49 protein-coding genes and 1 pseudogene (1 of these 50 cut by a window edge) are annotated in these 51,471 nt (G+C 72.0%); 28 read left to right on the top strand and 22 right to left on the bottom strand.

Annotation, left to right across the window (positions count from 1 at the left end; all coding sequences use genetic code 11):
• On the top strand, positions 1-569 hold the 3' portion of the coding sequence (locus tag ACLFMI_RS16670) for a LysR family transcriptional regulator (RefSeq protein WP_410948777.1). Its footprint begins 325 nt before the window's first position; 569 of the gene's 894 nt are visible here — the last part of the coding sequence; its start codon lies off the left edge, out of view; it ends in the stop codon at positions 567-569.
• A gap of 9 nt (positions 570-578) precedes the next feature.
• Here ACLFMI_RS16670 and ACLFMI_RS16675 read toward each other — a convergent pair whose 3' ends face one another.
• Genes ACLFMI_RS16675 through ACLFMI_RS16695 form a run of 5 tightly spaced genes read right to left on the bottom strand, consistent with a single transcriptional unit; the run spans position 579 to position 5,955 of the window.
• Entirely contained in the window at positions 579-1,373 is a 795-nt protein-coding gene (locus ACLFMI_RS16675) for an IclR family transcriptional regulator (RefSeq protein WP_410948778.1), read from the bottom strand.
• 52 nt (positions 1,374-1,425) lie between these two features.
• Positions 1,426-2,358, bottom strand: coding sequence for a CaiB/BaiF CoA transferase family protein (locus ACLFMI_RS16680; RefSeq protein WP_410948779.1), 933 nt, complete (start codon positions 2,356-2,358; stop codon positions 1,426-1,428).
• The gene (locus ACLFMI_RS16685; RefSeq protein WP_410948780.1) at positions 2,355-3,566 is read right to left on the bottom strand and encodes an acyl-CoA dehydrogenase family protein; all 1,212 of its coding nucleotides are present in this window, start codon (positions 3,564-3,566) and stop codon (positions 2,355-2,357) included. The genes ACLFMI_RS16680 and ACLFMI_RS16685 overlap by 4 nt, the downstream gene beginning before the upstream one ends.
• Complete coding sequence (locus ACLFMI_RS16690) at positions 3,563-4,762, bottom strand: hypothetical protein (RefSeq protein WP_410948781.1); 1,200 nt, start codon at positions 4,760-4,762, stop codon at positions 3,563-3,565. Before ACLFMI_RS16690 ends, ACLFMI_RS16685 begins: the two co-directional genes overlap by 4 nt.
• Complete coding sequence (locus ACLFMI_RS16695) at positions 4,759-5,955, bottom strand: CaiB/BaiF CoA transferase family protein (protein WP_410948782.1); 1,197 nt, start codon at positions 5,953-5,955, stop codon at positions 4,759-4,761. Before ACLFMI_RS16695 ends, ACLFMI_RS16690 begins: the two co-directional genes overlap by 4 nt.
• A gap of 195 nt (positions 5,956-6,150) precedes the next feature.
• On the opposite strand from ACLFMI_RS16695, the gene ACLFMI_RS16700 reads away from it, so the two are divergent.
• From ACLFMI_RS16700 to ACLFMI_RS16715, 4 genes are all read left to right on the top strand, one after another.
• Positions 6,151-7,269: a zinc-binding dehydrogenase gene (locus ACLFMI_RS16700; RefSeq protein WP_410948783.1), complete on the top strand. Its 1,119-nt coding sequence runs from the start codon at positions 6,151-6,153 to the stop codon at positions 7,267-7,269.
• Positions 7,269-7,949 carry an RraA family protein gene (locus ACLFMI_RS16705; RefSeq protein ID WP_410948784.1) on the top strand — a complete coding sequence of 227 codons (681 nt, stop codon included), beginning with the start codon at positions 7,269-7,271 and terminating at the stop codon, positions 7,947-7,949. The genes ACLFMI_RS16700 and ACLFMI_RS16705 overlap by 1 nt, the downstream gene beginning before the upstream one ends.
• Positions 7,946-9,406: an aldehyde dehydrogenase family protein gene (locus tag ACLFMI_RS16710; RefSeq protein ID WP_410948785.1), complete on the top strand. Its 1,461-nt coding sequence runs from the start codon at positions 7,946-7,948 to the stop codon at positions 9,404-9,406. The genes ACLFMI_RS16705 and ACLFMI_RS16710 overlap by 4 nt, the downstream gene beginning before the upstream one ends.
• Positions 9,407-9,526: 120 nt before the next feature.
• Positions 9,527-10,798, top strand: a complete 1,272-nt coding sequence (locus ACLFMI_RS16715) for an MFS transporter (protein ID WP_410948786.1) — start codon at positions 9,527-9,529, stop codon at positions 10,796-10,798.
• A gap of 191 nt (positions 10,799-10,989) precedes the next feature.
• Here the strand turns inward: ACLFMI_RS16715 and ACLFMI_RS16720 are convergent, their stop codons facing one another.
• Positions 10,990-12,282: an ROK family transcriptional regulator gene (locus ACLFMI_RS16720; RefSeq protein WP_410948787.1), complete on the bottom strand. Its 1,293-nt coding sequence runs from the start codon at positions 12,280-12,282 to the stop codon at positions 10,990-10,992.
• Between the two features lie 131 nt (positions 12,283-12,413).
• Between ACLFMI_RS16720 and ACLFMI_RS16725 the strand changes: the two genes are divergently transcribed.
• The 16 genes from ACLFMI_RS16725 (at position 12,414) to ACLFMI_RS16800 (ending at position 28,749) form a co-directional block, all read left to right on the top strand.
• Positions 12,414-13,271, top strand: a complete 858-nt coding sequence (locus ACLFMI_RS16725; RefSeq protein ID WP_410948788.1) for a sugar phosphate isomerase/epimerase family protein — start codon at positions 12,414-12,416, stop codon at positions 13,269-13,271.
• Between the two features lie 14 nt (positions 13,272-13,285).
• Positions 13,286-14,329, top strand: a complete 1,044-nt coding sequence (locus tag ACLFMI_RS16730; protein WP_410948789.1) for a Gfo/Idh/MocA family protein — start codon at positions 13,286-13,288, stop codon at positions 14,327-14,329.
• Positions 14,326-15,246 carry a sugar phosphate isomerase/epimerase family protein gene (locus ACLFMI_RS16735; protein ID WP_410948790.1) on the top strand — a complete coding sequence of 307 codons (921 nt, stop codon included), beginning with the start codon at positions 14,326-14,328 and terminating at the stop codon, positions 15,244-15,246. Before ACLFMI_RS16730 ends, ACLFMI_RS16735 begins: the two co-directional genes overlap by 4 nt.
• A gap of 43 nt (positions 15,247-15,289) precedes the next feature.
• On the top strand, positions 15,290-16,867 hold the full coding sequence (locus ACLFMI_RS16740) for a GMC family oxidoreductase (protein WP_410948791.1): 1,578 nt from the start codon (positions 15,290-15,292) through the stop codon (positions 16,865-16,867).
• Positions 16,864-18,372: a sugar ABC transporter ATP-binding protein gene (locus tag ACLFMI_RS16745; RefSeq protein WP_410948792.1), complete on the top strand. Its 1,509-nt coding sequence runs from the start codon at positions 16,864-16,866 to the stop codon at positions 18,370-18,372. The genes ACLFMI_RS16740 and ACLFMI_RS16745 overlap by 4 nt, the downstream gene beginning before the upstream one ends.
• Positions 18,359-19,369 carry an ABC transporter permease gene (locus tag ACLFMI_RS16750; protein WP_410948793.1) on the top strand — a complete coding sequence of 337 codons (1,011 nt, stop codon included), beginning with the start codon at positions 18,359-18,361 and terminating at the stop codon, positions 19,367-19,369. Before ACLFMI_RS16745 ends, ACLFMI_RS16750 begins: the two co-directional genes overlap by 14 nt.
• Complete coding sequence (locus tag ACLFMI_RS16755; RefSeq protein ID WP_410948794.1) at positions 19,366-20,412, top strand: ABC transporter permease; 1,047 nt, start codon at positions 19,366-19,368, stop codon at positions 20,410-20,412. Before ACLFMI_RS16750 ends, ACLFMI_RS16755 begins: the two co-directional genes overlap by 4 nt.
• A gap of 11 nt (positions 20,413-20,423) precedes the next feature.
• Entirely contained in the window at positions 20,424-21,449 is a 1,026-nt protein-coding gene (locus tag ACLFMI_RS16760; protein WP_410948795.1) for a rhamnose ABC transporter substrate-binding protein, read from the top strand.
• A 10-nt stretch (positions 21,450-21,459) separates the two neighbouring features.
• Positions 21,460-22,302 carry a TIM barrel protein gene (locus ACLFMI_RS16765; protein ID WP_410948796.1) on the top strand — a complete coding sequence of 281 codons (843 nt, stop codon included), beginning with the start codon at positions 21,460-21,462 and terminating at the stop codon, positions 22,300-22,302.
• Positions 22,299-23,168, top strand: coding sequence for a sugar phosphate isomerase/epimerase family protein (locus tag ACLFMI_RS16770; RefSeq protein ID WP_410948797.1), 870 nt, complete (start codon positions 22,299-22,301; stop codon positions 23,166-23,168). Before ACLFMI_RS16765 ends, ACLFMI_RS16770 begins: the two co-directional genes overlap by 4 nt.
• Positions 23,169-23,301: 133 nt before the next feature.
• Positions 23,302-24,186 carry an alpha/beta fold hydrolase gene (locus ACLFMI_RS16775; protein WP_410948798.1) on the top strand — a complete coding sequence of 295 codons (885 nt, stop codon included), beginning with the start codon at positions 23,302-23,304 and terminating at the stop codon, positions 24,184-24,186.
• Positions 24,187-24,218: 32 nt separating this feature from the next.
• Positions 24,219-25,076, top strand: coding sequence for a sugar phosphate isomerase/epimerase family protein (locus tag ACLFMI_RS16780; protein WP_410948799.1), 858 nt, complete (start codon positions 24,219-24,221; stop codon positions 25,074-25,076).
• Positions 25,077-25,129: 53 nt separating this feature from the next.
• Positions 25,130-25,942 (top strand): mycofactocin-coupled SDR family oxidoreductase, encoded by an 813-nt coding sequence (locus ACLFMI_RS16785; RefSeq protein ID WP_410948800.1) that lies wholly within the window; start codon positions 25,130-25,132, stop codon positions 25,940-25,942.
• A 17-nt stretch (positions 25,943-25,959) separates the two neighbouring features.
• Positions 25,960-26,847 (top strand): alpha/beta fold hydrolase, encoded by an 888-nt coding sequence (locus ACLFMI_RS16790; protein WP_410948801.1) that lies wholly within the window; start codon positions 25,960-25,962, stop codon positions 26,845-26,847.
• On the top strand, positions 26,844-27,935 hold the full coding sequence (locus ACLFMI_RS16795) for an agarase (RefSeq protein ID WP_410948802.1): 1,092 nt from the start codon (positions 26,844-26,846) through the stop codon (positions 27,933-27,935). Before ACLFMI_RS16790 ends, ACLFMI_RS16795 begins: the two co-directional genes overlap by 4 nt.
• 1 nt (position 27,936) lies before the next feature.
• A complete protein-coding gene (locus tag ACLFMI_RS16800) occupies positions 27,937-28,749 on the top strand; it encodes a mycofactocin-coupled SDR family oxidoreductase (RefSeq protein ID WP_410948803.1) in 813 nt (270 codons plus the stop codon).
• A 466-nt stretch (positions 28,750-29,215) separates the two neighbouring features.
• On the opposite strand, the gene ACLFMI_RS16805 is transcribed toward ACLFMI_RS16800, so the two are convergent.
• The 6 genes from ACLFMI_RS16805 to ACLFMI_RS16830 all read right to left on the bottom strand — a co-directional run bounded on the left by ACLFMI_RS16805 (position 29,216) and on the right by ACLFMI_RS16830 (position 34,802).
• Positions 29,216-29,350 (bottom strand): hypothetical protein, encoded by a 135-nt coding sequence (locus ACLFMI_RS16805; protein WP_410948804.1) that lies wholly within the window; start codon positions 29,348-29,350, stop codon positions 29,216-29,218.
• A 199-nt stretch (positions 29,351-29,549) separates the two neighbouring features.
• Positions 29,550-30,869 carry an MFS transporter gene (locus ACLFMI_RS16810; protein ID WP_410948805.1) on the bottom strand — a complete coding sequence of 440 codons (1,320 nt, stop codon included), beginning with the start codon at positions 30,867-30,869 and terminating at the stop codon, positions 29,550-29,552.
• 111 nt (positions 30,870-30,980) lie between these two features.
• Positions 30,981-32,015, bottom strand: coding sequence for a 2Fe-2S iron-sulfur cluster-binding protein (locus tag ACLFMI_RS16815; protein ID WP_410948806.1), 1,035 nt, complete (start codon positions 32,013-32,015; stop codon positions 30,981-30,983).
• Positions 32,012-32,998, bottom strand: coding sequence for a PdxA family dehydrogenase (locus ACLFMI_RS16820; RefSeq protein ID WP_410948807.1), 987 nt, complete (start codon positions 32,996-32,998; stop codon positions 32,012-32,014). The genes ACLFMI_RS16815 and ACLFMI_RS16820 overlap by 4 nt, the downstream gene beginning before the upstream one ends.
• Positions 32,995-33,519 carry an aromatic-ring-hydroxylating dioxygenase subunit beta gene (locus ACLFMI_RS16825; RefSeq protein ID WP_410948808.1) on the bottom strand — a complete coding sequence of 175 codons (525 nt, stop codon included), beginning with the start codon at positions 33,517-33,519 and terminating at the stop codon, positions 32,995-32,997. The genes ACLFMI_RS16820 and ACLFMI_RS16825 overlap by 4 nt, the downstream gene beginning before the upstream one ends.
• Positions 33,516-34,802 (bottom strand): aromatic ring-hydroxylating dioxygenase subunit alpha, encoded by a 1,287-nt coding sequence (locus ACLFMI_RS16830; protein ID WP_410948809.1) that lies wholly within the window; start codon positions 34,800-34,802, stop codon positions 33,516-33,518. Before ACLFMI_RS16830 ends, ACLFMI_RS16825 begins: the two co-directional genes overlap by 4 nt.
• A gap of 155 nt (positions 34,803-34,957) precedes the next feature.
• On the opposite strand from ACLFMI_RS16830, the gene ACLFMI_RS16835 reads away from it, so the two are divergent.
• Positions 34,958-35,743 carry an IclR family transcriptional regulator domain-containing protein gene (locus tag ACLFMI_RS16835; protein WP_410948810.1) on the top strand — a complete coding sequence of 262 codons (786 nt, stop codon included), beginning with the start codon at positions 34,958-34,960 and terminating at the stop codon, positions 35,741-35,743.
• A gap of 167 nt (positions 35,744-35,910) precedes the next feature.
• The gene (locus ACLFMI_RS16840; RefSeq protein WP_410948811.1) at positions 35,911-36,666 is read left to right on the top strand and encodes a FadR/GntR family transcriptional regulator; all 756 of its coding nucleotides are present in this window, start codon (positions 35,911-35,913) and stop codon (positions 36,664-36,666) included.
• Positions 36,667-36,786: 120 nt separating this feature from the next.
• Here ACLFMI_RS16840 and ACLFMI_RS16845 read toward each other — a convergent pair.
• From ACLFMI_RS16845 to ACLFMI_RS16855, 3 genes and pseudogenes are all read right to left on the bottom strand, one after another.
• Positions 36,787-37,638, bottom strand: a pseudogene (locus tag ACLFMI_RS16845) (amidohydrolase family protein); the annotation flags it as partial.
• Complete coding sequence (locus ACLFMI_RS16850) at positions 37,635-38,333, bottom strand: 4-carboxy-4-hydroxy-2-oxoadipate aldolase/oxaloacetate decarboxylase (RefSeq protein WP_410948812.1); 699 nt, start codon at positions 38,331-38,333, stop codon at positions 37,635-37,637. The pseudogene ACLFMI_RS16845 and the gene ACLFMI_RS16850, both read right to left, overlap by 4 nt.
• The gene (locus ACLFMI_RS16855) at positions 38,330-39,448 is read right to left on the bottom strand and encodes a zinc-dependent alcohol dehydrogenase (protein ID WP_410948813.1); all 1,119 of its coding nucleotides are present in this window, start codon (positions 39,446-39,448) and stop codon (positions 38,330-38,332) included. The genes ACLFMI_RS16850 and ACLFMI_RS16855 overlap by 4 nt, the downstream gene beginning before the upstream one ends.
• Positions 39,449-39,543: 95 nt before the next feature.
• On the opposite strand from ACLFMI_RS16855, the gene ACLFMI_RS16860 reads away from it, so the two are divergent.
• Both ACLFMI_RS16860 and ACLFMI_RS16865 read left to right on the top strand, forming a co-directional pair.
• Positions 39,544-40,488, top strand: a complete 945-nt coding sequence (locus ACLFMI_RS16860; protein ID WP_410948814.1) for a substrate-binding domain-containing protein — start codon at positions 39,544-39,546, stop codon at positions 40,486-40,488.
• 5 nt (positions 40,489-40,493) lie between these two features.
• Positions 40,494-40,952, top strand: coding sequence for an RpiB/LacA/LacB family sugar-phosphate isomerase (locus ACLFMI_RS16865; RefSeq protein WP_410948815.1), 459 nt, complete (start codon positions 40,494-40,496; stop codon positions 40,950-40,952).
• Between the two features lie 12 nt (positions 40,953-40,964).
• Here ACLFMI_RS16865 and ACLFMI_RS16870 read toward each other — a convergent pair whose 3' ends face one another.
• From ACLFMI_RS16870 to ACLFMI_RS16895, 6 genes are all read right to left on the bottom strand, one after another.
• Positions 40,965-41,819 carry an alpha/beta fold hydrolase gene (locus ACLFMI_RS16870; RefSeq protein ID WP_410948816.1) on the bottom strand — a complete coding sequence of 285 codons (855 nt, stop codon included), beginning with the start codon at positions 41,817-41,819 and terminating at the stop codon, positions 40,965-40,967.
• A gap of 4 nt (positions 41,820-41,823) precedes the next feature.
• Positions 41,824-42,639 (bottom strand): 3-methyl-2-oxobutanoate hydroxymethyltransferase, encoded by an 816-nt coding sequence (locus tag ACLFMI_RS16875; protein WP_410948817.1) that lies wholly within the window; start codon positions 42,637-42,639, stop codon positions 41,824-41,826.
• 12 nt (positions 42,640-42,651) lie between these two features.
• Positions 42,652-43,170, bottom strand: a complete 519-nt coding sequence (locus ACLFMI_RS16880; RefSeq protein ID WP_410948818.1) for a hypothetical protein — start codon at positions 43,168-43,170, stop codon at positions 42,652-42,654.
• A gap of 8 nt (positions 43,171-43,178) precedes the next feature.
• A complete protein-coding gene (locus ACLFMI_RS16885) occupies positions 43,179-44,465 on the bottom strand; it encodes a Rieske 2Fe-2S domain-containing protein (RefSeq protein ID WP_410948819.1) in 1,287 nt (428 codons plus the stop codon).
• 67 nt (positions 44,466-44,532) lie between these two features.
• On the bottom strand, positions 44,533-45,753 hold the full coding sequence (locus tag ACLFMI_RS16890; RefSeq protein ID WP_410948820.1) for an NAD(P)/FAD-dependent oxidoreductase: 1,221 nt from the start codon (positions 45,751-45,753) through the stop codon (positions 44,533-44,535).
• Entirely contained in the window at positions 45,750-46,073 is a 324-nt protein-coding gene (locus ACLFMI_RS16895) for a 2Fe-2S iron-sulfur cluster-binding protein (RefSeq protein WP_410948821.1), read from the bottom strand. The genes ACLFMI_RS16890 and ACLFMI_RS16895 overlap by 4 nt, the downstream gene beginning before the upstream one ends.
• 1,008 nt (positions 46,074-47,081) lie before the next feature.
• Between ACLFMI_RS16895 and ACLFMI_RS16900 the strand changes: the two genes are divergently transcribed.
• Genes ACLFMI_RS16900 through ACLFMI_RS16910 form a run of 3 tightly spaced genes read left to right on the top strand, consistent with a single transcriptional unit; the run spans position 47,082 to position 50,190 of the window.
• The gene (locus ACLFMI_RS16900; RefSeq protein WP_410948822.1) at positions 47,082-48,617 is read left to right on the top strand and encodes a tripartite tricarboxylate transporter permease; all 1,536 of its coding nucleotides are present in this window, start codon (positions 47,082-47,084) and stop codon (positions 48,615-48,617) included.
• Positions 48,614-49,171, top strand: coding sequence for a tripartite tricarboxylate transporter TctB family protein (locus ACLFMI_RS16905; protein WP_410948823.1), 558 nt, complete (start codon positions 48,614-48,616; stop codon positions 49,169-49,171). The genes ACLFMI_RS16900 and ACLFMI_RS16905 overlap by 4 nt, the downstream gene beginning before the upstream one ends.
• Positions 49,171-50,190, top strand: a complete 1,020-nt coding sequence (locus tag ACLFMI_RS16910) for a Bug family tripartite tricarboxylate transporter substrate binding protein (RefSeq protein ID WP_410948824.1) — start codon at positions 49,171-49,173, stop codon at positions 50,188-50,190. Before ACLFMI_RS16905 ends, ACLFMI_RS16910 begins: the two co-directional genes overlap by 1 nt.
• Positions 50,191-50,421: 231 nt before the next feature.
• On the opposite strand, the gene ACLFMI_RS16915 is transcribed toward ACLFMI_RS16910, so the two are convergent.
• Positions 50,422-51,468, bottom strand: coding sequence for an SLC13 family permease (locus ACLFMI_RS16915; protein ID WP_410948832.1), 1,047 nt, complete (start codon positions 51,466-51,468; stop codon positions 50,422-50,424).
• Positions 51,469-51,471 lie beyond the last annotated feature (3 nt).

Genomic DNA, 51,471 nt, shown 5'->3' on the forward strand with positions numbered 1-51,471 from the left:
AGTACACCGCGCCGATCGTCCGGGACTTCGAACGGTCCCACCCGCAGGTGACGGTGGAGATCCGGCGTTACGACGACACCGTGGCCGGGCTCGACGACGGCCGCACCCATGTGGGCTTCCTGCCGGGCGACCCCGGAGATCCCCGGTTCGCGACGCTGGTGCTGGCCGACGAACCCCGCGTCGTGGCTCTGCCGGCGGATCACCCGCTGGTATCCGGCGAGGACGTGCTACTGGCCGACCTCGCGAGCGAGACGATCGTGATCAACGTGGTCTCGGGTACGACCACGCTCGAGCTGTGGGAGTCGACCCGGCGGCCGGACACCGTCGTGCGGGTCCGCAACGTCGACGAGTGGATGGAGGCGATCGCGGCCGGGCGGGGCGTCGGACTGACACCGGCTTCCACCGGACGGCTCTACACCCACCCGCAGATCCGTTACCGGCCCGTCGCGGACTCGCCGCGGGTGCCGATCACGCTCGCCTGGCCGCGGCTGGCCGCGCATCCGCTGGTCGCGGACTTCGTCGCCAGTGCTGAGCGCATGCGGCATCGGCGAGATCACGCCGACACCTAGGGGCCAGGATCATGTCTCGTCACCGATGCCGAGCACGCCGCCCGTCGTCAGATTGCGAGAGATCTCGGCCGCCGCTGCACACACCTCGGTACCGATCTCTGTCCGCGCGTCGCGGGAGAGCCTGGTCCCCAGGGTGGTGAGCGACAGCGCCGCCACCGCGGTGCCGGCGCGGTCGGTGACCGGGGCGGCGAACCCGTGGATGGCATCGTGGAACTCCCGCGCGTCGACGGCGAAGCCGTCACGCCGATAGGCCGCCAGGTCGCGGGTGAACGTCGCCGGCGTGGTGCGGGTCTGGGACGTGAACTTGGTGAAGTCGTGCTCGGAGATCCACAGTTTCCGCGACGACTCGGGCATCTCGGCGACGAGCACCTTGCCCAGCGAGGTGACGTGGGCCGGCAACCGGGTGCCGACGTGCGTCACCAACCGCACCGGGTTCGAGCGGTCCTCCACCTTCTCCACATAGAGCACGTCGTGGCCGTCGAGCACCGCGAGGTTGCAGGTGGCGTGCTGCCGCGCGGCCAGCGCCTCCATGGTCGGTCGGGCGATCTCACGCACGTCCAGGAAGCCGAGGGCGTTCGCGGCCAGGGAGAACAGCTTGAGCCCGATCCGGTAGCGGCCCATGTCGTCGCGGACGACCAGGTCATGGGCGGCGAGCGTCTGCAGCAGTCCGTGGGCGCTGCTCTTGGGGATGTCCAGCTCGGTGGCGACCTCGACCAACCGCATCGGGGCCTGGTTCCCGGCCAGGAGCTCCAGCAGGGTCGCCACCCGTTCGGCCGACTTGACGGCCCCGTCGCCCACCACCATGCCTCGTACTCCTTCCTGTGCCTGTCCGCCCAGAACCTACCCACCGTGGGGCTCAATCGGACCCGGCAACGCCGCGCGCCACCAGGCGATCGAGCACCTCACCGGTGTACCCGAGCTCGGCGAGGACCTCGGCGGTGTGCTGGCCGAGCCGCGGGGGAGGGCGGTACTCGACCGGCCAGGGCGGTGTGGCGTCGACCGGTGTGCGCGCCGAGCGCAGCGACGCCACGTCCGGGTGGCCGACGGTGACCGCGGTGTGCGGTCGGGCGGCGAACGCTTCGCTCAGCGCCCGGACCGGGAGGTCGGCCGGGGTGTCGGTGGGTGTCCCGACGTCCGTCGCGACGCGCACGACATGGTCGATCTGGGCGAACATCTCGGTGTCGAGCAGATTGAGCTCGAGCACAGCACCCCGGCCGGTGCGGGTCCGGCGCAGCAACGCCGCGGTGATCGACGCGGCGGCCAGGACCCCGGCGGCGAAGTCGGGAAGGCTCACCCCCATCCGGGCCGGCCGCTCCCCCGGGGCACGCCCGAGGAACATCGCTCCGGACAGCGCCTGGATGATCGGATCGTTGCCGGGCCGCTCGGCGTAGGGGCCGTCCACGCCGAACGCCGAGATCGCGCAGTGCACCAGTCGCGGGTGCCGATCGGTCAGCGTCGGGCCGTCCATCCCCAGTCGCCGGGCCGCGGCCGGCCGGAAGTTCTGCACCACGACGTCGGCGCCGACCACCATCTCGCGGGCGGCAGCCCGGCCGTCGGGTTCCTTGAGGTCCATCGCGACGCTGCGCTTGTTGCGGTTGAACGCCAGGTAGATCGCACTCTCCCCACCGGCGCGCACCGCGCCCATCCGCCGGGCGATCTCGCCCGTGCCCGGCGGTTCGATCTTCACCACGTCGGCGCCGAGATCGGCGAGCAGCATCGTGCACCACGGCCCGGCCACGAAGTGGGTCAGGTCGACGACTCGCGTACCGGCCAGCGGCAGCGCCGTCATGCCAGCAGCGCCCGGGCGACGATGTTGCGCTGGATCTGGTTGGTGCCCTCCACGATCTGCAGGCCCTTGGCCTCCCGCATAAAGCGCTCCATCGGGTAGTCCGTGGTCACGCCGTAGCCGCCGAAAACCTGCAACGCATCCACCGTGACCGCCATTGCGGTGTCGGTGGTGAACGTCTTCATGACCCCGATCAGCGGCGCCGCGTCCCGGGTCGAGACGCCGGCGTCGAGCTCCGCGGCCGCCTTGTAGAGCAGCTGGCGGGAGGCCTCGGTCTTGATGTGCATGTCGGCGAGCATCCACTGCAGGCCCTGGAACTCCGAGATCGTCCGGCCGAACGCCGAGCGTCCCTTCGCGTACTCGACGGCGTTGTCCAGGGCGCCCTGCGCCAGGCCGACGGCGCGGGCCCCGACCAGCGGGCGGACCTTGGTGAAGCAGGTGGCCGCGATGACGAATCCCTGCCCCTCCTCACCGAGCCGATCGGCGTCCGGGACGAACACGTCGTCGAACGTGACCGCACAGGACGGGATCGCCCTTCCGCCGATCTTGTCCTCGGGCGGCGCGACGTGCACGCCGTCGGCCCGCGCGTCGACGACGAACGCGGTGATGCCGCGACCACCGGCCTCCGGGGCGGTCTTGGCGAACGTGACGAAGTGGTCGGCCACCGCGGCGTTGGACGCGAAGACCTTGCTCCCGGAAATCCGGTAACCACCCTCGACCCTGGTCGCGCGGCTGCGCAGGGCGGCCATGTCCGACCCCGCCTCGGGCTCGGTGTTGGCCGTGGAGAAACGCAGCTCACCGCGCATCAGCGGCGGCAGGTAGCGGGCCTTCTGCTCCTCGGTGCCGGCGTAGGAGATCGCGTAGAACGGCTGCCAGGTCATGACGAGCAGGTAGGAGGTGTTGTAGCAGACCCGGGTGAGCTCCTCGACGACGAGCGCGCAGGTCAGCATCCCCTCGCCGGAGCCGCCCATCTCGGTCGGGAACGGCAGGCTCAGCGCGTCCTGGGCGACCAGCAGCCGGAGCATGTCCTCCGGGTAGGCCTTGGACTTGTCCCGCGCTGCCGCGCCCGGTGCGACCTGGGCGATCGCGAGCGCGCGGGTGGCGTCGCGGAACGCCACCTGGTCGTCGCTGAGGGCGTACTGCCGCCGATCGGTCGTCGTGGTGTCGCCGGCCGGGCCGGCTGATGCGGTCGGGGCGTGGGTGGTGGTCATGATGTCCGTCCGTTCTCGTCCAGGGCGAGCAGCGACCGGTCGGCGCGCAGCGACCGGTAGAGCGCCTCGGTGATCCAGTAGTGGCCGTAGGGCATGACGTCCTCGAGCGGGAACCGGCCGATCCCGGCCCCCGCCTTCTCCGGGGGCAGGCGGCCCCAGCTGCCGTGCAGCAGCACGCCGCCGGGTGACAGGTGGTCGCGCACCAGGGCGTCGATGATCGCCTCGCTGCCCGGCCGGGCCCAGGACGCCGACGGCGGGTCGACGTCGGCGAGCCGGAGCAGGGCGCAGGCCGAGATCGCGGCGCTGCAGCTGTCCCGGGGCACCGCCGGGGCTGCGGGGTCGCCGAAGTCGTAGAACGGCACCCGGTCGTGCGGGAGGTGGTCGAGGTACCAGCGTGACGTGGCTCGGGCGGCGTCGAGGAAGTCGACCCGCCCGGTCGCCTCGTAGGCGCCCGTGTAGTTGTGCATGGCCCAGGACTGGCCGCGGGCCCACGTCGTATCGTTCGAGAAGCCCTGCATGGACCAGCGGCGACGGACCCGGTCGGTGCCCTCGTGGAACTCCAGGGCCTGGAACACCGACCCGTCGTCGCGGATGATCCCGCACCGCAGCAGCGTCTGGTTGTGCCACTCGGCGTAGTCGCGCAGCGCGGGGTCGTGCCCGGCGGCCCAGTAGAACGGCAGCAGGTTCAGCCCGGTGTCGACGACAGCCCGGTTGACGCCCGGCACCTGCAGGAACGCCTGCAGCTCGGGAACGAAGTTCTCCGCGTAGCGCCGGGTGCCGGCCAGGGCGAGCGTGGCCAGTTCCGCGTCGCCGGTGGCCCGGGCGCCCAGGCAGACGGCGTAGAACAGGTCGCTGCCCGCGGCGGAGAAGCCCGGCGGGCGGGCGGCGAGGACCTCGCCGACGGTGCGCGCCAGCCGGCCGGCGGCGGCGTGCAGCTCGGCCCGCTCACCGGGCTCGGCGTCCTCGGCGGCCAGCCACATCCGACCGGCGAGGAAGCCGACCCACTGGAAGCGGGACCAGGCGTCCGGGTCGTAGGCGTCCTCCATGCTGTGCCCGCCGGTGCGGTAGCTGAACGCGGGGACCGCACCCGCGGGCGCTCGCTCCAGCCGACGGGCCACCGCGACCGCGCCGGCCCGGACCGAGTCGAGGGCGTCGTCCAGCGTCTGGGTGCGGGCCGCGGTCGGGGCGGCGGTCACGGTGCGACCCGCTGCGTGCCGTGCAGCCCGAACTCGGCGAGCACCTCGTCGGTGTGCTCGCCCACCCTGGGTGGCGTGCGCCGGACCGCGACCCGCTCGCCGTCCAGGTGCAGCGGCAGGGCCACGGTCGGCAGCGTCGCGGCCCCGGGCCGGGGCAGCTCCACGAGCAGCTCGTTGTGCCGGACCTGCGGGTCGGCCATCGCCTCGGTGAGCGTGTTGACCGGGCCGCACGGGACCCCGTGGCGCTCCAGCATGGCGAGCCACTCGTCGCGGTCCCGGGCGGCCAGCCGGGTCTCCAGCAGCGAGACGAGGGCCTCCCGGTGGCGGCACCGGTCCACGTTGGTGGCGTAGTCCGGGTCGGCGGCCAGTCCGGGGTCCTCCAGCGCGTCGCACAGCAGGCGCCAGAACTTCTCGTTGATCGCGGCGATGTAGAGGTAGCGTCCGTCCCGGGCGCGGAAGGCCTGGTAGGGCGCGAACTGGGGGTGGGCGCTGCCCAGGCGCGGCTGGTCCTCGCCGGTGATCAGGTGTTCTTGGGCGCGCGGGCCCAGCGCGAAGATCTCCACGTCGAGCAGGTTCAGCTCGAGCTTGCGACCACGCCCGGTCGCCTGCCGTCCGAGGAGCGCGGACACGATCGAGAAGGCGGCCATCATCCCGGCGCCGAAGTCGGGCACGCTCACGCCCTGGCGCGCCGGCGGCCCGTCCTGCTCGCCGGTGATGCTCATCGCCCCGGAGAGTGCCTGGATGATCGGGTCGTTGCCGGGGAGCCCCGCGTAGGGGCCGGACGGGTCGGCGCCGAACGCGGAGATGGAGGCGTAGACCAGACCCGGGTTACGCGCGGACAGCGTGTCGTAGTCGATCGCCAGCTCCGCGGTCTTGCCGGCACGCAGGTTCTCGACGAACACGTCCGCACCCTCGACCAGGCGGCGCACGATCTCGCGGCCCTCGGGGTCCTTGAGGTCGACGGCGACGCTGCGCTTGTTCCGGTTGAGGGCGAGGAACACCGCGCTGTCCTGCCCGGCGTAGACACCGCCCGCGGTGCGCGACATGTCGCCGATCCCCGGGCGCTCGATCTTGATGACGTCGGCGCCGAGGTCCGCCAACACCATCGTGCACCACGGGCCGGCCGCCAGGTGGCTCACGTCGACGACGGTCGTCCCGCTCAGGGGGAGTTCAGTGACAGGCACAGGGATCACCTCGAAGCTCGGTCCTAGTTCATATCTGTGAACGTAGTTCGAAAGTAGCCACGCCGCTGCCCGGAATCAAGGGACGGCAGGTCTTGAGTCGACGAGGAATCATCGGCTACTTTCGAACTACGTTCATGGACGTGAACATCAGAGCGGACTCGCGATCCGCCCCCTCCGCTTCTGTCCCCCGCTCGAAGGAGAGCCATGACCACCAGCAGCCGAGCCGTCGTGCTCGAGGCGTTCGGTGAGCCCCTGCAGATGCACACCTACGACGTGCCGGCGCCGAAGGACATGGCCGCGCTCGTGCGCGTCGGCTTCGCCGGGGTCTGCGGAACCGACGTGCACCTGCAGGCAGGACGGCTGTCGATCCCGACCCCGGTGGTCCTCGGACACGAGGCCGTCGGCCGGATCGACGCGCTCGGCGCGGGCCTGACCCACGACGTGCTGGGTGCCCCGCTCGCCGAGGGGGACTGGGTCTCCTGGCTCAACAACATCGCCTGCGGGCGCTGCTACTACTGCCTGGTCGAGGGCCGGCCGACGCTGTGCACCGGGAGCCGGCGGATCTACGGCATCAACCAGCGGGCCGACGAGTGGCCGCACGTCTCCGGCGGCTGGAGCGACTACATCTACCTCCAGCCCGGCACGGTGCTGGTCAAGCTGCCCGAGGTGGCGAGCCCGCAGGAGGCCATCTCACTGGGCTGCGCCGGGCCGACAGCGGTGCACGGCGCGCTGGACGAGGTCCGCATCCGGCCCGGGGACACGGTGGTCGTGCAGGGCTCGGGTCCGGTCGGCATGGCCGCGGCGATGTACGCGGAGCTGGCCGGGGCCCGGCACGTCGTGGTGGTGGGTGGGCCCGCCGCGCGCCTGGAGACCGCGGCGCGGCTGGGTGTCGGGCAGGCCCACGTCGACATCTTCGAGACGACCGACCCGGCCGAGCGGGCCCGCATCGTGCGTGCCGAGACTCGTCGCGGGGAGGGGGCCGACGTCGTCGTCGAGGCCACCGGCGTGCCGGCGGCCGTCGCCGAGGCGATCGACTTGGTACGGCCGGATGGTCAGGTCAGCGTCGTGGGCCAGTACACCGACCACGGCCCGACGCCGATCAACCCGCATCTGATCACCCGCAAGAATCTGACCATCTCCGGCTCCTGGGGTTTCGGGGCGCGGCACTACATCGGCTACGTCTCCTCCCTGCCGCAACTGCTCGACCGGTTCGACCTCGCCGCGCTGGTCACCGAGTACCCGCTGGAGCAGGCCGAGTCCGCGGTCGCCGACGTCAAGGCGGGCTCGGTGCTCAAGGCCGTGCTGCGGATCGGCGGCCGTTGATGAGCCGCTGCCGGATCGTCACTCCACCGCCCGCGCCGAAGCCCGAGCTGCTGGCCCGGCTCGCCGCCCAGCCGACGCCCGCGTTGTCGGACGCGATGGACCGGCTGCACGGGGCGGTCGGGCTGCGGCCGATACCCGGGACGTTGGGCAACACCCGACTGGTCGGACCGGCGCTGACCGTGCGCACCCGCCCGGGTGACAACCTGGTGGTGCACAAGGCGGTCGACCTCGCCCGGCCCGGCGACGTGGTCGTCGTCGACGGAGCGGGCGACGAGACCCGTGCTCTGGTCGGGGACCTGCTGTGCCGGCACGCCGCGGCGCGCGGGGTTGCTGGGCTGGTCGTCGACGGTGCGGTCCGCGACGTACGCGATCTCGCCTCGCTCGCCCTGCCGGTCTTCGCACGGTCGGTGTCGCACCTGGGCCCCTACAAGGACGGTCCGGGCGAGATCGGCGCGCCGATCTCGATCGGTGGGACGGCCCTCCGGGCCGGTGACGTGGTGGTCGGCGACGACGACGGCGTGGTCGCGGTGCCGTGCGACCGCGCCGGCGAGATCGCCGGAGCCGCCGAGGAACTGTCCGACCACGAGCGGGAGATCACCGCTGCGATCGCGGGCGGGATGTGGGACCGCTCCTGGGTGGACGCGGGACTGGAGATCATCCGAGTGGAGGAGGACCGATGAGCGTGCACGAGGTGCTCGACCGCACCGAGCCGGCGAATTTCGTCCGCGGTGGCTGGAAGGTCGGCACCGGCGGGGTCACCGCGGTGACCAACCCGGCCGATCCCGCCGACCGGATCGCCACGGTGCCCGACTCCACTGCCGGTGACGTTGACGCGGCGGTCGCCGTGGCCGGCGGGGCGGCGCCGGCATGGGCGGCCACGCCTGGGCCGGCCCGTGGCGACGTGCTGCGCCGCTGGAACGATCTGATCGGCGAGCACGCCGAGGAGCTCGCGGCGCTGATGACCAGGGAGATGGGCAAACCGTTGGCCGAGTCTCGCGGCGAGATCGGCCGCGCGCGGCTGGAGCTGGATTATGCCGCAGGTGAGGCGACACGCCTGCACGGCACAACCGTGCCGAGCCGGGCAGCGGGTCAGTTGGTGTTCACCGAGCGGGAGCCCCTCGGGGTCGTCGCGGCGATCACGCCGTGGAACTTTCCCGCGGTCGCGCCGATCCGCAAGCTCGAGCCGGCCCTGGTAACCGGCAACACGGTGGTGCTCAAGCCCGCCGACGCGACTCCGCTCACCGCGCTCGCGCTCGCCGGGTTGCTCCGCGACGCCGGGCTTCCCGACGGCGTCCTCGGCGTGGTGTGCGGGACCGGCGCCACGGCCGGGGCCCGGCTCGCCGAGCACCCCGATGTGGCAGCGGTGTCGTTCACCGGATCGACAGCGGTCGGTCGCGGGATCGCCGAGAAGGTGGCACGCCGCCTCGGGTCGGTACAGCTCGAACTCGGCGGCAAGAACGCCGCCTACGTGCACTCCGCCCACGACCTCGACCGGGTCGTCGACCAGATCACCGGTGCCGCCGTCCAGGCTTCCGGCCAGCGGTGCACCGCCATCAGCCGAGTGATCGTGGACGATTCGCTGGCCGACGACCTGGTGGCTCGCCTCTCGGCCCGGTTCTCCGCCCTGCGGGTCGGGCCGGGCACCGCCACCGACACCGAGGTCGGTCCGCTGATCAGCGACGAGGCGGTGCAGAAGGTCGCCGGCTACATCGGACGCGGACTCGCCGAGGGCGCCGTGCGCACCACCCCCGAGCGTGACGTCCCCGCCGGGCGTTACGTCGCTCCGGTGGTGCTCGACCACGTCCGGCCGGAGATGGCCGTGGCCCGCGACGAGATCTTCGGTCCGGTCCTGACCGTCACCCGAGTGTCCGACGTCGACGAGGCGATCGCGGTCGTCAACGACGGCGACTACGGGCTGGCCGCGGTGGTGTTCGCCACCGACCTGGACGTGTCCCTGCGCGTCGCCCGGGCCACCCGCACCGGCATGGTGCACGTCAACCACGGCACGACCAGCCAGCCGCACGTGCCCTTCGGCGGCGTCAACGCCTCCGGAGTCGGGGAGTTCTCCATCGGCTACACCAGCACCGAGTTCTTCACCAGTCTCAAGGTCGTCTACCTCAGCCCCGAGGTGCCTTGAGCAGAACCCCGGCGTGTGTGCCGGACGACATCACAAAGGCGGACCATGACAGAGGCAACGAAGCCCATGGAGCCCACGACGACAACGCGGAAGGTGATGTGGAGGCTGCTGCCCATTCTCATGGGAGCTTTCTTCGTCGCCTATCTCGATCGGCTCAGCGTGAGCGTTGCGGCACTGCAGATGCGAGGGGATCTCGGCATCAGCGAGGCGGCGTTCGGGCTAGGAGCCGGGATCTTCTTCATCACCTACGTCATCTTCGAGATTCCCAGCAACATCATCCTGCAAAGGGTGGGGGCGCGGCGCTGGATCGCCCGGATCATGTGGACGTGGGGGCTGGTCACGGTGGCCACCATGTTCGTGACCGGGCCGGTCACGTTCTACATCGCACGCGCCCTGCTGGGCGTCGCCGAGGCCGGCTTCTACGCCGGAGTGATCTTCTACTTGACCCAGTGGTTCCCGGCGCGTGAGCGAGGACAATCGTTCTCCTGGTTCCAGCTCGCCGTACCCATCACGTTCGCGTTCGGTTCTGCCATCGGCGGGTCATTGCTCCTCCTCGACCGGGTCGCCGGGATCGCCGGGTGGCAGTGGGTCTTCCTGGTCACCGGACTCGTCGCCGTCGGTTACGGGTTCGTCGTGTGGAACTTCCTGACCGACACGCCCACCGAAGCCCGCTGGCTCAGCCAGGCGGAGAAGGAGGGACTCGCCGCCCGCCTGCGCTCGGAACACGACCGCAAGCAGGCCGAGGGCGCACACACCGTCCGCGCGGCCTTCTCGAACGGCTGGGTCTGGTTCTTCTCGCTGCTCTACTTCGCGATCATCCTCGGCCAGTGGGGGATCGGCTTCTGGCTCCCACAGATCATCGCCGGCGAGTTCCCGGGTGCGAGCGACTTCCAGGTCAGCTTGCTGTCCGCAGCACCGTGGCTGGTCGCGCTGATCGCCATTGTGCCCGTGGCCCGGCACTCCGACCGGACCGGCGAGAGGCGCTGGCACCTGGCGGTGCCGTGCGCGGTGTCCGCGTTCGGATTCGCCCTGAGTGCCTACTTCGAGCAGCCCTTCCTCGCTCTCGCGGCCACCGCGCTGGCCCTGGTCGGCCTGATGGCGGCGGTACCGGTGTTCTGGAACCTGCCGTCCGCCGTGCTCACCGGCGCGGCCGCGGCGAGCGGCATCGCCCTGGTCAACTCGCTGGGCAACCTCAGCGGCTTCGTCGGGCCCTCGGTCCTCGGTCTCATCACACAGGCAACCGGCAGTTCCCGGGGCGGGATCGCCATCCTGGCCCTGTTTCTACTGGTGGCGGCCGGGCTCGCGTTGATGACCCGCCGCGAGCGACGAGTACTCGAGTCCGCCGAACAGCCGGCGCGACCGACCTCCCACCACGTTCCCGAGACCTCATGATCCGCCGCCTTGCACCGCAACGACCACGACGGGCCATCGGAGGAGCAGGGGCACGGCTCGGGAGCGCCGCAGACTGATCACGAGATGCCGCGGTGGGCTCATGAACTGAGGGCCTGCGTCGGTGGCCGGAGGGCGGCCTCCTCCGGCCACCCCGCCCCTGCCTCCAGGCCGGCTTCGGGTATCGGGTCGGGTCAGGTCCCGGCCGCCGCCTGCGGACGAAGCCCCGGCATCCCGGCGGGGCTGCCGTGCGGGACCCACTGCGCCAGAAGGTCCCGGCCGAACAGCTCGTCGACGACCATGAAGCCCGCGCCGGTCGGGCCCGACCGTTCACCCAGCGACGTCCGCGCGATCTGCAGGTCGCGCGTGGCCAGCGGCAGTGACCGTCGGTAGACCGATTGGCGAACGCTGGCCAGCAGCAGGTCGCCCGAGGCTCCGACCCGGCCGCCGAGCAGGATCGTCGACGGGTTGAAGAAGTTGACCACAGCGGCCACCGTGTCGCCGACCAGCCGACCCGTCCGGGACAGCAGTTCCACCGCGACCGGGTCGCCGAACTCGGCGGCGAGCACGATGTCGCTCGAGGTGATCTCGCCTGTCTGAGCCAGCCGCACGACCAGGTGCTCGCCCCGGCCGTCCTGGGCGGCCGCCGTTGCGTCCCGGGCCAGAGCCGTCCCGCCGACCAGTGCCTCCAGGCAGCCGACGTTGCCACAGCGGCACACCACCTGCTCGGCGCCCGGCACCGATCCGGTCAGCCCGACGTGTCCGATGTCGCCCGCCGAACCCTGCGCGCCGCGGTGCAGCCGTCCACCGGAGATCAGTCCGGCCCCGATCCCGGTGCCGATCTTGACCAGTACCAGGTCCGGGGAGCCGGCCCCCCGGCCCGCCCGATACTCGCCCAACGCCATCACGTTGACCTCGTTGTCCACGAACGCTGGCGCGTCGTAACGTGCGGCCAGCCGGTCGCGGACCGGGTAGCCGTCCCAGCCCGGCATGATCGGTGGCGCCACCGGACGGCCGGAGGCGAACTCGACCGGTCCGGGCACTCCGAGACCGACACCCCAGACGGCGGGGGCGTCTCGGTCGGCGAGTAGCTCGTCGAACAGGTCCTCCACCCGGCTCAGGCTGGCCTCCGGCCCGGCGGCGATGTCCCATTCGCAGCCTCGGTGGGCGAGCAGGCGTCCGCTCAGGTCGGCCAGGCCGGCGTCGATCCCGGTCGCCCCGAGCGAGGCAACCAGCAACACCCCCGCATCGGCCTGGAAACGCAGCTCGCGCGGCGCCCGGCCGCCGGTGGACATGCCGAGCTCGCCCTCGGTCACCAGGCCGGCTGCCTCCAGCTGACCGAGCCGCTGCGATACGACCGTGCGCCCGAGCCCGGTGCGACGGGCCAGTTCCGGACGCGTGCGCGCGCCGCCGGAACGAACCAGGTCGAGCACGGTGACCAGCGTGTCCAGCTGGTCCGGCGCGACACCTTGCACGGACAGTCCCACTCGTGGCCCTCCTCGTTCCGCCTCGGCCCGGACTTCCGAGATTAGTCCATTGACTTCTGTGTAGATCGAACTTTAGTGTCATCGCATCGATCGGAAGTGCGGCGCTGCAGCCGCACCGGAGGAGGTGGGCCGTGCGTCTGGGCTATCACTCGATCACCTGGGGCGGGGTCACCGGCGCTGCCGCCGGGGTGACCAGCGTCAAGGATCTCGTCTACCGGGTGCCCGGCGACATGCGCCAGGCGCTGCGCGAGATCTCCGCCGCCGGTTACCGGGGTGTCGAGATGTTCGACGGGAACCTGCGCGAGTTCGCCGAGCTCACCGATGGCGACCCCGCCTCGCTGCCCCGACTGCTCGACGAGACCGGCCTGTCACTGGTCGGGGTCTACACGGGCGCGAACTTCGTCTACCCGGACATCCTGGCCGACGAGCTGCACCGGGTGGGCCGGGCCGCCGAGGTCGCGGCCCGGTTCGGGGCCGGGCAGCTGGTGGTCGGCGGCGGCGCACCCCGCGCAGACGGGATCGCCGAGGGCGACCACGACCGGCTCGGCCAGGCCCTCGACACGGTGGCCGAGATCGCGGCCGAGCACGGCCTGTCCGCCTGCTACCACCCGCACTTGGGGACGATCGGCCAGTCCCCGGAGCAGGTCGAGGCCGTGTTCGAGCGATCCTCGATCGGCTTCTGCCCGGACACCGCGCACCTGGCCGCCGGCGGTGGTGACCCGGCGGCGCTGATCCGCCGGTACCGCGACCGGATCCGGCACGTGCATCTCAAGGACCTCGCGGCCGACGGTGCCACGTTCCTCCCGCTCGGCCGCGGCGAGCTCGACCTGGACGGCGTGCTCGCCGCCGTCGCCGAGTCCGGCTACGACGACTGGCTGGTCGTCGAGCTGGACTCCTACGACGGCAACCCGGCCGAGGCCGCCCGGATCAGCCGCGCCTGGCTCGACGGCGCGCTGGACCGGGCCGGGCTGACCGTGACGACGAGCTGAGACAAGGGAGAGCGATGGCGGACAGCCTCCGCGCCGGAATCATCGGCGCCGGATTCATCGGCGGCGTGCACGCGCACGCCGTCCGCGCGGCCGGCGGCGAGGTGACCCGTGTCGCCGCGTCCACTCCGGACCGCTCGGCCGCCGCCGCGGCCCGGCTCGGCGCCCACGCCGGGGCACCGAGCGGCGAGGCGCTGATCGACGCCGACGACGTTGACGTGGTGCACGTGTGCACCCCGAACTCGACACACGTCGCCCTGGCCCGCCGCGCGCTGGCCGCGGGCAAGCCCGTGGTCTGCGAGAAGCCGCTGGCGACGACGTTGGACGACGCGCAGGAACTGGCCGCCGCGCCCGGCGGGCTGGTCGCGACGGTGCCGTTCGTCTACCGCTTCTACCCCGCGGCCCGGGAGATCCGGGCCCGAGTGGCGGCCGGCGAGGCGGGCCCGTTGCACCTGCTGCACGGCGCCTACCTGCAGGACTGGCAGGCCGGCGGAGCACCGGCCGGCTGGCGCGGCGACGCCTCCGAGGGCGGCGCGCACCGCGCGTTCGCCGACGTCGGCGTGCACTGGTGCGACCTGGTCGAGTTCACCAGCGGGCACCGGATCACCCGCCTGCTGGCCGCGACCGCGGGCGGGGGCACCGCCAGCACCGTGCAGTTCGAGACCGACACCGGTGCCACCGGCTCGGTCGTCATCAGCCAGACCGCGCTCGGGCGGCGCAACGCCCTGCAGATCTCGCTGGACGGCGAGCGGGCGGCGTACCGCTTCGACCAGGAGGACCCGGAGGCGGTGCGGATCGGCGGCACTGACGGCGACCGGACGCTGCACCGCGGCTCGCCCGCGTCCTCCGAGGCCGCCGCGCGCTACTCGCTGCTCCCGCCCGGGCACCCGCAGGGGTACCAGGACTGCTTCAACGCGTTCGTGGCCGACACCTACGCCGCGATCTGCGGCGACGCCCCGGACGGGCTGCCCACGTTCACCGACGGCGTACGTGCCGCGGCACTGACCGACGCGGTGATCCGCTCGTCGGAGTCCTCGACCTGGGTGGAGATGCCCTCGTGAAACTCGGAATGCTCACCGCCTGCCTGCCCGACCAGCCGCTGGAGCAGATCGCGAGCTGGGCCGCCGGCCAGGGCTACGAGGCCCTCGAGGTCGCGGCGTGGCCGGCCATCGGCGACCGCCCGTTCACCGCCAGCCACCTCGACGTCGCCTCGTTCGGCGAGCGGGAGGCCGACAGCACACGCGCGCTGTTCGACCAGCACGGCCTGACGCTGAGCTCGCTGGCGTTCTACGACAACAACCTGCACCCCGACCCGGGCGAGCGGAAGGCCATCAACGACCACGTCGCCGCATGCATCGACGCCGCCGCGCTGCTCGGCTGCCCGACCGTCGGCACGTTCGTCGGGCGACATCCCGGCCGGACAGTGGCGGAGAACCTGCGCGACGCCGAGGAGATCTTCCCGCCCCTGGTGGAGCGGGCCGGCGAACACGGGATCAAGCTGATCGTCGAGAACTGCGTGATGGAGGGTTGGCACCCGGACGGCTACCCGGGCAACCTCGCCTACTCGCCCGAGCTGTGGGAGTGGATGTTCTCGCTCGGGCTCTACCTGAACTACGACCCGAGCCACCTCATGTGGATGGGCATCGACCCGGTCGAGGCGCTACGGCCCTACGTGGACAGGATCCCGCACGCGCAGGCCAAGGACATCCAGCTCTTCCCGGACAAGCGCCACCGCTACGGCTGGCCGGGCAAGGCCGTGGTGCGCGAGGACCCGTTCGACGTCGGCTGGTGGCGCTACCGCGTGCCCGGACTCGGTGACGTGGACTGGCGCCGGGTCGTCGACACCCTCTACGAGGGCGGCTTCGACGGCGTGCTCTCGGTCGAGCACGAGGACCCGGTCTGGGGCGGCACCGAGGACCGGATCCACACCGGCCTGCAGGTCGCCCACCGCACCCTGCGGCCGCTGATCGTGGCCTGAGCGGCCCTCACCCACGCACTGCCGCAGCAAAGGAGCTTGGGAGATGAGCGAGACCTTCGATGTCGTCGTGGTCGGCGGCGGGACGGCCGGGTGCATCGTGGCGGCCCGGCTCAGGGAGGACCCCGGCCGCAGTGTGCTGCTGGTCGAGGCCGGGCCCGACTACCCGACCGAGGTGCCGGCCGCCGTACTCGAGGGTCGAGTGGTGCCGATGCGCGGGCACGCCGCGGACGTCGACCCTCGCCACGACTGGGGGCTGGCCGCCGAGGGGGCCGGCGGCGCATCGATCTCGGTGCCGCAGGGCCGGCTGATCGGCGGCGGGTCCGCGATCAACGGCATGATCGCGCTGCGCGGCGCGACGACCGACTTCCGGGAGTGGGCCGAGCGCGGCAACCCACGCTGGGACTGGGCCCACGTGCTGGCCGCATACCGCGCGCTGGAGGACGACCCGGCACCCGGCCCGGACATCCACGGCCGCGGCGGCGCGTTCCCGATCGCGCGCGCCGACGAACACGAGTACGCCCCTCTGCAGGCCGCGTTCGTGCAGACCTGCCGGGCGCTCGGGGCCAAGGACCAGCCGGACCTCAACGCCCCCGACGCCGAGGGCGTCGGGCCTGCCCCGATGAACCGGGTCGGCACCACCCGGATGTCCACCGCGACGACCCACCTGGCGTCGGCGCGCGGGCGGCCCGGCCTGACCGTGCGCGGTGACCTGCACGTCCGGCGCGTCACCTTCGACGGCACCATCGCGACCGGCGTCGAGCTCACCGACGGCACGGTGATCGGCGCCGGCGAGGTGGTGCTCACCGCCGGCGCGATCCAGACTCCGGCACTGTTGCAGCGCTCGGGCGTGGGTCCGGCGATGCTGCTGTCCGGGCTGGACGTCCCGGTCCTGTCGGACCTGCCGGTCGGGGAGAACCTGGGCGACCACTTCTCGGTACCCCTGCTGGCCGTGCCGCGCGAGGGCACATGGTCACCGGAGGACTTCAGCCTGCAAGCGGTGCTGCGAACGTCGACCGAGGCACAGCCGGGTGCAATAGATGCGCAGCTCACGATGTTCACCTACCTCGACGTGTCGACCACCGAGGCCGGCGCACGGGGGTTGGCCGGCACCGGCGGGGAGGGCCTCGGCCAGCTCGCCGGGATGGGCTGCGTGCTGAACAAGCCGCGCTCGGTCGGCTCCGTCCGGATCACCTCCACCGACGCCACCGTGCTGCCCCGCGTCGCACCGGGCTATCTGACCGAACAGGTCGATCGGGACGCGATCCGCGAGATCGTTCGGCTCGGCTGGGCTGTCATCACGGGTGAGCCGCTGGCCGGGATGCTGCACGAGCCGATCGGGCTCGACGCCGCCACCGTCGCCGACGACACCGCTCTGGACGCCGCGATCGAGACCATGACCGCGTCGGGCTACCACTTCACCGGCACCTGTGCCATGGCCCCGGCCGAGCGCGGTGGTGTGGTGGACCAGGACGGAAGCGTGCACGGACTGACCGGGCTGCGGGTCGCAGACGCGTCGGTGATCCCGGTGGAGCCGGCCGCCAACACGATGCTGCCCACCGTGATGACCGCGGAGCGGCTGGCCGCCGCGGCTCGCGGGCGCTCCTTCCCGGAGGCGTCATGAGCACCCCGGTCGTGGAGCTGTCCGGAGTCGCGAAGCGCTTCGGCGGCGTGGTCGCGGTCCGCCACGCCGACGTGGCGCTGTTCCCCGGTGAGGTGCACGCGCTGCTCGGGGAGAACGGCGCCGGCAAGAGCACGCTGGTCAACATGCTGGCGGGCATCCACCGGCCGGACGCCGGCACGATCACCGTGGCCGGCACCGTGGTGACGATCCCGAACCCGCGTACCTCGCGGGCGCTGGGGATCTCGGTGGTGCATCAGCATCCGGTGACGTTTCCCGACCTGACGGTCGCCGAGAACATCATGCTGGCCGGCCCCGCGCCACGCCGGCGCACCCGGCTGCTGGACTGGGGCGCGGTCCGCCGGCACGCCCGCGAGGCACTGGCCCGCCTGGATGTCCACATCGACATCTCGGCCGAGGTCAAGCATCTGTCCGCAGCCGACCAGCAGCTGCTCGAGATCGCCAAGGCGCTCGACGCAGGCACCCGGCTGCTGGTGCTCGACGAGCCCACCGCAGCGCTGTCCACCCGCGAGGTGGACCGGCTGATGGAGATCATCGCTCGGCTCAAGGCCGACGGGGTCTCGGTCCTGTTCGTCGGCCACCGGCTGAACGAGGTCTTCGCGCTCGCCGACCGGGTGAGCGTCTCTCGGGACGGGGCCACCGTGGTCACCGGTCCGGCGCACGAGTTCACCCCGGAGTCGGCGGTGGGGCACATGGTCGGCCGCTCGGTGGAGACCGTGTTCCCCAAGGCCGAGGTCGAGCTCGGGCCGGTACGCCTCGAGGCCCGCGGTCTGAGCCGGCGCGGTGCCTACACCGACGTGTCGTTCACCGTGCGCCGCGGCGAGATCCTCGGTCTGGCCGGCCTGGTCGGCGCGGGTCGCACGGAGATCGCCCGCGGGTTGTTCGGGCTGGAGCCGACCGACTCCGGCGAGATCTTGTTGGACGGCGCCGCGGTGAGCATCAGATCGCCGCAGCAGGCGATGCGCTACGGGGTCGCCTACGTGCCCGAGGACCGGCAATCCGAGGGCGTGGTGCTGGAGCACTCGATCGGCTTCAATCTGCCGCTGGCGCTGCTGGAGCGACGGCCCCGGTTCGGCCTGCTCTCACCGCAGGCCGACCGGGCGCTGGCAGGCGACTACATCGACCGCCTCCGGATCCGCACCAGCGGCCCGGACCAGTTGCTCGGTGCCCTGTCCGGGGGCAACCAGCAGAAGGTCGTGCTCGCGAAGTGGCTGGCCACCGACCCGTCAGTGCTGATCCTGGACGACCCGACCAAGGGCATCGACGTCGGCGCGAAGGCCGAGGTGCACCAGCTCATCTCCGGGATGGCCGAACGCGGCCTGACCATCATCCTGATCAGCAACGAGCTCGAGGAGCTGCTCGCCGTGTCCGATCGCGTGATCACGTTCTACCGCGGCGCGCAAGGGCCTGAGTTCGACCGGCGCCCGTTCGACGCGGAACAGGTGCTGGCGGCGATGACCGGGCAGGTATCCGATGTCCACGTCTGACACCCGCACCGCGCCCGTCCCGGCACTGCTCGAATCCCGGCGCCCGATCTACCGGGAGGCAGGCCTCGGCGTCGTCCTGGTCGTACTCGTGGCGTTGTTCGCGACGCTCACGCCCCGGTTCGCCAGCGGCGACACGTTCGCCCAGATCGGCACCGATCTGTCCATCGTGCTGATCGTCGCGGTCGGCCAGGCCCTGGTGCTGTTCACCCGCAACATCGACGTCTCGGTCGGGTCCACGGTCGGGCTCACCGCCTATCTCGCGGCCAGCCTCACCGCGGCCGTCCCCGGGCTGCCGTTGGTGCTGACGGTGCTGGTCGCCTGCCTACTCGGGGCGGCCCTGGGCGCGGTGAACGGCACCCTGGTCGCGACGCTCAAGGTGCCCTCGATCATGGTCACACTGGGCACGCTCTACATCTTCCGCGGGCTTACCTCCGCGTTGGCGGGCAGCTCGCAGATCACCGCGCAGAACCTGCCGGACTCCTACTCGGCGATCGCAACCGGGACGGTGCTCGGGATCCCGCTGATGTTCCTCTACGCACTGGCGGTTGCCGCGCTGGCGCACCTGGTCATCCGGCACACCTTCACCGGGCGGGCGATGCTTGCCGTGGGCAGCGCCCCCGCCTCGGCCGAACGGACCGGCATCGCCTCGAAGCGACTGGTGTTCGGGGCCTATACCGTCACCGGGCTGCTCTGCGGGCTCGCCGGGGTGCTCTGGGGCGCCCGCTACGGCACCGTCGACTCCTCGGTCGCGACCGGCTTCGAGCTCGTCGTTCTGGCCGCCGTCGTCGTCGGTGGGGTAAGCATCACCGGCGGGGTCGGCACCGTCGGCGGGGTCGTGCTGGGCGCCGCGATCCTGTCCGTGATCAGCACTGGCCTGGCGCTCGCCGACGTCTCCGCGTTCTGGCTGCAGGCCATCCAGGGACTGGTGATCATTCTGGCGATCACCTTCGACCTGGTCCTGCGGCGCCGCCTGGAATCCCGAGGAGTGTCCACATGACCGCGCAGACGACCGGTCGGCAACCCGTCGCCCCCGCCCCCGCCCCCGCCGCCGTGCGACGGCGGCTCCCGAGCTGGTTCGGCACCTGGGAGATCACGCTCTCCGCGCTGGTGGTTCTCGCGGTAGTGGTCGCCTCGGCCACCAGCCCGTACTTCGCGACCGGACAGAACTTCTCCACCTCGGCGACCGGCGCACTCGGGCTGAGCTTGATGGTCGTCCCGATGGCCTGGCTGATGGTCGCCGGGGAGATCGACCTCTCGGTGGCGTCGACGTTCGCGCTCTCCGCGACGGTGTTCGGCCTGGCCGTAGCCGGCGGGCTGGGCACCTGGCCGGCGATCGGGTTGGGCGTGCTGACCGGGGCGGTGGCCGGGCTGGTCAACGGACTGCTGGTGGTGGATGTCGGGCTGCCGTCGCTGATCGTCACGATCGGGACGCTGGGCCTCTACCGCGGGCTGTCCTACGTGCTGTTGGAGAACCGGGGCATCAGCGACCTGCCGCCCGGGCTGACCACTTTCGCCCAGGAGAATCTGCCCGGCACCCTGGTGCCCTACGGCTTCGTCGCCTTTGTGGTGGTGGCCGTCGCCGCGGCGGTGCTGCTGCACCGCGGAGCGTTGGGCCGGGCGGTGTTCGCGATCGGCAGCAATCCCCAGGTGGCCCGCTTCTCCGGGCTGCGGGTGGGCGCGGTCAAGCGCGGGCTGTTCGTGTTCTCCGGCGTCGTGGCTGCGATAGCCGGCATCGCCTACGCCGGATATATCAGCACCGTCCGGGCCAGCAACGGCACCGGGCTGGAGCTGATCGTGGTGGGCATCGTGCTGATCGGCGGGATCAGCATGTACGGCGGCAGGGGCTCGTTCGTCGGCGTGCTGCTGGCGCTGCTGCTGGTCACGATCCTGACGAGCTGGATGACCCTGGGCGACGCCGAGACCGCCGTGCAGTACATGGTGACCGGTCTGCTGATGGTCGGCGCAGTCGTGGTGCCCGCCCTCGCTCGGCGCCTGCACCTGGCGCGTGAACGCCGCCGCTCAGCCGGGAGCGTCCGGTGAGGCGCCCGGGCGTGGGAGCCGCCATCGCGACGGCGGCGCTGCTGGCGCTGACCGCCTGCGCTGCCCCGGAGCCGTCCGGACCGCCGCCGCCGCGACCGATCCGGGACTGCAACGTGACAATGATCCCGAAGAACACCGACAACCCGTATTTCGCCGCGGTGCACACCGGGATGGTCGATGCCCAGCGCGAGCTCGGCGGTGACCTGTCGTTCGTCGGCCCGGCGGCCGCCGACGTCACCGGGCAGATCCAGCGCATCCAGAGCGGTCGCCAGCGCGGATCCTGCGTGATCGGCATCTCCGCGGTGGACTCCACGGCGGTCGCACCGGCATTGGACGCTGCCCGCGCCGACGGGTCGCGGATCATCAGCTACGACGCCGATGTCGCTGACGGCTCGCGGGGCGTGTTCGTCAGCATGGCCACGGCCGACGAGCTCGGCCGCGCCCAGTTCGACATCCTCGCCCGCGCGATGGGCAACACCGGTGAGTTCGGCATCGTGTCCTCGCAGAGCACGGCCGAGGTGACCAACGGCTGGATCGACGTGATGAAGGCCCAGCTCGGCAAGGCGCAGTACAGCGGGATGCGTCTGGTCAAGACCTCCTACGGGGACGACGACGCGAAGAAGAGCTACGACGCCGCCGTCGCGTTGCTGCGGGCCTACCCGAACCTGCGGGGGATCATGGCGCCGACCCCGATCGCGATGGAGGCCGGCGTCAAGGCCACCACTGACCTGGGGGTGGCCGACCGCGTGGTGGTCACCGGGTTGGGCAACCCGGGTAACCAGGCCGAGCTGCTCAAGACCGGCCAGGTCCCGGCCTACGTGCTGTGGAGCCCTCGCGACCTGGGCTACCTGACCTACTACGCGGCCGCCGCCTACACCGCGGGCGAGATCACCGGCCGGGCCGGCGAGACGTTCGCCGCCGGGCGTCTCGGGCGCAAGACCATCGGGCCCGGCGGCGAGATCGTGATGGGCCACCCGATCACGTTCACCAAGGACAACGTCGATCGCTACCTGCACGACTTCGAGACCACCGGCTGAGCGAGGAGACATGTTCCGCTACACGTACAACACCCTGGCGTACGGCCGGGAGCCGCTGCCTGAGGGGATCGCGCGGCTGGCCCGGTACGGCTACGACGGCGTCGAGCTCGTCGGGGAGCCAGCCGAGCAGGACGTCGGGCAGATCCGGACCGCGCTGGACCAGCACGGCCTGGTCGCGTCCTCGATCATCAGCATCTTCACGCCCGAGCGCGACATCGTGAACACCGATCCCGCCGTGCGTCGCCACGCCGTCGACTACGTGCGCGGCAACGTCGACCACGCCGTCGCGCTCGGCGCCGAGGTCGTCACGTTCACCCCGACGGCCTGCATGAAGATCGTCCCCGGTGCCGAGCGGGGCCGGGAGTGGCAGTGGGCGGTCGAGGCCGCGCGCGAGATCGGCGGCTACGCGTCTGAGCGCGGCGTACGGATCGCGGTCGAGCCGTGGAACCGCTACGAGACCTATCTGATCAACCGTATCGACCAGGCCGTCGCGTTCGTCGACGAGGTGGACCGGCCGGGCGTCGGGGTCATGGCCGACACGTTCCACATGGCCATCGAGGAGCCCGACATCGCCGCGGCGATCCGTCGTGCCGGGACACGCCTGACCCACGTGCACCTGGCCGACTCCAACCGCGCCGCGCCCGGGTACGGGCACACCGATTTCCGGCCGATCCTCGCCGCGATCACCGATGTCGGTTACGACGGCTGGATCTCCTACGAGCTACTGCCCGCGGCCGGTGACGTGTGGGGAGTGCTCTCCGGCGCCGGGGCACCGGAGTTCGGTGACCTCTACACCGAGGCCGCGATCACCCACACCAAGAATGTCGTGTCCGACCTGGCGGCGGGCCGGTGAGCCGCCCGCTGGGCCTGAGCACGTTCCTGCTGGCCTCCCCGTTCTCCGACGACGACGCGCGCCGGGCGTTCGACGAGGTCGCCGCACTCGGCTACGACGTGGTCGAGGTGTGTGTGGAGGACCCGGCGAGGCTCTCGGCGCCGGCGCTGACCGAGGCGGCCCGGGCGACCGGTCTGGACGTGGGCGTGTGCGGCGCGTTCGGCCCCGAACGCGACCTCTCGCATGACGATCCACGACAGCGCCGGCAGGGGGTGGACTACCTGCGCGGCTGCATCGACCTCGCCGCCGCGGTCGGGTCGCCACACGTCGCCGGGCCGATGTACGCAACCACCGGCAAGGCCCGGATGCTTGCGCCGGACGAGCGGGCGCAACAGTTCCGGTGGGCCGCTGAGAGCATCCGGGAGGCCGCCGACCACGCCGGGGAGCGCGGGGTCACGCTGGCGATCGAGCCCCTGAACCGGTTCGAGACCGACCTGGTGAACACCGTCGAGCAGGGCCTGGAGCTGTGTGCCGCGACCGGCCGGGACAACGTCGGCCTGCTGCTGGACACGTTCCACATGAACATCGAGGAAAAGCACCTGGGCGACGCCGTGCGGTTGGCCGGTGACCGGGCGTTCCACGTCCAGGTCGCGGAGAACGACCGCGGGACGCCGGGCAGCGGGCACGTGCCGTGGGCGGAGTTCTTCACGGCGCTCGACGACATCGGTTACCACGGCCAGGTCGTCGTCGAGTCGTTCCTGCCCACCGTGGCCGAGATCGCCCGCGCGGTGTCGCTGTGGCGCCCGGTTGCCGACTCGCCGCAAGCACTGGCCCGCGACGCGATCGCGTTCCTCCGCTCGGCGGATGATCGCCGGGGCCGGTCGTGACGGGCGCGGCGTCCACCACGAAGCTGCGGTGGGGAGCGGTGATGACGGTCGTCGGTGTGGTGACCCCGGCGCCGGCCCGGTCCTTCCTGCGTCGACGAGGCACGGTGCTGGCGCACGACGAGAGGAACGAGTGATGCGCGACGTCACCGACCACGCGGGCCACCCGGTCACGCACGGCCGCGCGACCGTCAACGGTGTGCGCCTGCACTACGTCACGGCAGGCTCGGGCCCCCCGCTGGTGTTGCTGCACGGAGTCCCGAAGAGCTGGTACTACTGGCACCGGGTCATCCCGTTGCTGTCCGAGAGGTTCACCGTCGTCGCCCCGGACGTGCGCGGTTTCGGCGACTCCGCCCGCCCCGACACCGGCTACGACATGGGCACGATCGCCCGCGACATCGGCGCGCTGATGACCGAGCTCGGTCACGAGAGGTTCGCGATCGCCGGCGAGGACTGGGGCGCCGCGTTCGCCTACGCCGTGGCCGCCACCTACCCGGAGCGGGTCACGAAGCTGTCGTTCGCCGAGATGCTGCTGCCCGGGTTCGGTCTGGAGGACTGGTCGGCGCTGACCGCCGACAACGTGTTCTCCGACCACTTTCTCTGGCACGTCGGCTTCTTCCACGTCCGGGACTTCCCGGAGATGCTGATCTCCGGCCGGGAGGAGCAGTTCTGGTCCACCTGGATGAAGAACGAGACCTACAACCCGGCCGCGATCACCGACGACTGCGTGCGCGAGTGGGCCCGCTGCTCGGCCGCGCCGGGTGGGCTGCGCGCGATCTTCGAGGTCTACCGCGCAACGTTCACCAACATCGAGCTGGACACCGGGTGGGCCCGAACACCGCTGCCGATGCCGGTGCTCACGATCGGCAGCAGCCACTTCATCGGCGAGGAGTCCCGCCGGCAGATGGACCGCACGGCCACCGACGTGCGCTACGTCGAGATCGCCGACTGCGGGCACAGCCTGGCCCTGGAGCGTCCGGCCGAGCTGGCCCGGGTACTCGGCGACTTCTTCGCCGGCTAGGCGCAACGACACCCGACCGAGGAAGGAGGCCCGTGTTCCGCTACACCGCCGAAGTCCTGCCCTACCACGACGTCCCGCTGGACACGGCGCTCGGCGAGCTGTCCGGCCTGGGGTTCACCGAGGTCAACCTGTGGTCCTCGGCCCCGCCGCTGGCCGCGCATGTCAACCCGGGTGACGACCTGCCCGCGATCAGGGCGGCGCTGCGCCGGCACGGGATGACCGCGTGCGGCCTGACCTGCTACGGCAAGGACCGGGTGGAGGTCCGCGACCGGTTGCGCCTGGCGCACGACCTGCAGATCGACACCGTGGTGTTCGACTGCGAGGCGCACTACCCGGAGTTCGTCTCGCAGTTCCTGCCCCCGCTGCTGGACGAGGCCCAGCGGCTCGGGGTGCGGATCGCGGTGGAGAACCATCTCACGGTGCCCTTCAGCGCCGACTTCGAGTCCGGGACGGGGGAGGGGCAGCGCTGGGACGAGGGCGTGGACAGCCTCGCCCAGATCAAGCGGCTGCTCGCGGACCTGCACCACCCGAACCTGGGCATCTGCCTGGCGCCGCCGCACCTGTGGGTGATGAACGAGTCGATCACCGAGGCGATCGGCTACCTCAGCGAGCGCGGCAAGCTCTTCTACTACTACGTCTGGGACATCGACCACGCCTACCGGCGCGGGGTGGACGGGCTCAACTTCGGCCCGGGCGAGTGTCAGCTGCCCCGCCCCGGCGGCGTGCTCGACCACGCCGTGCCCTTCGCCGCGCTGGCGCGGGCCGGATACACCGGGGTCGCGAGCCTCAAGTGCCACGGCACCGCGGGCTGGCCGCTCGAGCGGATCACCCGTGAGCTGCGGGGCGCCGACGCCTACGTCCGCGACTGCCTGCGGTTCGCGCGCGGATAGCGCTGCCCGGACCGCGGTATGCGCATACGAACGAGATCGAGGAGGGACACCCGATGGACCGCATGACCGGCAAGGTCGCCCTGGTGACCGGGGCCGCCCGTGGGCAGGGCCGCGCGCACGCTCGCACCCTCGCCGCCGAGGGAGCCGACGTCGTCGTCGTCGACGTGCCGGGCGAGATCGGCACCGCGCAGTACCCGATGGGGTCCGCGGACGACCTGGCCGAGACCGTCCGCGGAGTGCAGGCGCACGGCCGGCGTGCGCTGGCCGTGCGCGCCGACCTGCGCGACACCGCCGCCGTGGAGGCGATGGCGCAGCAGGCGATGACCGAGTTCGGCCGGATCGACGCGCTGGTCTGCAACGCCGGTTTCATGAGCGCCGCGGAGAACACCTGGTCGCTGACCGACGACCAGTGGGCCGACATGCTCGACGTGAACCTGACGTCGGTCTGGAAGACCACCCGGGCCGTCGTGCCGCACATGATCGCGGCCGGGAACGGCGGCGCGATCACGATCACCGGCTCCACCGGCGGGCTGCGCGCGGTGGCCGGGTGTACGCACTACAACGCGGCCAAGTACGGCTGCATCGCGCTGATGAAGACGCTGGCCTGGGAGCTGGCGCCGGAGAACATCCGGGTCAATGTCGTGCACCCGACCGGGGTGAACACCGACATGAGCAACAACGACTGGTTCGTGCGCTGGCTGGGCGAGCACGAGGACCTGGCCGAGCCGATGCGCGGCAACCGGATGCCCGCCGAGGTGGTCCAGCCCGAGGACGTCTCGAAGATGATCGCCTTCCTGGTCTCCGACGACGCCCGCTACGTCACCGGCGTCGAGCACCGGGTCGACGCCGGATTCATGATCAAATGATGGAGGAGCGGAACCACATGCAGATCGTTGACCACCACGGTGACCGGGTCCGGCACGGCCGGGCCACCGTCAACGGCGTGCGGTTGCACTACCTGACCGCCGGCGAGGGCGAACCCGTCCTGCTGCTGCACGGGGTGCCCAAGACCTCCTACCACTGGCGGCACGTGATCCCGCTGCTCACACCGCACTACCAGGTCGTGGTGCCGGACATGCGCGGGCTCGGGGACTCCGAACACGCCGAGGGCGGCTACGACATGGCGAACGTGGCCGAGGACTTCGCCGCGCTGATGACCGAGCTCGGCCACGAGCGCTTCCGGGTGGTCGGCGAGGACTGGGGCGCCGCGGCGGCCTACCAGCTCGCGGCCCATCACCCCGACCGCGTCCAGCAGCTGGTCTACCAGGAGATGATCCTTCCCGGTTTCGGGCTGGAGGACTACTCGTTCCTGACCCCGGACAACGTGCGCAGCTACGTCTGGCTCTGGCACATCAACTTCTACTCGGTCCCCGAGTTCCCCGAGATGCTGATCAACGGTCACGAGCGGGAGTACTTCTCCTACTTCATGAAGCACGAGACGCACGACCCGTCGGCGATCACACCCGATGCGCTCGACGAGTACGTGCGTTGCTACTCCTCGCCCGGCGGCGTCAAGTGCATGTGCGAGATCTACCGGGCCACGCTCACCGACGGCGACCAGAACAGGGAGTCCGCGAAGACCCGGCTCCCGATGCCGGTGCTGGCCGTGGGCAGCGAGCACTTCATCGGTGCCGACAACGAGCGGCAGATGCGAGAAGTCGCCGACGACGTGCGCGCGGTGATCCTGCCGTGGGGCCACCAGCTCGCCGAGGAGTCGCCGGAGGAGCTGGCCGGGCACTACCTGCGCTTCTTCGCCGGGGAGATGTCATGACCTACGCGATCCGCGATGGTCGGCTCGTCGACCCGGACGGGAGCCCGTTCCTGTCCCTGGGCCTTAATCACACCGACGAGACGGCACTGAAGTTCCCGCGCAACGTCGACGTGTGGCGTGAGCGCTACGGGTCGCGGCAGAGCTGGATCCGGGACGGCGTCGTCGCGGACCTGCGCGGGTGGGGGTTCAACACGCTGGGTTGGACGAGCGAGTACGTCGCGGGGGGCTGGGGCGAGGCGCTGGACTGGTTCGGCGACCCGATCGACCTCAAGCACTCCGAGCAGTGGTCGGCCGCGGAGCTGCGCGGCGCCGGGATGCCCTACGTCGCCCAGGTGCGGGTGGCCGAGATCGAGGACTGGAACGGCCAGCCGGCGTTCCGCCCGCTCGACGACGACTTCGCCGACTGGTGCGACCACCTGGGCCGCGCGATCGCCGCCGAACACGCCGACTCGCCGGACCTGCTCGGCTACTTCCTGGTCGACATCCCGGCCTGGTTGCCGCACGCGTCCGGGTACGACTTCGCCGAGCTCGTCGGTCTGGACGCGGCCGCACGCCAGCGCAAGCTCTACGACGTCGCCAGCCGCTACTACGAGACGATCGCGACGGCGATCCGTCGCTACGACCCGCACCATCTGATCCTCGGCGACCGGTTCAACGGCAACAAGGGGATCCCGGAACCGGTACTGCGCGCGATGGCCCCGCACGTCGACACGCTGTCGGTGCAGTACTTCACCGAACCCACCGACGAGTCCCGCCGGAGGATGCACGACGACCTGGCCAGCTGGCGCGCTCAGTGCGGGGACAAACCGGTGATCGTCGCCGACGTCGGGAACTGGACCCCGACCGAGCTCAACCCGCATCGCGAGGGCCTGCCCGACCACGCCGCCCGCGGCGCGGACTACGGCGCCGCGATGGAGGCGCTGCTCGACGAGCCCTGGTTCGCCGGCTGGCACTGGTGCGGGTACGTGGAGAACACCGGCGGTCGCGGCTGGGGCCTCAAGGACCCGTGGGACGAGCCCTACCGGCCGCTCACCGACGCGATCACCGAACACAATCGCCGCGCGGCGGCGTACCGAAAGGAGAACTGAGATGGGCCAGCTGGACGGCAAGGTCGCGGTGATCACCGGCGGCGGCCGCGGGCAGGGACGCGCGCACGCGCTCCGCCTCGCCCGTGAGGGCGCCGACATCGTGACCTGCGACATCACCGAGCAGGTGGGCTCGGTCCCGTTCGACACGGGACGCCCCGGCGACCTGGACGAGACCGTCGCGCAGGTGGAGAAGCTGGGCCGCCGCTGCGTCGCCCTCGAGGGCGACGTGCGACGCACCGCGGACATGGCCCGACTGGCCGACTCGGCGATGAGCGAGTTCGGCCGGATCGACATCCTGCTGGCCAACGCCGGGATCCTGAGTCTGTCCGAGAACACCTGGGAGCTCACCGACGAGGCCTGGGACGACATGATCGACATCAACCTGACCGGCGTGTTCAAAGCCTGCCGGGCGGTGGTGCCGCACATCAGGGCGGGCGGCAACGGCGGCTCGATCGTGATCACGTCGTCGATCGCGGGCCTGCGCGGGGTGGCTGGTTGCACGCACTACACCGCGGCCAAGCACGGCATCGTCGGACTGATGCGCACGCTGGCCAAGGAGCTCGCGCCGGAGTCGATCCGGGTAAACACCATCCACCCCACCGGCGTCGCGTCGCCGATGTCGAACAACGACTTCTTCCCGCAGTGGCTGACCGAGCACGAGGAGCTGGGCAACGCCATGCGGTTCAACCTGATGCCGGTGGACGCCCTGGCCGAGGCCGACGTGTCCGAGGTGATCGCGTTCCTCTGCTCCGACGCCGGAAAGTGGATCACCGGGACGACCGTCCCGGTGGACGCGGGTTTCATGCTCAAGTAGGGCAGCTGGAATGCCGCCTCAGCTTGATCTTCAACCTCGGCCGGGTCGGTCAGTGTCGCGGCGGTAGCCGTACGTCTCCCGACGTCGTGGCGGTTTCGGTGTGCCGGCGGGGCGGCTGATCGTCGCGCGCAGGTGGCGAGACCCGCGACGGCCCCGAGCCGGGGTCAGTCGCCCCGGCTCGGGGCGGCTCCTCCCAGGGGCGCCGGAGACCAGTGGCGAAAGGTCGGGCCGAGCGTAGTCGGAGAGGGCGACGTCCGGGCCGGGCCGCGGCGGCCGGCCGGTCACCCGGTGCGGGCGCAGGGTGCGCGGCCCGCGCAGGATCTGCGCTGGTCGGGGCATCCGAACGCAGTCACGACCACACATCCACCGCCAGCACCGACCGCCCGTCAACGGCCCGCGGCAGCGACAGCCCTGCCGCACCCGACGCAAGCCGCGCCGGCTCGAGTACGCCGCGGGCCCACGCGTCCTACAGCGCGCCGTGGCCACGCCGGTGCTCGGCGACCAGGCTCAGCTCGGCCAGCGAGCGAACCGGGCCATCGGCGCACAGGACCGCGTCGGTGGGCTCGAACAGTGCGTTCGCCCGCACCGTTGCAGGGGGCATGGAACTCCCACCGGAACCGGTCGAGGTCACCCTCGCGGACCCGGGTGTCACCCACGCCGGTGTCGGGCCCAATAGACCACAGCGTTTTCGCGGCGCAGCGAATCTTTGCGCTCGGTGACGGGCCCGGTGCGCCCAACGATCGCCTCGCCGGGACGCGCCCCGAACCGCTCCTGTCCGCGCGCCGCTCGGGACAGGCTCGTCACGACCGGCGCACGGCGGTCTGGGCCCGTCCTCCGGTGACCGGCGCCGGCTTGTCGCGGTACCGGAGCCCGCCGAGAGCGAGGACGGTCACCGAGGCCACCAGCATGGGGATCGCCATCACGACGAACAGCCCGGACGTCGACCACCCCGCCGCCACCGCGAGCCCGACCAGGATGGGACCGAGAATGCCGCCGATGCGGCCGATCCCCAGCGCCCAGGCGACGCCCGTAGACCGCATCTCCGGTGGGTAGAACAGCGACCCGAAAGCGATCACACTCTTCTGCCCCCCGCTCACGCAGCAGCCGACCAGGAACGTCACGCACAGCAACAACCAGAGCGACGCGCCGAATACAGCACCGAGAACCCCGACGAGCACGGATCCGACCAGGTAGAGGACACCGAGGGTGTACCCGGCGCCGAACCGGTCCATCGCCGGGCCGGTTACCAGCGCGGCCGCGATCCCGCCGACGGTGGTCAGGGTGGTGGCCGTGACCACCGTGCTCGTCGGATGGCCGAGCCCCTCCAGGATGGTCGGAAGCCAGCTCTGCAGCGCGTAGAACTCGGCGAGGTTGATCGCGAAGACCAGCCAGAGCAGTAGGGTCCCCACCAGCCACCGGCGCTCGAACAGGCGGACCACCGGGAGCCGCCGTGTGGTGCCCTCGTCCTGGCGCGGGCCGCGGGCGAGGGTGCTTTCCGGCAGCGCCGGGTCGAGGCGGTGCAGGATCGGGCCGACCGGGCGTCCCCGGTGCATCAGGTACGCCGGGGACTCCGGGAGCAGGCGCCACAGCAGCGGTACCAGCAGCAGCGGGAGGACCCCGCCGATCAGGAACATCGGACGCCAACCCAGCAGCGGGATCACCGCCCCCGCGGCCGCACCGGCCGCGACGAAGCCGAGCGAGAACCCGCAGTAGATCACGAGCACGAACGTGGCCCGCCGGCGGCGCGGGGCGAACTCGCTGGTGAGCGCGATGGCGCTGGGCGCCGCGGCGCCCAGGCTGACCCCGGTGAGCAGCCGCGCCGCCAGCAGCACCTCCACCGAGGGGGCCCAGGTGGTCAGTAGGGTCAGTACGCTGAACGACGTGGTCGCCGCGATGACCATCCGGCGGTGGCCGATCCGGTCCGCCAGCGGTGACACCGCCAGGTATCCGATCATCAGACCGACCAGCGCCGAGGAGAAGACCGGTCCCATCGCCGACGCGGGCAGGTCCCACTCGCGGGCGATCGCCGGCGCCATGTAGCTGATCGCCTGGGTGTCGAACCCGTCGAGGAACATGACCAGCCCGCAGAGGGCCAGTACGGCGTACTGCAACCGTCCCACGGGACGGTTGTCGATGAATTCGGGCAGTTGGACGGTGCGGGGATGATCGGGCACGCTCGTTACCTCGCTGTACGGCGTCGCAGGTGTGGTGGGGGTGGTCCCGGCGGGCGGTCAGCCGGCCGGGACCGGCCCGGGCGGGGCCGGGAGGACCGGTGCGTCCACCGGGACGAAGGCGTCGGCCAGGAAGCGCTCGTCGGCCAGCCCGGCCGCGCCGGTCAGCACCTCGCGGGCGTCCCGGGTCATGGCCGGGTTGCCACAGGCGTAGACGGTGTGCCCGGACAGGTCGGGATGGCGGGCGGCGGCGACATCCTGGACGTGTCCGGTCGCGCCACGCCAGGTGCGCCCCGGGCGGGACAGCACCGGCTGGACGTCCAGCCAGGGCAGCGCCCGGGACCAGCGCAGCACGGTGTCGAGCAGGTAGAGGTCTGACTCGTCGCGGCCGCCCCAGTACAGGGTCGTGGGCCGGGCGGCCCTCCGGGTGACCTGGTCGAGCAGCACCGAGCGGACCGGGGCGAACCCGGTCCCGGTGGCGAGCAGCACCAGCGGCCCCTCGCCCGGCTCGACCGTCGTGTCGCCGAACGGGGACTCGACGGTGAGCCGGTCGCCCGGACGCAGGTGCCGGGCCGTCCGGTCGGAGAACAGGCCGCCCGCCTCGATCCGTACGTGCAGTTCGGCGGTGTCGTTGTCCCGGGGGGAGTTGGCCATCGAGTACGGCCGCGAGCCCCCTCCGGGCAATCGCACCTCGAGGTGCTGCCCAGGTCGGAACGGGATCCGGCGTCCGATCGGGAAGCGCAGCTCCAGGACGACCACGCGCGGCGCGGGCCGCCGTACCCGGTACACGCGGGCGGTCAGCGTGCGCCGGCGCGGCGGACCGGAGCGGGTGATCCGGTGCGGCCGGATGTCGACCGGTCCGTCCGGCACGGTCTGGCAGAACAGGGCGTCGTCGCCCGGCCCGCAGTGTCCGCCGCGCCGGTCCCGCACGGTTCCGGCGGTGACGACGCCGAGGCAGCTGCGGCAGACCCCGCGCCGGCAGGAGTACGGGATCGTCCAGCCCGCGGCCTCGGCGGCATCGAGGACGGTCTGGTCGGGGGCGCAGTCGAAGCCGATGTCGGTGTCGGCGACGGTGATCGGGTGGGTGGCGGTCATGCGGTGGCCACCTCCCTCCGGTCGGCGAGGGTGCGCAGCGCGCGGACCGTCGCCTCGGGGTCGGCCCGGCCGCTGCCGGCCAGGTCGAACGCGCTGCCGTGCCCGACGCTGCAGAACGGCACACCTGCGCCGATCGAGAGCGCCACTGACGTTCGCCCGGCGAGCAGCTTGACCGGGACGTGTCCCTGGTCGTGGTAGGCGGCGACATAGCCGGCGTGCTCGTTCGCCGCCAGCAGCGTGTCCGCACCAGTCGGTCCGTCCACCGGATATCCCTCCTCGCGCAGCCTGGCCACGGCCGGGGCCGTGACCCGCTCGTCGTCGTCGCCGAACAGCCCGCCCTCGCCGGCGTGCGGGTTGATCCCGAACACCGCCGTGCGGCCGGGCACGCCGAGCCGGTCGAGGGCCTGATGCAAGGCGCGGCCGGCCGCGACGACCCGGTCGGCATCCAGATCGGTGACCGCGTCGGCCAGCCGGCGATGCAGCGTCGCGTGCACGATCCGCAGCCCGCCGCCGACCAACAGCAGGAACACCCGGTCGGCCGGGCTCCCGGTGACTTCTGCGAGCAACGACGGGTAGCCGGTGAACGACACCCCGGCGGCGCGGATCGCGGTCTCCGAGTGCGGGGCCGCGACCACGGCGGGGTACGCACCGGCGGCCGCGGCCGCGGCCCGGATCGCCGTCCGGGCGTAGGCCAGGGTCGCCCGGCCGGCGGCGGCGTCCACCGTCCCGGGCCGGTGCGCGCCGGCCGGCAGCGCGCCGACGTCGATCAGGTCCAGCGTGCCGGGCTCGGGCGGGAGTTCCGGATGGTGGTCCCGGACGACCTCGGCCCCGCCGGTGACTCGCACCGCCCACTCGACCACGGCGCGGTCGGAGACCAGGACCGGTGCGCAGCCGGTGCGCCGGGCGGCCATGACCGCGACTTCCGGGCCGATGCCGTTCGGGTCCCCGGTGCACAGCAGCGTGCGGGGCACGGGGCCGGTCACAGCGGGACCGCCAGCAGCGTGTCGATCCGTGAGCTGTCGCAGACCACGACCCGCTCGCGTAGCAGGGCGTGTTCCTCGCGGATCTGGTAGAGGTCCAGGTAGCGGCCGCTGGCGAACAGGTCCGTCGGCCCGTCCCCGGTGATCCGCACGACCAGGAACGACGTCTCGCTGCGCACCTGCAGCGCACCGTCGCGTGCCGGCTCGGCGGACAGCACGGCCGGGGCACCGAGCAGGTGCCGGTAGCTGTGCCGCTCGTAGATGTTGGCCTCGCGCAGCGCGGACACCCGGTCGGCGAGCATGCCTCGGGTGTCGGCCCACACGATCCCGGCAGGCAAGCCACGCCGGTGGTTGTCCGCGGTGGTGATCCGGTAGTGGCAGTCCTCGGTGAAGAACCCGGGCCAGTCCTCGAGCCGGTCGTCGTCGATGCAGCGCACGTAGTGCCCCTGCGCGGCGAGCACGACCCCGTGCACCCGGGGGATCAGTGCCGGGTCCGCGTCGGTCGACGGGTCGGTCGCTGTCATGCGTCCTCCAGGGTGAACCCCATGCCGGCGCGATAGGCCTTCCAGAAGCCGCGCACCGACGCCTCGGTGACCCGGCTGCTGCTGGACACGGCCTCGGAGCCGCCCATCTGCAGGGTCGCGAACTCGTCCCCGGCTCCGGCGATGCCGCGCTGCACGAAGCCGCCGATGCAGCCGTCCTCCATCGACACGTAACCGGCCGGACCGACCAGATTGGACTGCTTGAGCCGGATCAGCCGCTGCTCCTCGGTGTCGTCGGTGAACCCGAGGTAGGTCCAGTTCAGCCGGGTCCGGTCCACCCCGACGGGCAGGATCTGCCGGACGGCGACGGAGTTCTGGATCTGCTGCAGCACGAAACCTGGGAACACCGACAGGATCTGTAGGGTGGTGTCGTCGCCGACCTCGGAGAATCCGTCGAGCATGCTCGGATCGCGCAGCCGGTACTCGCTGTCGGAACGGATGTTCTGGTCCCGGTAGTCGGAGTCGGTCGCCTCGACGGAGGTGGCGGCGGAGCGGTCGATCGCCGAGTAGCTCACGTGGTGCGCGCCGTCCTCGCTGACGATGATTCCGCCGCGCTGGGAGAGCTTGTTGATCCCGAACGTGGTGAAGAACAAGTGCAGGATGCTGGCGTGGTAAGAGTCCTTGACGTTCTCCACGTAGAGCTTCCAGTTGTTGGGTAGCTCCTGGGCGAACCGGCCCAGCACCACCGGAGTGCGCCCGCCGAGCAGGCGGTCGATCCGGTCCACGATCTCCTGGCCGAGATACTCCTCCAGCGGCGGTACCTCGTTGGAGAGGCTGCCGAACACCAGGCCGTTCAGCACCGCGATACGCAGCTTGCGCGGCCCGTGCCGCTCCCGGCAGAACTCCGCCGGCATTCCGCCGGCACCGCCGATCCCGTCCTCGAACGCGACCGCGGTCAGGTCGCCCTGCAGGTTGTAGGTCCAGGCGTGGTAGACGCAGGTGAAGTCCTTCGCGTTGCCGTGCTCGGCCATCGCGATCAAGGCCCCGCGGTGCGCGCACCGGTTCTCGAAGGCGTAGAGCTGCCCGTCGGTGTCCCGGGTGACCAGCACCGGTTGCTCACCGATGAAGGTGGCGCAGAAGTCACCCGGCTCGGCCAGCTCGGCCTCCAGGCACAGGTAGCTCCAGTACGGCCCGTGGAAGAGGCTGCCGAGCTCGGCACGCAGGATCTCCTCGTCCTGGAACGCCCAATACGGGACTTGCGTGAGCGACGTCGGCCAGATCCGGTCCGCCACCGGTTCCGCGCTGGGGCCGTCGAGTCGGTCCATGATTCTCCATTCGTTCGATTAACGAACAGCAATTCGCCGTACGAACGCATGAAAGCCCGCGGCAAGAAGCCTGGTCAAGGGCTCGGCTTGACAGTTCACGAACTCGGTTCGTATAACGAACAGATGCAGTCCGCTTCCGGCCTGGTGGAGCCCGCGTGACCGGCGACGACGGAGGGGCACCCGGCCGCTCCCGTTCTCCGGAGGGGATGGCCGGGCTGGCGAAGGGCCTGGCCGTCATCGAGCTGTTCGGCAGCACGTCCTCGCGGTTGTCGGTCGCCTCGGCCGCGGAAGGCATCGGCGTCGCCCGGGCGACCGCGCGCCGGTGCCTGCTGACCCTGGTCGAGCTCGGCTACGTCGAGCACGACGGCCGGTACTTCCGGCCGACCCCGCGGATGCTGCGGCTGGGCACCACCTATCTCGACACGTCGACGTTGCCCGGGCTCGCCCAGCAACGGCTCACCGACGCCCGCGACGAGCTCGGCGAGTCGGTGTCGCTGGCGGTGTGGGAGGACGGGTGGTCGGTGTTCGTGGCCCGGGCCGAGGCGTCGCGCATCGTCAAGACCGGGGTGCGGGTGGGGGCTCGTCTTCCGGTGCACTGCTCGGCGACCGGGCGGGTGTTGCTCGGTGCGCTCGACGACGACCGGGTCCTGGAGGTTCTCGGTGCCGCCGAGCGCGAGTGCCGGACCCCGCACACGCTCACCGACCCCGGCGCGTTGCTGGCGGTGGTCCGCGAGGCCAGGCAGGAGGGGCTCGCGATCAGCGACGAGGAGTTGGAGCTGGGCATGCGAGCCATCGCGGTCCCGGTGTCCGACGGGGCCGGCCGGGTCGTCGCCGCGATGAGCGTCAGCGCGTCCAGCGCCCGGGTCTCCGCGGAGCGGATGCGTCGCGAGTTCGGCCCGGTGCTGCGCCGGGAGGCCGGGCGGCTCGGCCGGACGTTGTGAGGTCGGCCGGGGCGCTGACGGCCTGCGGGACCCCGCCGCGGCGGACCGGACCGGGGTCCGCGACGCGTCACACGCGTAGTGGTCGTTCGAGGTCCGGATCGCCTCGTGGTCGACGAACACGCCCCGGCGCTCCCACGGTGTCGACTCGACCGACATACTATTAGTCCATGGCGCCACAGTCCGACGGTTCGCCCGTCTCCGGCAAGCCCCGGGAGCAGTCCGAGATGTTCGGCAAGGTTCGTGCCGGCCGGGTGTCGAACCTGATCGTCGAACAGATCCGGCTGCTGATCTCGGAGGGACAGCTGGTGGCGGGGGACCGGCTGCCATCGGAGCGGGAGCTGGGCGAGCGGTTCGGCGCGAGTCGGGTGACGGTGCGCGAGGCCCTGAAGATGCTGGAGGCCACCGGGCTGGTAACGATCAAGGTGGGCGCCCGCGGCGGCGCGTTCGTGACCGCGCCGACCAGCGAGCGGGTCGGTGAAGGGATCTCGGACCTGCTGCGGTTCTCGGTGGTGGAACCGTCCGACGTGACCGAGGCGCGGCAGGTGTTCGAGATCTCGATCGTCCCGCTGGTGTGCCGGCGGGCCGACGAGACCGACGTCGCGGAGCTGCAGGAGATCTGTGAGCGGGCGGAGCGGAGCCTGGAGTCGGGCGAGGGCTACTCGGTGACGCTGTCCGCCGAGTTCCACGTGCGGGTCGCACGGGCCACGCACAACCCGGCGATCGAGCTGCTGGCGCGGACGTTCCACGGGCCGATGCTGCGGTCGCTGATGCGGGCGCAGGAGGAGGACTCGCTGGTGGGGGTGCGCGGCACCGCGGAGCACCGGGAGTTCGTGGAGGCCGTGCGGATGCGCGACGTGGCAGCGGCGACCGCGGTGATGACCGCACACCTGGCCCGGACCGCGGAGCGGCTGCGCAAGGACTGACCGCTGACCGCTCCACGGTGGCACCGGCGGTCCGGTTGCGTTCTCGGCGGCCTCGACGTACTGCAGCGTGTCATCGTAGTCGATACCGCTCTCCGGGTCCGCCCCGCGCACCGCGCCGAGCATCTCCGAGGCGAACAGCACGTTGTCCGGGCCGACGACGTCGAGCAGTAGTTTCACCCCGCGTGCGTGGTAGACGCAGCTGTCGAAGAAGACGTTGTCCATCAGGTGCTCGCGCAGCGGCGGCCGGCCCAGGCGGGCGGCCAGCCCCTCGAACCGGCCCCAGTGGTACGGCACCGCGCCGCCGCCGTGCGGGATCACGAACCGCAGTCCGGGAAAACGCTCGAACAGGTCACCGAGCAGCAGTTGCATGAACACCGTGGTGTCGGCGTGCAGGTAGTGCGCGCCGAGCGTGTGCACCGGGGCCAGGCACGAGCCCGACACGTGGATCATCGCCGGGACGTCGAGCTCGACCAGCGCCTCGTAGAGCCCGAACCAGTACGCGTCGGTCAGGGCCGGTGCCGTCCAGGCCCCGCCGGACGGGTCCGGGTTCAGGTTGGCCCCGACGAAACCGAGCTCGGTGACGCAGCGGCGCAGCTCGGCGACGCTCGCGTCGAGCGGACCCTCCGGGGTCTGCGGGAGTTGGCAGACCGCCCCGAAGTGTCCCGGATACAGCGTGCTCACCCGGTGCACGAGGTCGTTGCAGGCGCCGGCCCAGGTGCGGGCCAGCGCGGTGTCCGGGAGGTGGTGGTCCATCGCGGAGGCCTGCGGCGAGATCAGCATGAGGTCGGCGCCGCGCTCGCGCAGCACCCGGAGTTGGTTGTTCTCGACGGCCTCGCGGATCTCGTCGTCGCTCGTGGCCGGGGCGCCCGGCTCGGGGAGCAGGGGATCGGCGAGCCGGTCGAGCTGGGCCCGGCGGAACTCCCGGTGCGGCCGGGGCGCCATGGTGAAGTGGCCGTGGCAGTCGATGATCATGCGCCCGCTCCCGGACGGTCGACGTAGCGCAGCCCGGCGGCGGCCAGGCGCTCGCGCATGCCGGACACGTCGAGTCCGAGCTCGCCTGCCCGATAACGCGCCCGGAGGCCTTCCTCCCGCTCCTCGCGGTTGGCCGACGCGACGGCCACCGCGGTCGCGTCGGCGCGCGGCACGACGACGACGCCGTCGTCGTCGGCGACGATCACGTCACCGGGATGCACGACCTGCTCGGCGCAGGAGACGGTGACGTTCACGCTGCCGAGCGTCTCCTTGACCGTGCCGAACGCCGACACCGCGCGCGACCAGACCGGGAAACCCAGCTCGGTGAGTTCGCGGACGTCCCGGCAACCGGCGTCGATGACCAGGCCCCGCACCCCGCGGGCGAGCAGCGAGGTGGCGAGCAGCTCGCCGAAGTAGCCGGCGTCGGAACGGGTGGTCGGGGCGACGACCAGCACGTCACCGGCCCGGCACTGCTCGATCGCGACGTGCAGCATCCAGTTGTCCCCCGGCGGGACGGAGACGGTCACCGCGGGCCCGGCGATCCGGGCGCCGGTGAAGATCGGGCGGAGCCGGGGTGCGAGCAGGCCGGTGCGGGCCTGGGCCTCGTGCACCGTCGCCACGCCGAACCGGCCGAGTGCGGCGACCGCGTCCGGGTCGGGTCGCGGCGGGTTGCGCACCACCACCGGGCCGTTCACGCAACGCCGGCCCAGGGCAGCAGCGACACGTGCACCACGTCCTCGTCGAGCTCGCCGCCGACGGCCCGGATCGCCCGGTCGGTCTCGTCGAGCCCGAAGCTGTGGGTCGCCAGACGCTCGAGCGGGAACCGGCCCGACGCGAGCTGGGCGACGGCGAGCTCGCAGGCCCGGTACCCGTGGCCGCGGGCGCTGCGGATCGTGATCGCCTTCTCGGTGACCTTCTTCAGCGGGAAGTCGGGGAACGCGGCCACCTCGCCCTGGACCACCATGACGCCCTCACGCCGCTTGAGCGCGTCCACGCCGAGCAGTACCGGTGCGGTCCCGGCGCCCGCGGTGCAGTCCAGGACGACGTCCACGCCGCGCCCGCCGGTCAGGTCGCGCACCGCGATGAGCGGGTCCTCGGTCCGGACGTCGACGACGTGGTCGGCGCCGAGCTCACGGGCCAGTTCCAGGCGGGCGGCGTCCCGGGTGGTACCGGTGACGATGATCGTCGAGGCCCCGGCCTGCGCGCAGGCGACGACCTGGGACAGGCCCTGCTGGCCGGGGCCCTGGATCAGCACCGTCGAGTCGTAGCCGACGCCCCCGGCGTTCAGTGCCCACTCGATGCCGTTGGACAGCGGGGTGACGATGCCGGCGAGCTGGGGAGAGACGCCGTCCGGGATGCGGTGCAGCACCGCGTTCCACGGCAGGAACATGTACTGCGCGAAGCCGCCCCACAGCTGGTGCTCGTTGGCCGCGGAGGTGTAGCCGTAGCGCCGGGCGTCGGGATTGGTCCGCCAGTCGGTGTTCTCGCAGTGCCGGTACTCCCCGGCGTGGCACCACTCGCAGTGGTAGCAGCCCACGTAGTGCTCGACGAAGACCCGGTCACCGTCACAGACCCCGTGCCGGCGAACGAAGTCGGGTCCGGCGTCGACGATCACGCCGACGTTCTCGTGCCCCATGATCACCGGGTCGGTGAACGGCGGGTTGGCGTACATCTTGACGTCGGTGCCGCAGATTCCGGCGACCTCCACCCGCAGCAGCGCCCCGTCGGCGGGTACCCGCGGCAGCGCGAAGTGCTGCAGCTCCGTGCGGCCGGGGGCCACCCGCACCGCGGCCAGGACATCGTCCGCCATGTCGCTCCTCCAGTCTTATGGTCTGGTGTTAGACCAATGCTAGTCTGCGCCGGTCGCGGCGACCAGGGACGGTCCGCGACGGAGAGGCGGACGAGATGACCGAGCTGCACCTGTCCACACTGACCCGCAGCCAGGGCGCGAACGCCGCGCTGAAGGACGGGAGCGTCGCGCCGGCCCACGCGGCCCTCGACTTCGTCGAGGTGTCGCCGCTGCCCAGGGGGTTCCGCCGGATGGTCCGCGACCTGGAGTTCGACGTCGCGGAGATGGCGGTCACCACCTACCTCGTCGCCCGGGCACACGGCGTCCCGTTCACCGCGCTGCCGGTCTTCCCGGTCCGCGGTTTCCACCACGGCGCGATACAGGTCGCCGCCGGGTCCGGGATCCGGCCGCAGGACCTGGCCGGACGGCGGGTCGGGGTGAACCGTGGCTACACGGTGACCACCGGCGTCTGGGCCCGCGGGGTGCTCGACCGGGAGTACGGGCTCGACCTCGACGGGATCACCTGGGTGTGTTCGGACGCCGAGCACGTCGAGCGGTACCGGGCACCATCCAACGTGGTCGCCGCGGGTCCGGACGCCGATCTCGGGGCGATGCTCGCCGCGGGCGAGCTGGCCGCGGTGATCGGTGCCGGGCTCACCGGGCCCGGCGTCGCCCCGCTCGTGCCGGATCCCCAGGCCGCCGCGGTGGCCGCGCTGCACCGCGACGGTTTCCACCCGGTCAACCACCTCGTCGTCGTGCGGGACGAGCTGCTGGCCGACCACCCCGGTCTGGCCGAGGACCTGTTCGCCGCGTTCGCCGAGGCCAAGCGGCGCTACGTCGCCGACCTGGCGGCGGGCGCGGTGACCGACCCGGACGCCACCGACCGGCTGAACGCCGTCGTCGCGCGGGAGACCGGGGCCGATCCGCTGCCCTACGGGATCGAGCCCAACCGGGCCGTGTTGGAGCGGCTCGCCGAGCTGGCCCGTGACCAGCACATCCTCGCCGAGCGGCCGGACGTCGACGGGCTGTTCGCCGCCGGTACCGCGGGCCTGGCCGGGTGAGCGGGATGCGGATCGCGATCGTCGCCGACCACAACGCGGTGCCGATGAAGGCCCGGCTGGTGGACTGGCTGGCCGCGCGCGGGCACGAGGTGGACGACCGCGGGGTGCACGACCAGCGGGTCGTCGACTACCCGGTGCTGTGTGAAGACCTCTGCCGCCGGGTGCTGTCCGGCGCCGCCGACACCGGCGTCGTCCTCGGTGGCAGCGGCAGCGGGGAGCAGATGGCCTGCAACAAGATCCGCGGGATACGGGCCGCGCTGTGCCACGACACGTTCCTGGCCGGGATCGCCCGCGGCAACAACGACGCGACGGTCCTGGTGATGGGGGCCAAGGTCATCGCGCCGGACGCCGCGGAGCGGATTCTCGAGGTCTGGCTCGACACCGGCTTCCGCGGCGGCCGGCACGCCGAGCGCCTGGCCCAGATCGCCGTCCTGGAACGGGGCGGCTCGCTGCTCGGGGACTGACGCCCCGGCGGCTCAGGCGCGGTGGGAGTCCAGGAAGTCCAGGACGCGGGCGGGCGCGGTGTCCGCCGTCTGCTCGGCCACCCCGACGTCCCAGAGCCGGGAGCCGGGCAGGCACTCGTGCAGGAACCAGGCGGCGGAGCGGGCGTGCGAGGCGTCCTGGCCCGGCACGACCAGTGCCGGGACGTCGAGGGTGAGCAGGTCCTCCGGCTCCGGGCCGGGGACGCTGTCCCGGTCGAACATCGTGCGGACGATCCCCTCGAGCACGGTGCGGTACCGGCCGGGATCGCCCGCGGCGTAGGCGGTGGCGAAGTCCTGGTCGCGGCGTAAGACTGGCGCCCACGGGCCCACGGCCGGATCCGTGCCGAAGCCGGCGCCGGACCCGCGGGCCCGCTCCACCACCGCACCGAGCCCGTGCGCCGCGACGAACGCGGCGTGCTCGGCGAACCGGCGGTGCTGGGTCATCCGGTACCGCGCACCGCCCGCGGGGGAGTACAGGACCATGCCCGCCGTGCGTTTCGGGTACGCGACGCCGAACGTCGCCGCCACCGACGCGCCGACGCACCCGCCGAGCACGAACGCGCGCTCGACGCCGAGGTGGTCGAGCAGGCCGGCGGCCTGGGCCGCGTAGTGCGCCCAGGTGACCCGCTCTACCCGGCCGCCGGAGTCCCCGGACTCGCGCCGGTCGAAGGCGATGGCCGTGTAGCGGGTGGCCAGTGCCTCGATGAGCCCGGTTGCCCGGTAGACGCCGTGCGTCGACCAGTTCGCGAGGGTCGCGTCGAACCCGCCGGGGGAGAACAGCAGCAGGGCCGGCCCGTCGCCGGTGACCTCGTAGCGGGTCCGCAGCCCGTCGATCGTGGTGGTGGGCACGTCCTCACCGCCCGCCACGGATCTGGCGCCCGGCGCGCACGTCGCCGGCGTAGGCCGAGATCGCGTCGAGGCTGATCCGGGCCACGTCGGCGTAGGTATCGCGCGGGTCGTCGAGCTGCGACTCCGCGTAGCCGATGGCCGCGTTCACCATCCGGACGCGACCGTCCAGCCACGGCCCGCCGCCGTGACCGCCGAGCACCGGGATCGACACCGCATCCACCACGGCCGGCCCGACGACCGGGCCCGAGTTCGTGAAGTTGAGCAGCGCCGCCCCGGCCGCCTCCAGCGCCCTGGCCTCGGCGACCATCTCCTCGCGCATGTCCGCGGGCACCTCGCTGGACGCCCCGGGCGTGGTGTCGTAGGCGATCCCGTGCCGCAGCGCGGTCTGCGGGGTGATCCCGAACTGGGCGAACACCGGGATCCCGGCGCGGTGCACCGCGGTCACGGCGTCGAGGTGGTCGGCGGCGCCGTCCAGCTTCACCAGATCCACCCCGCCCTCCTTCACCAGCCGGATCGCGGCGCGGACCGCTTCGCGGGGGCCTTCCTGCAGCGGCCCGAACGGGAAGTCGCAGGACACCAGGGCCCGGTGCACCCCGCGCCGGACGGCCCGGCAGACCAGCAGGAGCTCGTCCATGGTGATCTCCAGCGGGTTCGGCCGGCCCCACAGGTTCATGCCGACGGTGTCGCCGACCGACACCAGGTCGACACCGGCCCGGTCGACGATCCGGGCCATCTGGTAGTCCCATGCGACGACGCCGACGATCTTGCGGTCGTCCCGCTTCATCGCCTGCAGCGCCGGGACGGTCACGGTCTGGCTCATCGGGTCCTCCTCTCAGGCACGGATCGCGGTCAGCAGGTCGGCGGCGTCGCGGTCGTCGGCGCCGGCCAGCAGGACACGGGCGTGCGGGCGCAGCGCGGCCACGCTCGCCCGGGCGTCGGCGCCGCCGAGCACGATCCCCGCGGTCATCACCCCGCGCCCGGCGCAGGCGCGCCCGATCCGTCCGGCCGCCAGCGCGGCGGCGGCCCCGGCCCGGGCCGAGGCGATCATGACCACGGCGTCGGCCGCGGCCAGCTCGGCGGCGAGGTCGGTGGCGGCGCCGCCGGTGTGGTGCAGGGGCAGGGAGTCGTACGCGCCGTCGGGCGCCGGGGACGGGCCGGTGCGCAGGGTCAGGAACCGCGCCGCGTTCCACGGCTCGCGAGCGAGCCTGCGGACCGCGGTGGCCGCGTCGTCGTCGAGCGCGACGACGCGGGTGCCCCACCGGCCCTCGACGGGGGCGTCGATCCGGTAGCCCGCCTCCTCGGCGGTGGTGGCCAGCGCGCAGCTGCTCTGCAGGATCGGTCGGGTGCTCATCGACGTCCTCACACCGACGCGTGCGGCTTGCCCGGTTCCGCGGTGAGCGCGTCCCGGCCGGAGTCGATGAACGCCGAGTCCCGGGGCAGCACGACCGCCGCCGAGCGCACGTGGTGGTGCGCCGGATTCACACCCGGGGGGACGGCGCTCTGGTCGCGCAGGGCGACGGCGGCGCGCCGGAGCTTCTGGCGGGCCTTGATGATGCCGGCGTCGGCGGAGACGAGCCGCTCCTTGGACCGGTCGACGATCGGGCCCATGCTCTCCTGCAACGAGGAGTCCTGGATCGCGATGCCCTTGATCCCGGAGAAGTACTCGCCGCGGCGCTGGGCGTCGCGGTCCATCAGGTAGTCGTTGTCCCGGTTCGCCACCGGGCGGTAGGTGCCGGGAATGTTCTCGCTGTGCACCCCGTGCCCGGCGCGCATGGCACTCAGCTCGTCGCCGGTCAGCGGCCGGGTCGGGTGGTAGTCGAAGGAGTACGCCCAGCAGTTGTGGTCGTCGATCGGGACCCACCAGTGCCCGTGCACCGGGTGATCCCCGCGCGGCGGGACGAGGGTGAAGCTGGGCATCACCCACGGCGTGATCCGCCAGTAGTAGGAGTCGGCCTCGGCGTTGCGCCGCGCGCCGACGAACAGGCCGCCCTCGGCGTCCGCGACCTCGAAGAACGGCCGCAGGTCGTTCATGTTGTACTCGTTGCCCTTGGCGCCCTTGAACAACGGGTCGTTCTTGAGACCGCCCGAGTGCAGCCAGGACACGTGGCTGGAGTCGATGCCGCCCTCGAAGGCCTGCAGCCAATTGCACTCCTGCCAGCGCTTCGAGGTGTAGTTCTGCTCCGGTGCCACCTGGGTGAACTCGAACTCGGGCAGTGGCGGCCGGGTCGCCGGGTCTCCCATGTGCGTCCAGAGCATGTCACCGATCCGGACCAGCGGGTAGGAGCGGAGCTTGACGTGGGCGCAGAAGTTGCTGTTGTCCGGCTCGGAGGGCACCTCGAGCGCCTGTCCGGTGACGTCGAACTTCCAGCCGTGGTAGGCGCAGCGCAGGCCGCCCTCTTCGTTGCGGCCGAACCACAGCGAGGCGCCGCGGTGCGCGCAGAACTCGTCGATCAACCCGTAGCGGCCCTCGCTGTCGCGGAAGGCGATCATCCGCTCGGACAGGAGCTTGACCCGGACCTGGGGGCAGTCGTTCGCGGGCAGCTCCTCCGCGAGCAGCGCCGGGATCCAGTACTGCCGGAACAGCTCGCCCATCGGCGTGCCGGGCCCGGTCTGCGTCAGTAGCTCGTTGATCTCCGTCTTGAGCACCGCACGCCTCCCTTACCATGTCGAGTGAACAACAGTATTACCATTAGCCTTACGAAGAGCCCGGTCGTCAGGCGACGAGCAGCTCCTTGAGCGGCCGCTCGGTCCGGCGGGCCGCGCTCGCGGGCAGCTCGGTCCCGGTGGTCAGCGCCCGGCGGACCACCAGGAAGTCGGCCGGGGAGTTGACCGCGTCGACCGCCCGCAGTCGCCCGTCCCGGTAGTGCAGCGCGGCGAAGCGCTCGGTCGCCGGGTCGCCGCGCACGACGATCTCGTCCGCACCGGCGGCGAGCCCGGCGATCTGCAGCTTGAGGTCGGCCTGGTCGGACCAGAACCACGGCACCTCGGGAGCCGGGCGCGCGACGCCGGACAGCGCCGCGGCCGCCAACTTTGCCTGGTATACCGCGTTCTGCACCGACTCCACCCGCACCGGGGCGTGCCCGGGGCCGGTGGGGTGCGGCTGCAGCGTGCAGTCCCCGGCGGCGACCACCGACGGCAGCGCGGTCCGGGCGTCGTGGTCGACCGGGATCCCGCCGGGGCAGGCCAGGCCGAGGCCGGTGGCCAGCTCGGTGCGCGGCTCGACGCCGATCCCGACGAGCACCAGCGCGGCGGGCAGCTCGCCGCCGTCGGTGAGGTGCACCGACCGGACCCGCCCCGCCGTGCCGTCGAGTGCCGTCACGCCGGTGCCCAGCAGGACGCGGACCCCGCGGCGGGCGTGCGCGGCGGCGTAGAAGCCGGACACGACCGGGGCGACGGCCCGGCCCAGCAGCCGGTCGGTGGTCTCGACGACGGTGACCGGGCGTCCGTGCGCACGGGCCGCCGACGCGGCCTCCAGGCCGATGAAGCCGCCGCCGACCACGACCACCGGCCCGGCCCCGGCCAGGGCGGTGCGCAACCGGTCGGCGTCGGCGAGGTCGCGCAGGTGGTGCACGCCGTCGAGCGCGGCACCGGGTACGGAGAGCCGCCGTACCCGGGCACCCACGGTGAGCCCCAGCCGGTCGAACGCGATCTCCCGGCCGCGGTCGGTGACCGCGCGGCCGGTGTCGAGCGCGGTGATCCGCTCGCCGGTGACCAGCTCGATACCGCGGTCGGCGTAGAACGCGGCGGTGCGCAGGGCGAGCCGATCGGCGTCGGTGTCGCCGGACAGGTAACCCTTCGACAGCGGGGGCCGCTGGTACGGCAGCTGCGGTTCGGCGCCCATCAGCGCGATCGGCATCGTGTCGCCCGACTCGCGCAGCGAGACGGCCAGCTGCACGCCGGCCTGGCCGGCCCCGACGACCAGGGTGCCGGTCACGGTTGCACCGCGGGGATCTCGACGGTCAGGCCGTCCAGCGCGGAGGTCACCGGCACCTGGCAGGACAGCCGGCTGCCGTCCCGCCGTTCGGACACGGCCAGGTCGAGCAGGTCCTCCTCCATGTCGCCCGGGGGATCGAGACGGGGTGCGAAGTCGTCGCGGACCCAGACGTGGCAGGTGGCGCAGCTGGCGTTGCCGCCGCACTCGGCGACGACGCCCGGCACCCCGTTCTGGGTCGCGGCCAGCATCACGGAGTCGCCGTCGCGGGCGTCGACCCCGGCCTGGGTGCCGTCCGGGAGGACGAAAACGACCTTGGGCACCTGTGGGCCTCCCTTGCTCTGCTGGCGTGGAACGGGCCGGGCGAAGCGGCCATCACATTGGTATTACATCATACCGCTGCCGCTTCGGCCAGATCCGCCCCGTCCCGCCGTGCTCGTACTGCTGCGGCACGAGCAGAAGCACGGACCGCGGCGCTCCGGGGCGGCGGAACGCTCGTCTTCCACGGGTGTGTCCCGGCCGTCGTGTGCGCGTCGGTGGTGGCCAGGGCCGCGGAGAGGGTCGGGATCGTCGCCGGCGGACTGGTCGCCGCGGGGCACAGACCCTTCGGTGCGGACCGACCGGCGGCTCGACGAGCGGCGCTACGGCGCCCTGCCGGGAGTGCGCCCGAGCTGGTCGCCCGGGAGGAGATTCTTCAGGTGAGAGTTCCCGCGGTCCGGCGCCGACCATGCCGTGCACGTGGGCGGCGGTTGCAACTGCTGCGCCGGAGTCCACGCTCCGGCGGCGCTGCAGGAACCGATGCACGAAACCTTGTATTGGTATGTTGTTAGTCCTATTGTCCTCGCATGGCTCCGGAGCGAGAGCCGGCGATGACGCCGGCACCGCCGCCACGATGTGTCCTGCCCGCGCAGCGGGCCCGTGTCCCGATGCGGCCGCCCTGAGCAGCCATCTCCGATCAGACGGATCGGAGATCTCGTGCATGACGGTTCCGGTCGCGACCTCGCGCACGCTCTGCCGGCCGCTGTGAGCAGCTGTCGAGTTCGTCGGCGAAGCCCCCGCCGCGGCGTCGGCCGAATCTCCGTCGCCGGACGTGACAGTTCGCCTGTCGCAGCGTGTCCGAGCACCCGGAACCGACTCCTGGACCGGCTCACGACGACACGCAATGAGGTCGGACTCCGGTCCCCCGCACCGGCTCGTCGCACGTGGCCGGCCACCGACGCCGCGACGAGACCGGTCGTCGTTCGACCCGACGCGACTGCCGGACCCCGAAGTCCCGAACGCTCCACCACCCGTCCGGCCCGGCCGGGCGGCAGCGAGATCACGGAGGATTCATGGGAGAAGCGCTCGTGAGCAGCCTCGCCCAGCTGCTGCAACCCCAAACCCTGCTGCTGATGCTCGTCGGCGTGGCAGTCGGATTCGCGGTGGGCATCCTTCCCGGCCTCGGCGGGGCGGTGACCCTGGCGCTGATGCTGCCGTTCAGCGTCGGTCTCGAACCGGTGCAGGCCTTCGCGTTCCTGCTCGGCATGCTCGCCGTGACCTCGACGGCGGGGGACATCACCTCGGTGCTGTTCGGCGTCCCGGGTGAGGCGACATCCGCGGCGACCGTTCTCGACGGCCACCCGATGACCAAACGGGGCGAGGCGGGGCGCGCGCTCGGTGCCGTGCTCTCCTCGTCGGCGCTGGGCGCGGCGTTCGGCGCCGTCGTGCTCGTCGCCGTGATCCCGATCGTGCGGCCGCTCGTGCTGTCCTTCGGCCCGGCCGAATTCTTCGCACTCACCATCCTCGGGCTGACGTTCGTGGTGGCGCTCTCGGGGGCACACGTCGTCAGGGGTCTACTCATGGCCCTGCTCGGCGTGATGGTCGCGATGGTCGGGATCGACGCGCAGGAGGGGGTGCCGCGGTACGCCTTCGGCGAGCTCTACCTCTGGGCGGGGATCCCGCTGGTCCCGCTGGTGGTCGGGCTCTTCGGCGGCGCGGAGCTGCTGCAGCTGATGCTGGCCCGTGGCTCGATCAACCGGTCCGGAAGCGCGCGTACCGAGGCGGACGAGGCCGGCGACGAGGTACGCGCGAGCGGCATGTCCGCGCTGCTGCGGGGAGTGCGGGACTCGCTCGCGCACTGGTGGCTGGTCGTCCGCTCCGGGGCGATCGGCACGGCGATCGGCATGATGCCCGGGGTCGGTGGTTCGGTGGCGCAGTTCCTCGCGTACGGCCATGCCCAGCAGACCTCCCGGCGCCCCGAGGAATTCGGCCACGGCTCGATAGAGGGGGTGATCGCGGCCGGCGCGAGCAACAACGCGAAGGACAGTGGTGCGCTCGTACCGACCGTCGCCTTCGGGATCCCCGGCGGCGCGGCGACCGCTGTTCTGCTCAGCGCGTTCCTCGTCGTCGGCCTCGACCCGGGCCCGGAGATGCTGACCACCGATCTCGACGTGACGCTCTCCATGGCGTGGATCGTCATCCTCGCCAACGTCGTCGCCGTCGCGATCGCGCTACTCACGGTCCGGCACCTGGTCAAGCTCACCGACCTGCCGAGCACCTATATCGTCCCGGCCCTGCTCGTGCTGCTGACGGTCGGCACCTACACCGCGAGCAACAACTTCGCCGACGTCCTGGTGATGCTCGCGGCCGCGGGCCTCGGCGTGGTGTGCGTTCGCTGGGGCTGGCCCAGGGTGCCGTTCCTGCTGGCGGTCGTGCTCGGTTCGATCGCCGAGCGCTACCTGTTCCTGTCCGTGTCGCTCTACGGCTACGAGTGGCTGACCCGGCCGGTCGTCGTGGTCGTCGCGGTCATCATCGTCCTCACGCTCATCCAGTCCATGCGGCGGCGCCGTTCGGTTCGCGTCCTCGCGTCGAAGGGAGTCTCCCGATGAGCACCGCCGACCAGGTCCCCGACGGGGACACACCGGGTGCAGTGGCACCGACCGCCGCACCGTCGGCCGTCCGCCGGTTCGACCCGGTGGAGGTGGCGATGTCGGCGGTGCTGCTGGCGGTCTTCGCCGTCGCCGTCCTGCTCGCCGCCCAGTGGAGTTTCCGGGCCGCGCTCACCCCGCTGCTGGCGGCGGGCACGGGCGCCGTGCTCAGCGGCCTCCACCTGGTCCGCAGCCTCACCGGGCGGGCCGGGCGGTCCCGCGCCCAGCGCTCCGGGGAAGGACCACCGCCCTCCGATGAGGCGACCAGGGTGTTCGCCACGGCCGGTCGCCGGTCCTGGACGGTGGCGCTGGCCTGGGTTGTCGGGTTCTTCGCCGGCACCTACGTCATCGGGCTCGTTGTCACCGGAGCCGTCTTCGCCCTCGCGTATCTGCGGGTCCAGGCGCGGGCGAGCTGGCCGGCGAGCGTCGGGTACGGCGTCGCCGTCGGGCTGGTCGTCTGGCTGCTGTTCGACGTGCTGTTCGAGATCGCGCTCCCCGAAGGGCTGATGCTCTGATGACACCTCGCAGATACCTCTCCGCCGTCGCCGCGGGAGTGGCCGCGCTTCTCCTCGCCGGGTGCGGTGCCGATCCCGGCGCGCTCTCGGCGCCGGAGTTCTACCGAGACCGCGCGATCGACCTCGTAGTGCCCTACGAGCCCGGCGGCGGCTACGACCTGTACGCCCGCGACGTCGCGCCCTACCTCGCCCGCTGCACCGGTGGTGACGTCAAGGTCGTCAACGAGGCCGGCGCCGGCGGGCTGCTCGCGACCTCGAACACCGCGGCCGCGGAGCCGGACGGGACCCGGGTGCAGATCGTCAACACGGTCGGCGCGGTGAGCGCCCAGATCGGTCAGGCGGCCGGGATCAACTTCGACCTGGCCGCCCTGTCCTGGGTCGCCAGAATCTCGGCCGAAGCCAACGTCGTGGTCGTCGCCGCGGACAGCCGCTTCGCCGACTTCGACGACATGCTTCGCTCCCCGGACCCGGTGCGGTTCGTCTCCACCGGCCCCGGCTCGAACGACTACATCAATCCGCCGCTGCTCCAGCAGATCTTCGACTTCCCGGTCGAGGTGATCAGCGGCTTCGCCGGATCGGGCGAGGCCCGCACCGCATACTTGCGCGGTGACGCCGACGCCCAGGTCCTGCCGGTAGCCAGCACAGTCAGCGCGATTCGGTCGGGGGAGATCCGCCCGGTGCTCGTGCTCGGTGAGGCCGACAGCCCCGGACTGGAGGGCGTGCCCAGGGCCCGCGACCTCCCGGTTGCCGGCGCAGCGCAGCGGGAGACGTTGACGTCGCTGCTCGATCTCGTCTCGCTGAGCCGCACGATGGTCGCCCCGCCCGGTCTCGCCCCGGACCGGCTGGCGTTCCTGCGCGACGCGTTCGCCTGCGCCCTGACCAACCCGGACCTGGTCGCAGCCTCGACCGAGCAGCGACGGCCGATCGAGTCCATGCCCGGGGCGGAGCTGACCGAGGCCATGCGCTCGGTGCTGAGCCCGGACCCGGCGTTCCGCCAGATCGTCCGGGACATCACGTGAGCCGGATCCCGATCACCCTGGCCTGCTGGGACTACGACCGGACCCGGGCGCTGGAGGACGGGACCGTCGCCCGGACGGCGTCGACCTGACTGCCGCGGTCGGAATGGGCCACCGTCGGTTCCGGCCGCGCTGAACCACGGCGTTGCGCAGCGCGTTGACCGCGGGCGCCGAGGTCGTGCCGGCGTCGACGGAGTAGTTCGTGGTCCGCGAACCGTGCCTGCTTCCGCGACCTCAGCCGATGCCGAGCTGGACGAACAGCAGCCAGGTGATCATGGGTACGACCACGATCATGGCGATCGCCCAGACGAGGAGAGCGCGGAAGAACATCCGCTCCAGCCGGGGCGGCGCGCTGGCCATCAACAATGCGCCGCTGGTCGACATGGGACTGGTGTCCACCACCGACGAGCTGATGCCGACCGCCGTGACGACGCCGACCGCTGACAACGTCGGGTCCGCCGCGATGGGGGCGACGACGGGGCCGATCACGGTGAGGGTGCCGGTCGTCGAGGCGAACGCCGAGACCACGCCGACGACGTAGCTGACGGCCAGCGCGGCGAGAGACGGGTTGCCGAGTCCTGCGATGCCTTCCTGGAGGTCGTCGAGGGCGCCGATGGTCTCCAGCATGCCGACGTAGGTGACGATGCCGGTCACCAGCAGGATGGCCGACCACGGCATGGCCTCGATGACGGGCTTCTGCACCGAGGGCCGCACGATGATGAGGGCCAGGGCGATGACCAGTGTCGCCACTCCGACGTCGATCCCGAGCACGGTGGTGAGGACGAGCAACGCCCCCATCCCGAAAAGGGTCAGGACGCGCATCGGGGTGGCTTGGACCCGGGTCGCCTCGGAGACGGTTGTGCGTTCCGCCACGGTGGTGGCACCGCCGCCGGCGGGGTCGAGGCCGCTGTCGGCAGGCGAGTCGGCTGCGTCGCCTGTCGGGGTCGCGTCGTGAGACCGCCGGTTGATCCGCTCGACGATCGACTGCACGACCGCGTAGGCGATGACGGCCAGCACCGCGTTGAACACGAACACCGAGAGGAACAGTCGCAGGGTTGCGGCGCCCCCGGCACCGGCCTGGTCGAGCATGTCGTTGGCGATGACGCCGAACGGGTTGACCGGGGAGAACGCGCCCGCGTTCGCGCCCTGGATGACGACTAGGTGTCGTGACTCCGGACGTTGTTGACGGCGGCGTGTCAACTTGATCGGGGAGGGCCCCCGAGGCGGGGTGGGTGTGTCTGACGCATCCGCCGCGCACACCGGAGGCCCTCGATGGCGCACCGT

The sequence above is a fragment of the Pseudonocardia nantongensis genome (assembly GCF_046546495.1).
Taxonomy (GTDB): Bacteria; Actinomycetota; Actinomycetes; order Mycobacteriales; family Pseudonocardiaceae; genus Pseudonocardia; species Pseudonocardia nantongensis.

What these genes read in the sequence shown, in the direction of transcription:
- ACLFMI_RS16855 (WP_410948813.1), bottom strand. Translation starts at nt 39,448, where the DNA reads ATGGCGGACGATGTCCTGGCCGCGGTGCGGGTGGCCCCCGGCCGCACG.
- ACLFMI_RS16680 (WP_410948779.1), bottom strand. Translation starts at nt 2,358, where the DNA reads ATGACGGCGCTGCCGCTGGCCGGTACGCGAGTCGTCGACCTGACCCAC.
- ACLFMI_RS16840 (WP_410948811.1), top strand. Translation starts at nt 35,911, where the DNA reads ATGGCGCCACAGTCCGACGGTTCGCCCGTCTCCGGCAAGCCCCGGGAG.
- ACLFMI_RS16795 (WP_410948802.1), top strand. Translation starts at nt 26,844, where the DNA reads ATGACCTACGCGATCCGCGATGGTCGGCTCGTCGACCCGGACGGGAGC.
- ACLFMI_RS16745 (WP_410948792.1), top strand. Translation starts at nt 16,864, where the DNA reads ATGAGCACCCCGGTCGTGGAGCTGTCCGGAGTCGCGAAGCGCTTCGGC.
- ACLFMI_RS16700 (WP_410948783.1), top strand. Translation starts at nt 6,151, where the DNA reads ATGACCACCAGCAGCCGAGCCGTCGTGCTCGAGGCGTTCGGTGAGCCC.
- ACLFMI_RS16880 (WP_410948818.1), bottom strand. Translation starts at nt 43,170, where the DNA reads ATGAGCACCCGACCGATCCTGCAGAGCAGCTGCGCGCTGGCCACCACC.
- ACLFMI_RS16800 (WP_410948803.1), top strand. Translation starts at nt 27,937, where the DNA reads ATGGGCCAGCTGGACGGCAAGGTCGCGGTGATCACCGGCGGCGGCCGC.
- ACLFMI_RS16830 (WP_410948809.1), bottom strand. Translation starts at nt 34,802, where the DNA reads ATGGACCGACTCGACGGCCCCAGCGCGGAACCGGTGGCGGACCGGATC.
- ACLFMI_RS16815 (WP_410948806.1), bottom strand. Translation starts at nt 32,015, where the DNA reads ATGACCGCCACCCACCCGATCACCGTCGCCGACACCGACATCGGCTTC.
- ACLFMI_RS16865 (WP_410948815.1), top strand. Translation starts at nt 40,494, where the DNA reads ATGCGGATCGCGATCGTCGCCGACCACAACGCGGTGCCGATGAAGGCC.
- ACLFMI_RS16860 (WP_410948814.1), top strand. Translation starts at nt 39,544, where the DNA reads ATGACCGAGCTGCACCTGTCCACACTGACCCGCAGCCAGGGCGCGAAC.
- ACLFMI_RS16705 (WP_410948784.1), top strand. Translation starts at nt 7,269, where the DNA reads ATGAGCCGCTGCCGGATCGTCACTCCACCGCCCGCGCCGAAGCCCGAG.
- ACLFMI_RS16715 (WP_410948786.1), top strand. Translation starts at nt 9,527, where the DNA reads ATGGGAGCTTTCTTCGTCGCCTATCTCGATCGGCTCAGCGTGAGCGTT.
- ACLFMI_RS16685 (WP_410948780.1), bottom strand. Translation starts at nt 3,566, where the DNA reads ATGACCACCACCCACGCCCCGACCGCATCAGCCGGCCCGGCCGGCGAC.
- ACLFMI_RS16730 (WP_410948789.1), top strand. Translation starts at nt 13,286, where the DNA reads ATGGCGGACAGCCTCCGCGCCGGAATCATCGGCGCCGGATTCATCGGC.
- ACLFMI_RS16790 (WP_410948801.1), top strand. Translation starts at nt 25,960, where the DNA reads ATGCAGATCGTTGACCACCACGGTGACCGGGTCCGGCACGGCCGGGCC.
- ACLFMI_RS16805 (WP_410948804.1), bottom strand. Translation starts at nt 29,350, where the DNA reads ATGCCCCCTGCAACGGTGCGGGCGAACGCACTGTTCGAGCCCACCGAC.
- ACLFMI_RS16750 (WP_410948793.1), top strand. Translation starts at nt 18,359, where the DNA reads ATGTCCACGTCTGACACCCGCACCGCGCCCGTCCCGGCACTGCTCGAA.
- ACLFMI_RS16755 (WP_410948794.1), top strand. Translation starts at nt 19,366, where the DNA reads ATGACCGCGCAGACGACCGGTCGGCAACCCGTCGCCCCCGCCCCCGCC.
- ACLFMI_RS16740 (WP_410948791.1), top strand. Translation starts at nt 15,290, where the DNA reads ATGAGCGAGACCTTCGATGTCGTCGTGGTCGGCGGCGGGACGGCCGGG.
- ACLFMI_RS16900 (WP_410948822.1), top strand. Translation starts at nt 47,082, where the DNA reads ATGGGAGAAGCGCTCGTGAGCAGCCTCGCCCAGCTGCTGCAACCCCAA.
- ACLFMI_RS16710 (WP_410948785.1), top strand. Translation starts at nt 7,946, where the DNA reads ATGAGCGTGCACGAGGTGCTCGACCGCACCGAGCCGGCGAATTTCGTC.
- ACLFMI_RS16910 (WP_410948824.1), top strand. Translation starts at nt 49,171, where the DNA reads ATGACACCTCGCAGATACCTCTCCGCCGTCGCCGCGGGAGTGGCCGCG.
- ACLFMI_RS16905 (WP_410948823.1), top strand. Translation starts at nt 48,614, where the DNA reads ATGAGCACCGCCGACCAGGTCCCCGACGGGGACACACCGGGTGCAGTG.
- ACLFMI_RS16825 (WP_410948808.1), bottom strand. Translation starts at nt 33,519, where the DNA reads ATGACAGCGACCGACCCGTCGACCGACGCGGACCCGGCACTGATCCCC.
- ACLFMI_RS16775 (WP_410948798.1), top strand. Translation starts at nt 23,302, where the DNA reads ATGCGCGACGTCACCGACCACGCGGGCCACCCGGTCACGCACGGCCGC.
- ACLFMI_RS16785 (WP_410948800.1), top strand. Translation starts at nt 25,130, where the DNA reads ATGGACCGCATGACCGGCAAGGTCGCCCTGGTGACCGGGGCCGCCCGT.
- ACLFMI_RS16675 (WP_410948778.1), bottom strand. Translation starts at nt 1,373, where the DNA reads ATGGTGGTGGGCGACGGGGCCGTCAAGTCGGCCGAACGGGTGGCGACC.
- ACLFMI_RS16875 (WP_410948817.1), bottom strand. Translation starts at nt 42,639, where the DNA reads ATGAGCCAGACCGTGACCGTCCCGGCGCTGCAGGCGATGAAGCGGGAC.
- ACLFMI_RS16765 (WP_410948796.1), top strand. Translation starts at nt 21,460, where the DNA reads ATGTTCCGCTACACGTACAACACCCTGGCGTACGGCCGGGAGCCGCTG.